40 protein-coding genes, 1 pseudogene and 1 riboswitch are annotated in these 53,683 nt (G+C 42.7%); of the genes and pseudogenes, 21 read left to right on the forward strand and 20 right to left on the reverse strand.

Translation table 11 applies throughout. The features are described from left to right. Positions 1-678 precede the first annotated feature (678 nt). Genes BCT34_RS21420 through BCT34_RS21435 form a run of 4 tightly spaced genes read right to left on the reverse strand, consistent with a single transcriptional unit; the run spans position 679 to position 6,964 of the window. Positions 679-1,368: a hypothetical protein gene (locus tag BCT34_RS21420; RefSeq protein WP_076653465.1), complete on the reverse strand. Its 690-nt coding sequence runs from the start codon at positions 1,366-1,368 to the stop codon at positions 679-681. Between the two features lie 8 nt (positions 1,369-1,376). Beyond that, a complete protein-coding gene (locus tag BCT34_RS21425; RefSeq protein WP_076653463.1) occupies positions 1,377-3,548 on the reverse strand; it encodes a hypothetical protein in 2,172 nt (723 codons plus the stop codon). Positions 3,549-3,561: 13 nt separating this feature from the next. Then, positions 3,562-5,703, reverse strand: coding sequence for a hypothetical protein (locus BCT34_RS21430; RefSeq protein WP_102300416.1), 2,142 nt, complete (start codon positions 5,701-5,703; stop codon positions 3,562-3,564). Continuing rightward, complete coding sequence (locus BCT34_RS21435; RefSeq protein ID WP_083702786.1) at positions 5,696-6,964, reverse strand: site-specific integrase; 1,269 nt, start codon at positions 6,962-6,964, stop codon at positions 5,696-5,698. Before BCT34_RS21435 ends, BCT34_RS21430 begins: the two co-directional genes overlap by 8 nt. 163 nt (positions 6,965-7,127) lie before the next feature. Beyond that, positions 7,128-7,247, reverse strand: a riboswitch (glycine riboswitch). A gap of 608 nt (positions 7,248-7,855) precedes the next feature. Between BCT34_RS21435 and BCT34_RS21440 the strand changes: the two genes are divergently transcribed. After that, complete coding sequence (locus tag BCT34_RS21440; protein WP_076652595.1) at positions 7,856-8,590, forward strand: chromosome partitioning protein ParA; 735 nt, start codon at positions 7,856-7,858, stop codon at positions 8,588-8,590. 310 nt (positions 8,591-8,900) lie between these two features. Further along, on the forward strand, positions 8,901-9,086 hold the full coding sequence (locus BCT34_RS21445) for a hypothetical protein (protein ID WP_076652592.1): 186 nt from the start codon (positions 8,901-8,903) through the stop codon (positions 9,084-9,086). Between the two features lie 88 nt (positions 9,087-9,174). On the opposite strand, the gene BCT34_RS21450 is transcribed toward BCT34_RS21445, so the two are convergent. The 6 genes from BCT34_RS21450 to BCT34_RS21475 all read right to left on the reverse strand — a co-directional run bounded on the left by BCT34_RS21450 (position 9,175) and on the right by BCT34_RS21475 (position 16,594). After that, a complete protein-coding gene (locus BCT34_RS21450) occupies positions 9,175-10,716 on the reverse strand; it encodes an alanine/glycine:cation symporter family protein (RefSeq protein ID WP_076652590.1) in 1,542 nt (513 codons plus the stop codon). A gap of 559 nt (positions 10,717-11,275) precedes the next feature. Continuing rightward, positions 11,276-12,454 carry an ABC transporter permease gene (locus tag BCT34_RS21455; protein ID WP_076652587.1) on the reverse strand — a complete coding sequence of 393 codons (1,179 nt, stop codon included), beginning with the start codon at positions 12,452-12,454 and terminating at the stop codon, positions 11,276-11,278. Then, entirely contained in the window at positions 12,451-13,710 is a 1,260-nt protein-coding gene (locus BCT34_RS21460) for an ABC transporter permease (protein ID WP_076652585.1), read from the reverse strand. The genes BCT34_RS21455 and BCT34_RS21460 overlap by 4 nt, the downstream gene beginning before the upstream one ends. Before the next feature lie 7 nt (positions 13,711-13,717). Then, positions 13,718-14,692, reverse strand: coding sequence for an efflux RND transporter periplasmic adaptor subunit (locus tag BCT34_RS21465; RefSeq protein WP_076652583.1), 975 nt, complete (start codon positions 14,690-14,692; stop codon positions 13,718-13,720). Between the two features lie 3 nt (positions 14,693-14,695). Next, positions 14,696-16,153 (reverse strand): TolC family protein, encoded by a 1,458-nt coding sequence (locus BCT34_RS21470; protein WP_076652580.1) that lies wholly within the window; start codon positions 16,151-16,153, stop codon positions 14,696-14,698. Positions 16,154-16,366: 213 nt separating this feature from the next. Continuing rightward, entirely contained in the window at positions 16,367-16,594 is a 228-nt protein-coding gene (locus BCT34_RS21475; RefSeq protein ID WP_076652578.1) for a hypothetical protein, read from the reverse strand. 618 nt (positions 16,595-17,212) lie between these two features. Here BCT34_RS21475 and BCT34_RS21480 point away from each other — a divergent pair. The 6 genes from BCT34_RS21480 (at position 17,213) to BCT34_RS21505 (ending at position 24,563) form a co-directional block, all read left to right on the forward strand. Beyond that, positions 17,213-18,868 (forward strand): sensor histidine kinase, encoded by a 1,656-nt coding sequence (locus BCT34_RS21480; protein WP_076652575.1) that lies wholly within the window; start codon positions 17,213-17,215, stop codon positions 18,866-18,868. Between the two features lie 66 nt (positions 18,869-18,934). Continuing rightward, on the forward strand, positions 18,935-19,630 hold the full coding sequence (locus tag BCT34_RS21485) for a response regulator (RefSeq protein ID WP_076652573.1): 696 nt from the start codon (positions 18,935-18,937) through the stop codon (positions 19,628-19,630). Positions 19,631-20,040: 410 nt separating this feature from the next. Next, positions 20,041-21,543, forward strand: a complete 1,503-nt coding sequence (gene zwf, locus BCT34_RS21490) for a glucose-6-phosphate dehydrogenase (RefSeq protein WP_076652571.1) — start codon at positions 20,041-20,043, stop codon at positions 21,541-21,543. Further along, a complete protein-coding gene (gene pgl / locus BCT34_RS21495; RefSeq protein ID WP_076652568.1) occupies positions 21,540-22,256 on the forward strand; it encodes a 6-phosphogluconolactonase in 717 nt (238 codons plus the stop codon). The genes zwf and pgl overlap by 4 nt, the downstream gene beginning before the upstream one ends. A 28-nt stretch (positions 22,257-22,284) precedes the next feature. Continuing rightward, on the forward strand, positions 22,285-23,733 hold the full coding sequence (gnd, locus tag BCT34_RS21500) for a decarboxylating NADP(+)-dependent phosphogluconate dehydrogenase (protein WP_076652565.1): 1,449 nt from the start codon (positions 22,285-22,287) through the stop codon (positions 23,731-23,733). Between the two features lie 416 nt (positions 23,734-24,149). Continuing rightward, complete coding sequence (locus BCT34_RS21505) at positions 24,150-24,563, forward strand: VF530 family DNA-binding protein (protein WP_010438513.1); 414 nt, start codon at positions 24,150-24,152, stop codon at positions 24,561-24,563. A 153-nt stretch (positions 24,564-24,716) separates the two neighbouring features. Here BCT34_RS21505 and BCT34_RS21510 read toward each other — a convergent pair whose 3' ends face one another. The 5 genes from BCT34_RS21510 to BCT34_RS21530 all read right to left on the reverse strand — a co-directional run bounded on the left by BCT34_RS21510 (position 24,717) and on the right by BCT34_RS21530 (position 29,354). After that, positions 24,717-24,908, reverse strand: a complete 192-nt coding sequence (locus BCT34_RS21510) for a hypothetical protein (RefSeq protein WP_004733590.1) — start codon at positions 24,906-24,908, stop codon at positions 24,717-24,719. A gap of 225 nt (positions 24,909-25,133) precedes the next feature. Continuing rightward, positions 25,134-25,892 carry a sulfite exporter TauE/SafE family protein gene (locus BCT34_RS21515; protein ID WP_076652562.1) on the reverse strand — a complete coding sequence of 253 codons (759 nt, stop codon included), beginning with the start codon at positions 25,890-25,892 and terminating at the stop codon, positions 25,134-25,136. Between the two features lie 217 nt (positions 25,893-26,109). Continuing rightward, the gene (locus BCT34_RS21520) at positions 26,110-27,630 is read right to left on the reverse strand and encodes a tripartite tricarboxylate transporter permease (RefSeq protein WP_076652559.1); all 1,521 of its coding nucleotides are present in this window, start codon (positions 27,628-27,630) and stop codon (positions 26,110-26,112) included. Positions 27,631-27,640: 10 nt separating this feature from the next. Continuing rightward, complete coding sequence (locus tag BCT34_RS21525) at positions 27,641-28,141, reverse strand: tripartite tricarboxylate transporter TctB family protein (RefSeq protein WP_076652557.1); 501 nt, start codon at positions 28,139-28,141, stop codon at positions 27,641-27,643. A gap of 241 nt (positions 28,142-28,382) precedes the next feature. Then, positions 28,383-29,354, reverse strand: coding sequence for a tripartite tricarboxylate transporter substrate binding protein (locus BCT34_RS21530; protein ID WP_017055247.1), 972 nt, complete (start codon positions 29,352-29,354; stop codon positions 28,383-28,385). Positions 29,355-29,740: 386 nt separating this feature from the next. Here BCT34_RS21530 and BCT34_RS21540 point away from each other — a divergent pair, with 386 nt between their 5' ends. The 10 genes from BCT34_RS21540 (at position 29,741) to BCT34_RS21585 (ending at position 45,124) form a co-directional block, all read left to right on the forward strand. Then, positions 29,741-32,914 (forward strand): HD domain-containing phosphohydrolase, encoded by a 3,174-nt coding sequence (locus tag BCT34_RS21540; protein ID WP_076652554.1) that lies wholly within the window; start codon positions 29,741-29,743, stop codon positions 32,912-32,914. Positions 32,915-33,306: 392 nt separating this feature from the next. Further along, positions 33,307-34,026, forward strand: a complete 720-nt coding sequence (locus BCT34_RS21545) for a GntR family transcriptional regulator (protein ID WP_076652598.1) — start codon at positions 33,307-33,309, stop codon at positions 34,024-34,026. Positions 34,027-34,126: 100 nt separating this feature from the next. Further along, a complete protein-coding gene (gene prpB / locus BCT34_RS21550) occupies positions 34,127-35,023 on the forward strand; it encodes a methylisocitrate lyase (RefSeq protein ID WP_076652551.1) in 897 nt (298 codons plus the stop codon). Positions 35,024-35,170: 147 nt separating this feature from the next. Then, complete coding sequence (gene prpC / locus BCT34_RS21555) at positions 35,171-36,385, forward strand: 2-methylcitrate synthase (protein ID WP_076652549.1); 1,215 nt, start codon at positions 35,171-35,173, stop codon at positions 36,383-36,385. A gap of 101 nt (positions 36,386-36,486) precedes the next feature. Then, positions 36,487-39,123, forward strand: coding sequence for a Fe/S-dependent 2-methylisocitrate dehydratase AcnD (acnD, locus tag BCT34_RS21560; protein WP_076652546.1), 2,637 nt, complete (start codon positions 36,487-36,489; stop codon positions 39,121-39,123). A 9-nt stretch (positions 39,124-39,132) separates the two neighbouring features. Beyond that, complete coding sequence (gene prpF / locus BCT34_RS21565; protein ID WP_076652544.1) at positions 39,133-40,305, forward strand: 2-methylaconitate cis-trans isomerase PrpF; 1,173 nt, start codon at positions 39,133-39,135, stop codon at positions 40,303-40,305. A 117-nt stretch (positions 40,306-40,422) separates the two neighbouring features. Beyond that, positions 40,423-42,327: a propionyl-CoA synthetase gene (locus BCT34_RS21570; protein ID WP_076652541.1), complete on the forward strand. Its 1,905-nt coding sequence runs from the start codon at positions 40,423-40,425 to the stop codon at positions 42,325-42,327. Positions 42,328-42,565: 238 nt separating this feature from the next. Beyond that, positions 42,566-42,967, forward strand: a complete 402-nt coding sequence (locus BCT34_RS21575; RefSeq protein WP_076652539.1) for a glycine zipper domain-containing protein — start codon at positions 42,566-42,568, stop codon at positions 42,965-42,967. A 184-nt stretch (positions 42,968-43,151) separates the two neighbouring features. Next, positions 43,152-43,631, forward strand: coding sequence for a GNAT family N-acetyltransferase (locus BCT34_RS21580; RefSeq protein WP_076652537.1), 480 nt, complete (start codon positions 43,152-43,154; stop codon positions 43,629-43,631). An 80-nt stretch (positions 43,632-43,711) separates the two neighbouring features. Then, the gene (locus BCT34_RS21585) at positions 43,712-45,124 is read left to right on the forward strand and encodes a phosphatase PAP2 family protein (RefSeq protein WP_076652535.1); all 1,413 of its coding nucleotides are present in this window, start codon (positions 43,712-43,714) and stop codon (positions 45,122-45,124) included. Positions 45,125-45,221: 97 nt separating this feature from the next. On the opposite strand, the gene BCT34_RS21590 is transcribed toward BCT34_RS21585, so the two are convergent. Beyond that, entirely contained in the window at positions 45,222-46,031 is an 810-nt protein-coding gene (locus BCT34_RS21590; RefSeq protein ID WP_076652533.1) for a Cof-type HAD-IIB family hydrolase, read from the reverse strand. A 184-nt stretch (positions 46,032-46,215) separates the two neighbouring features. On the opposite strand from BCT34_RS21590, the gene queE reads away from it, so the two are divergent. Next, entirely contained in the window at positions 46,216-46,884 is a 669-nt protein-coding gene (queE, locus tag BCT34_RS21595) for a 7-carboxy-7-deazaguanine synthase QueE (protein WP_347230780.1), read from the forward strand. A 45-nt stretch (positions 46,885-46,929) separates the two neighbouring features. After that, positions 46,930-47,625, forward strand: a complete 696-nt coding sequence (queC, locus tag BCT34_RS21600; protein ID WP_076652528.1) for a 7-cyano-7-deazaguanine synthase QueC — start codon at positions 46,930-46,932, stop codon at positions 47,623-47,625. Here queC and BCT34_RS21605 read toward each other — a convergent pair. The 4 genes and pseudogenes from BCT34_RS21605 to BCT34_RS21620 all read right to left on the reverse strand — a co-directional run bounded on the left by BCT34_RS21605 (position 47,585) and on the right by BCT34_RS21620 (position 52,185). Beyond that, positions 47,585-49,612 (reverse strand): diguanylate cyclase, encoded by a 2,028-nt coding sequence (locus tag BCT34_RS21605; protein WP_076652526.1) that lies wholly within the window; start codon positions 49,610-49,612, stop codon positions 47,585-47,587. The genes queC and BCT34_RS21605 overlap by 41 nt on opposite strands. A gap of 162 nt (positions 49,613-49,774) precedes the next feature. Beyond that, a complete protein-coding gene (locus BCT34_RS21610) occupies positions 49,775-50,125 on the reverse strand; it encodes a DUF2750 domain-containing protein (RefSeq protein WP_012603863.1) in 351 nt (116 codons plus the stop codon). 136 nt (positions 50,126-50,261) lie between these two features. Then, the gene (locus BCT34_RS21615; RefSeq protein ID WP_076652524.1) at positions 50,262-50,879 is read right to left on the reverse strand and encodes an OmpA family protein; all 618 of its coding nucleotides are present in this window, start codon (positions 50,877-50,879) and stop codon (positions 50,262-50,264) included. After that, positions 50,879-52,185 (reverse strand): annotated as a pseudogene (locus tag BCT34_RS21620) (TolC family outer membrane protein). Before BCT34_RS21620 ends, BCT34_RS21615 begins: the two are co-directional and overlap by 1 nt. Positions 52,186-52,586: 401 nt before the next feature. On the opposite strand from BCT34_RS21620, the gene BCT34_RS21625 reads away from it, so the two are divergent. Continuing rightward, the coding region (locus tag BCT34_RS21625; RefSeq protein WP_133150999.1) for an Ig-like domain-containing protein at positions 52,587-53,683 on the forward strand (1,097 nt) is incomplete at its 3' end.

Here is a 53,683-nt window from a genome sequence, read left to right on the forward strand (position 1 = left end):
ACTTGTCGTATTGACTAAGAGATACGCGAAACGGGTTGGCTCTATATCTAAATTTAATTACGCAACAAAGCCGAACAGCGATTAAAAATTAAGAATGTTTTATGAATATAGGAGGGAGCAGGGGAGGTGTTTTAGTTAATGAAAAAAGCTTAATACCTTACTTTAAATGTAACAAGTAATCATAAATCAATAAGATATCGGATTCATCGGTTCGGGTAATTGACATCTACTTCGAATTGCTGTTTTGATGTAATGATCTAGTAAACGTTGTTTGTTAGTTTTTCTACGTGCCAGATCATATCTCTGCAAAGGTTTGGGTATTACATGTACATCAATAGATAGATTTTGCATATTTCATCCGTAAGTCCCTAATAGGACGCTTCTATTAATCTTTGTTCAGCGGAAATGGCGATTGTCTAAAGGTGCTGCATGATAATCAAACAAGCATTAAAATTTCAATAGTGGAATCCTAGTTAAACGGTTTGATAACCCAAATTATTCGAATAGGTCTAGACGTAAAAAATGAACAAAGTTTGATAGTCAAAGCATGCCGAACAAGAGCTACTAGGGCCATGAGAGAACAGTACATATTGTCTACCGATACTAAGAACAACGCACCTCGAAGGAGCTGTCCAATAGTTCGAAAACGTTTTGCTTTTCAAATGATTAATGTTGTAACTAATTAATTTGGGTGTAGTCAATGTTGTTTGTCGCTAAAAGTGTTTGAAGTTTGATTACCTTTTTCTTTAAGTCTATCAACTCACCTTTAAGCCTTAAAATTTTATTAGTATCCTGTTCTCGACCTGCTAGTTGAGTAACTATAGATTCGTTAGTTTTTTTTAAGTGTACTAACTCTTTCGCTTGCCTATTTGTTTTTTTGGTCAACTGGTCTAACTTAACTTGAAGTTCAGACTCACTTTCGACTAGGGCCGACTCCTTAATATAATTAAAAAAATCCCTGCCAATTTCTATCTGCTTTTTTTCATATTGTGCAACCAAGTCTTTTAAATCATCTTTCGTTAGCTCCCTGCTAATTTCATTTGCTTTAGCTCTAGATAATTCGTGCTCTGACTTTAACTTCTCGTTCCATGTTTTTATCGAGTTGTACAAGAAAGGACAATTTTGCCTAGACATATTTGAGTGGTTTAAGTCATGTTCTCTATTGAGATTTTCCTTTACCGTTCTACACACAGATGACTTATTAATTGTTCTTTGCCTTATTGGGAGGGTTTTTTCTGAGGTCCTGATTTTATTTTTTATCATGATGAACTCTATCTCACAAACTTCATAAAAAGTTTTTTGAAGGTCTGTGAGTTTTTCGAATTCACTTGGATGTTTTTTTTCGATTTTATCTAAACCAATTAACATACGTCCTCCTAATGGCTACTCTCTAGTGGTTTTATCAGAGTTTCAATTACTTTAATCTGACGTTCAGAGTGTTTGTAACGTTTATTATTCGAGTTTCTCAACAGTTTCACTAATTGCTCTGGCTTGTCCATTGAGTGCAAAATGTTTTGGTGTGTAATCATTAACTGCTCAAGTGTTAAAAGGTGACTATCGCAATGAACGGATAAATTAGGACAACCAATACAGACTCCCGATTCACCGTTTTCAATTTTGGGCACACCTTGCTTATCAATACAATTAGCAAGCTTCCTTCTACTTTTAAAAACCATGCAAAACCCGTAACTATGAGGAACTAATCTTTCTATCCCATCATCTTCATCTTGAATCCATGCTTCAATCATTTCATCAAGCTCATCAGGAGTTTTCCAGTTCAGGCCCTCGATATAGTTTCTTACATACGCAACGGTATGACCTGAGTATTTTGTATGATTAACGTCTCCGGCAATCCTCTTAACCAATTCAATGCTATAGTGTGTTTCTGCCCTATGTTGCTCGATCGAAGTAACTTTGTTCCTTTTATATGCATGAGTGAAGTTAAGTACGTCACTGGAGCTATGAGCTAGATGCCTTCTGAGTGCGCGATGTATGTCTCCGTCAAATCTTCTCATTAAGTAGTCGGCCCAAAGGTGACGGCAGCCGTGTATAGTGAGTCGTTCACTTTTCTCTCTTTTCTTTAGTTCTTCTCTGATATCAATTGGAAGAGACTTCAACATTTCTTCATATATGGAATTAAAGCGTTTGTTAAGCTGTTGTCCACGTTTACTCACAAGGGATGTATCATCGTCGATGTAATCAGTACCAGATTCCAGCCAAATCCCAGTGGGGCGGTGGTGTAGCTTATAACGCTTAGTTTGTAACTTTCCCGCTTTAAAAACAGCACCGTTATAAAATAATGAAGGATAACCAGAATATTCAATATCATCGACAATAAATGATACTTCTTTTGTTTTGTCCAAAAAACTTATGTTTAATAAAGAGTCAATAGCATCATTCACTAGCGTTCCTGTTGTACGCTCATAGCTAAAGCCTTGATGTGTCTTATTTATATCTGTGACTATCCAAATTTCTTTTTTCTTTTCTTTTAAAACATTAATAGCTTTCATATTTACAAGTTCATGAGAACGTAATCCTGTAACAATTGCGACGATTGACAACGCACAATTATTGTAAAACGCAGCTCTCTTAGATAATTCTTTGCTTGTACCTAAGGATGAGTTTTTATTTTTGATCAGTTTAAAGAAATTACGAATCGAATATTTTGGCGTTCCTTTATCGAGTTTTTCATTAAAAGAGTCATGCCAAAATTTGAATCTCTTACTATTGGTCTTTAGGGATTTTGTATATGTAACTAATTCGTCAAAATTCATCTTGAGAGTTTCAACATCATAAGTTTCGGCTTCATGGAAGAACTTGATGTTATTTGGAGTACGTTTATCTGAACGATACCAAGAACAAGTGTTAAAGTGTCTGCAAGTTTCAAAGTACGCGGCAAGTAATTTGTGATTAATGCTATCAACCTGTTCAATGCAAAAACTTAGAATGTATGTTGATGTGATGTATGAAACAGTTTCTAGGCTTCCACCCCATAAATAGTCATTGAAATCGGATTCTAATCCATTTTCCATAAAAAATTTCTTGGCAATATCTTCAAAATTTCGTGACCGTGCTTTCATGGTTGTAATCCATAAAAAGTCTCCCCGTATAGTAGCGTCACTTAAGGCGTTAAGTGGATCACTTAATCGAATAAAGCTCGAAAAAGACAATATTTTTCCTGATTTGTAACTTTCTTTTAAGGTGTGTTCAAGGTAATCTAGTAGTGTGTTGTAATTAACATCCTCTACAATATTTTGGACTTCAATGTACTTCAAATATTTGATGAAATTGAAGAAATTTATTACTTTTTTATGCAGATCTGCGTGTGGAATGTTAAGTTTATTATCCTCCTTATACCCTCCGCATATAATAACAATGGCATGTCTAATAAATATCTTTGACTCGGGTGAGAATTTTGAGTCTTTAAAGCTTACATCGTAACTTTTATTATTTATAACGAAGTTATCATCGAATAATCGATTGTTAATTTTCTGATTTTGCTGAGCATATAAGAGGGTGTTAGTTACTTCTTGTAGATTTGAATACATAGCAGACACTCGTTCAAATGATTGGGTCACATAAAGGTAAATCGTACTCGGCTAATATTTCATCAGACTTAACATGCTCTACTTCATTGAAATTATTAGCTAAAGTTGCTAATACAATTCGGAGTCCTTCTATCTCGTTAACCTTATTGGATTTATCTTGATATGGTGATGATTGGTCTCTCCTCAATGATTCAATATAGATGTCTATTTGATTTATTTTTTGCTTCAAAAAGGCTAAAACCAAAGGATGCTTAATGATTAATATTTCTTCTTTGTCTTTAATTCCCAAGTAATCATTTACATCTTTACCAGATAAGTTAATAAATTCAGCAAAACCAGATTCATTTAAAGTTTCTGAAGGTCTTTTTACTCCAAGCATTTCCTCTGCCTCCGAGACTGAAATTTCTCTCATTTTTTTCAATAAAGTATGAGCGTCTTCCGTCATTGAATCTGCAACTTGTCTGCCTGCTGTATGATCAGCTTCTAGTAAGATAGGATTCTGAATTCTGGCTTCATAAGTATTAATGTCTACTTCAAGTGAGTGTGCTCTTTTGCTGGCTTCTATTGAACTTTCAATAGGCTGTTCAGCTTTTGGTATGCTAAAACGATCTGATTTGTAGATCTTATAATCAAATCCAAAGACTACCTTTTGAGTTTGAGTTAAATTTCCCCAATTTAGTTGCAGAGTCTTTTTCTTTCCCCATTTAGTTAATTTACTTTTACCTACGGCCTCCTTTTGTAAAATAAAAGTTTTTAAGAAATAGTGAGCTTCTTTAGGTATTGATTTTGGGTATATAGGATAGAAGTCCTCTAAAAAGTAAAAATAAGTGAATTCCCTTATTGTAAATAGTGAACAAAATGTTTTTTCATGTTCTGTATTTGTTTCTTGATAAAATTTAGTAATCTTATCAACGAATGACTTTGCAATTTCATACTCTTTTCTTTCGTTAGCCTTAGAGAACTCTACAACTTGTCCTCTTCCTTTTCCAGATCTCTCTTTAACTTCACCAAAAATAATAATTCCAAGATTTTCATTCTGGTCTATGTGATTAAGCGATAGTTTTATTAAGAGTGACTTTTGTAACTGGTGCTTAGCTAATAAGCTAAAAAAAATTGATAATTCTATTTTAGAAGGGTATCCCCGGATTAAATCAGGGTGTAACCACTTTGATATGAGTGTGTTATTAACTTTAATATTCTTCTTTTTATCGTCAGAAAACCACCTTGATCTTTGTACTCGGTCTTCGGTTTCATTGTAGAATAATGAAACATACTCCAACAGAGTAGTAGGTTCTTTAATTTTGAACGTATTTAAGTACGACTCTAAAATGTTTCTGTTTAAATTTGAGCTAATTAATGGGAATAAAGATAACTCATCATTTCTTATGTATATATCTCTGAGCATATCCCGATAAATAGAATTTACTGATGCTAATTTAGATGTTCGTTCGAAAGTCCATTTGTTTTTGTTGCATTTGTTAATAGTGGAATTGAGTAATTCAAATGCTTCTGTGGATTTTGAAAAATGCTCGATAAGCGTAGATTGATAGTTATTTATTACATCGAATGCAAAGTACAATGTAGCGTTAAAGCTTGACCATAGCGCTCTTTCTTCTTGAGCTGTATGTCGATGTGAAAACAATTTATCGCCTAGTGTTGACCTTGTTATTGAAGGGGTCTTAATTGTTTTTGGTAAATTTCTTATGGCCTCATAAATTAAATGATCATACTCAATGCCATATTTTTCATGATTTCTAAGACTGTTGTTAAGTAAGTAAATTACATTGTTATACATAGAAGAAGCAACTCGTTCTTTTTTTAGGTAGTTAAAAAAATTTTTCATACTATCAGGTTTGCAAAATTCATCATTGCTACTGCTAATGTATTTTGATATTAGCTCCAGAGGTTTAACTTTATTCGATTTGGTGTGGTTTTTTAGAGATTTAAAGTTTTTATGCTCGAAATAAGATGCAACGCATTGCATTGTTGAAGAGGGTGTTTGGTTAAAACTAATTTCACAAAAATAGTAGGTTGGCGTTTGTTGTGAAACACTATGGTGGGCGAAGGAAATATGAGATCTTGAATAATAATCCTCATAATTATTAAACTGCTCAGCTGTTAGTAATCCTCTATTTATGGAAAATGGATTAGACACTACTTGCTCCCTCTTGTTTCCTTCTATTATTTTTTACTCTTACTGCTGCCTCGGCGAAAGATATTGCTTCTTTTTCGAGTTCATCGGATTTCAAAACTATTGCGGCAAGATAGACATAGCTGGCAAAGGTTGTCTCTATACTCGAATGCCCCATAATTTCTTGTATGGCTATCTGGTCAATTCCTTTTCCATCCTTTTGATGTTTAATTATTAAGTTAGTTACAAAGCAGTGCCTAGTTGAGTAAAGCTCTCTTTGCTTCCAGAGCTTAACTTGTAGAGGACTTATATTAGTATTATTACTTATATATCTGTGTTTTGTCTTTTCCCAAAGTTTCGTGAAGTAACTCGCGTCACTCAGTTCTTTACCTTTATCAGTTACAAAGATGCGATTACGTATAATTTTACCTAAGTCTTTTTCAAGTTTTGGCAGTGTTGTATATAAATACTCTTTAAGCTTTTGATAAGCTTCAGGAGGGATAATGATTTTTCTAAGTTTGCCCTCTCCACGCCCTTTACCGGACACAATTAATTCAGCTGATACGTTAAATTTTGCTTTTTTATTTATCACTTTTTCTAGTCTTTTTCTTGAAAAGTTAGCTCCCTTTAATAATTCATGGGGCCTTAATCCGCAGTAATAACATAATGAAAATATCAGCCTATTTCTGGTGTTCAAGAATTTATTTTTAGCGGTGCAATAGCCAATGAACGCTTTAAACTCATCTTTATTGTAATATTTATTATGAATCGTAAGGTCGAAGCCTAGACTATATGTTTGTTGTTTTTCGTAACGTTTATATATATACGAAAAGTCTTTTTTTTCTGATGTGAAACCGAATTTAAAACAGAAATCATAGAAGTCACGTAGAGTGTCTATATGAAGCTCCATACTGGAGTTTTTTAGACCACCTTTTTTGTACTTATCTGAAAATATGCAATTACCTTTAAATAAGAGGTTTAGGTATCCTGTTATATATGCGTCACCGATGTTAAATAGAGCTTTATTAGCCAATTCATGCTTACTCTTTAAATCACCTTTAAATGACCAGTCATTATTGTCTGTGAGAACTTGGTTAATGAAAATTTTCAACCTTGATGTTAGGTTTTTAATTGAAATGCTCTTGTTTGTGCGCAATTTGTAATATAGATAAGTACTTGGCACAAATAATGGTGCACCTGCTAAGAATAACAGGTTGGCTTGAGTGGAGGTGTGCGAGTCAACCTCATAATCCTTCACTGTGATAGTTTGGATTGCTTCTTTCAAAATTAATACCGAATGAGTTTTTGTTAGTATTATTAATATAGATTGGTTTGCATTAGAATCAAACTCTGTCTAACACAATATTATAGTTCATAGTAGACGGTATTAACTTATTAATACATACGGATTTCTAGATAGAATTCTTTTGTTAATTAAGGCTGTTGCTTTCCACTCCTCTGTCCTTTTGCCTGAGAGTTTCACTTAGCGAATAACTTATAGATAAGTAACGGGCACTAAGCTTGCTCCTTCGGCGACCGATCTAACGGTTCTCTCCAGAGGTTCCTCCAACAACAGTCCTCACTTTTCTGGATTTCTCCAGCATAAAGCACCTGAAAGATTTACTTCTTCGGCGGGTCAATCTAACTAAGTGTTAAAATTTAGTTAAAAACCACTCTCCTGCAGTCTTCATCGGAACAATTACCTAAGTAATTAGGTAATCTGTAGGCGTATCCTAGATCATATAAAATGTGATGTCAGCTACAAAATATCTGTTTGCACAAATGTTGTTCAACTAAATGATCAAACAACGAGTCTCTGACGTAACTTGCTTATTTAAATGGTATAAAATAGAGAAACAAGGAGGAGTTATGACTCGACTAATAGCGATTGTTTTTTTATTAGCTTTGGCATTTGTACTATTTCGTTACCGGACAAACGAAAAATTACAAAAATGGGTAGTGATAGTTATCGTTAGCAGCTTCCTTTTGTATACTGCCAGCTTGATGATTTCGGAGTTAACCCGTTAAACCTAGCTGTGAGCAGGTAGTATGAACGTGTTAGCAAAGTTTAAGTATCTCTGACTTGAACGATAGGTTTAACTGAGCCTAAACAATCAGTATTGGTATAGCATCAGTGACCGCGTAACGTTAAACAAATTTTTGGGAGTACCCGCTAGTGAACCAGCAATCTGGACAAAGCGAACAAGATGAAGTGGTTGTTATTGAAGAACGCGATAAACGCAGTCAGCTCTATATTGGCATTGCTGCCGTTATAGGTTTAGCGTTGGGTGGTTTAATCGGTTCTACAGTCACGGCATCGAAGTGGGAGTCTACTTATCAGGTACTCGAAACTCGTTATCAAGAACTGCATGACAGCAGAACACATTTGATGACATCTGTTGAAACGAAAGTGGCAAAAGTTGATACCGAAATCGATGCAAAAGTAGAAGCCGCACTAACAAAACAAGCGGAAGAGCATCAAAAAGAACTCCAAGAGCTAGCGAAGCAGTCTGCGGTTTTAGAGAAAGCTAACTACTCGCTAGAGCAACAGCTAAACGAGCAAAAGCAAACGTTGGAACAAACAGAGAAAGATAACCAGAAACTGAATCGTCAGGCTGACATGCAATCAACTTTGTTCGAGCGTTCGCGCGAAGTTTTCAGAAAAGAATTACAAATTTCTCAAGAACTTGAAAAGCTTGAGAAAGAAAGAGACGAGCTCGAGCAGAATCTTGGTTCGCTTAAGAAAGCATGTGATGTTTACTTAGATGGCACATCATGGGATGCAAAATCTGACGCTTGTGAGAAGCAAGACAACGCGAACTCTCGCCTGAGTGACATCAGACAAATGATTGAAGTTCACACCATGGATCTCAAGCAAATCAAAACACTAACCGAAGAGATGGGTCTATAAGTACAAACGCTTAATTCAATCGTCTCTGGTTGCAGCTATTCAAACGCCCACATCATAAAAATGATGTGGGCGTTTTTTTGTTTTATCGAGAGCATAGAGCTAGTGTTCGATTATTTGAGCGTTTCATCGGTTACTTAGATATTTGTGAATAGCTACGTATAACCATAATGATATGTGACTTGTTGTCTATTAAGTGGCTTTGCAGACATATTTGTAAGGTTGAGAAATAGCATAATAGTGGTGTTCAGGATGAACACGCAGTCAATTGCTCGTACGCATTTTGATTGTTTTGACTACAAGGGATGGAGTGATGCCAGAATATCTTTGTGAGAACTGCACCGTAGCTTATTGCTTTGATGATTGTAACTCGCCATTGGCACAACGAGATATGATTGAAGTTGAAGAGGCGTTGAGTTGTGAGAAATTAAGCCAAGACCCTGAACGGCTTGAACAAGAAAACTCAGATATAAAAAATCCCTACGAGCGAAGCCGGTAGGGATTTTGAATAAGCTATTGTTCTGTTCTTACTTTCTCAAGCAAAGGGTTTTACCAAAATTTTTAGAACAGCGTTAACAAGCTAGTCATTATTTTTCGTAAGTTTTGATTTCGCCTGATTTCACGCGAGCAACAAACGATTGCAGTTCTTTCTTAACAACAGGCATCAAGAAGTACAGGCCAAGAATGTTGAAGATAGACATTGCAAAGATAGCCGCATCAGAGAAGTCGATTACCGCGCCAAATTGAATCGTGGCACCAATAACAACAAACACGCAAAACATCACTTTAAAAATCAGTTCCGTTGTTTTGCCTTCACCAAATAGGTAAGTCCAAGCCTTAAGACCGTAGTACGACCAAGAGATCATGGTCGAAAACGCAAACATGATTACCGCGAGAGCGAGTGTGTATTTGAACACTTCTGCCGTTTCAGTAAACGATGCAGCAGTAAGCGTCACACCAGTTAAACCAGAGCCATCGAAAGGACCGGTGTTTAGGCCTGCGATAGTGATAACCAATGCTGTCATTGTACAAATGATTACCGTATCAACGAATGGTTCTAATAGTGATACTAGGCCTTCAGTGATTGGCTCTTTAGTTTTAACCGCTGAGTGAGCGATAGCTGCAGAACCTACACCTGCTTCGTTCGAGAACGTTGCACGTTTCAAGCCTTGAATTAATGCACCAATGAATCCACCAACGACACCTTCACCAGTAAATGCACCTGTAAAGATTGCGCTAAACGCAGGACCCACTTGATCGAGGTTAGAACCGATAACGATCACAGCCATACCGATGTACAGCGCCGCCATCCAAGGAACAACTTTTTCCGTTACCGATGCAATAGAAGGCATACCACCAACAATCACAGAGAAAACCAAAGCCGCTAGTACAAGACCTGTGATTACACCGTATTCACTTGGTACATCAAATGCGTAAGTTAACATGGCATGTGCTTGGTTAGCTTGGAACATGTTGCCGCCGCCCAATGCACCTAAAATACACATTAATGCAAAACCAATCGCGAGTACTTTGCCTAGTCCGCCTAAACCTCTTTCACCAAGACCTTGGCTCAGGTAATACATTGGACCACCCGAAACAACACCTGAAGGCAGGATAGTTCGGTATTTCACACCTAAGGTACACTCACAGAACTTAGAAGCCATGCCTAGAAGGCCACACAAGATCATCCAGAATGTCGCGCCAGGGCCACCAATCGCAAGTGCAGCACCCACACCAGCAATGTTACCAAGGCCGACAGTACCAGAAAGCGCTGTTGTTAACGCTTGAAAGTGAGAAACTTCGCCGTCTTCTTTAGAGTTAGGGTCCGTATACTTACCTTTGATAATGTCTATTGCCATGCCGACACGTTTAAATTGAACAAAGCCAAAATAAACAGTAAAGATGATTGCAGCGAGCAAAAGCCACCCAACAATCACTGGAAAGTTTGCTTCACCAATCGGTACACTTTTAAATATGAGCCCAACGAACCAACCTGTGTATTCGTTGAAAAATCCATCAACACTTTGACTTAAATTGCTGATAGTTTGGTTAAATGATCCTTCTTCTGCAAATGCACTGGAACTAAACAATAATATAAACCCAAAAAATAATTCACGTATGTTTTTCATGGTTTTCCCTGTCTTTTTTAATAAATTATGTTTGTTGCTGTTGTGTTTGTTTTCTATTTGATTTGTATATTTCTGTGGTTTATCTACTTCATTTGACGGCAACATAAACGGCTGTAGCTAGGTCGAAAAACGAAACAAATATAACCACTGATCTTGCTTTGTATGAATATCCTTTTGGTATGTGCACCAATAAGACTATGGTATTCGGGCTCCCAAGTCCTACTGATAATCCTATACATAAAAATAATACCAACAAAGAAATTTTTACAATAAATTTACAATTGTTCGAGTTTTGTCATCATTTAGGAATAAGTCGATACTTTTTAGGTAGGAAAAAGTATACGCAGCTGCTCTTATAGAGACGAATTTAGGATGATTCTGAGTTTTGCGTAGTAGATAAATAGGGGGAGTTTTAATATTAGATATGTTTTTGGGAAGTGTTTGCGCATTGGTTATTGAGATTTTGCTTGAAGTCGGAGGCATTAAAAAGCTCTTTATCAGAGCTTTTTAATGTTTTGAGGAGCAGGAAGCTTTATTGGTTTTTCTCTAGAGCATAAAACTAAACAACTCGATGACTGTTGCCGGTACTATTGCTAGCATTGCTTTTGCCGGATTTGTGGTAGAGCTTAAGCGCCAATAGCGAACCCCATAGCAAGACTTGTCCCCATAGCAATGTCCATTGAGACGCCACTTCTTGCCATGATGCCCCCATTTGATTCAGCGCTAAGAAACCTTGAATCGCGGGCGTGCTTGGAAACAGCTGTGATAACAGAACTAACCATTCAGGCATCATTTCAACCGGCCAGATAAAACCTGAAGAGAAGATCAATGGCATTGAACTGATTAACACCACAACCGTGACTAACTCTCTTCGTGGCACTAGCTCGCCAATAAAAATCCCGATCAAACAGCTTGCCAGTAAGAAGGGCAGAAGTAAGGTTAAGATCTGTATTGTTGAGGCGAGTAGGTTTATCCCATACATCGAGAAGCTTGCGCCGAAGTAGTACATCGACAACAAGTAGTAAATGCCGACTAAGGTACAACAGCGAGCAAGCATCAATTTCGCTGGAGAGGTTTTACTCCAGTAGCCAAATGTTGATTGAGCGTTTTGGGTCGCACCAATTAAACCGGAAGCCATGGCTAAGGTTTGTTGCAGGATCAACACAAAGACGGCTGGAACCACGTAATCGATGTAACCCATGCGACTATTGAAGGTTGGTTTTAGATTCAAGCTGAATGCACTGTAGCCTTTGGCCGCAGATTCTAAAGGCACACCTTCGATTAACAAATGACTGACCTTAACTTGAGCAGCTAACGTGCCACCGGCCTTGGCAAGCCCTTCAACAATGGTTCCGTAGACCAAGAAGTAAGAAGCATCGCCCGCGTAAGAAAGTGTTGGGCTTTTACCCAATAGCAAGTCTTTATAGAAGTCTTCTGGGATGACGAGGAATCCACCAATCTCTTGGTTTAACACGGCTTGTTTTGCATCGGCGATGGTGGAGTCGCGACGAACCAATTCGATCTGAGAAGTGGCATCCACCATTCGCTCTAATTGGTAGCTGCTTTGGCTCTTGTCCAAGTTTACAACCGAGGCTTTAAGTTGTTGAGGAACTTGATTCGCGTAAGGTAATGGATACAAGAATGAATAGAAGACCACACCACCGAATACCGTAAGAAGCACGACAGGGTTGCGCAGTACCGCTAAGATTTCTTGCTTGAGCAGTTGAGTAAAGCTCATCGTTTTACTCCTTGTTGTACTGATGGTTCTGTCTGTGTTGCTTGGACAGATAGAGCTGATTGCGCCAAGTGCTTCTTAATTAATAACATCACCACGAAAGCAGGAACCGCGTACCACAGCATAGAAGAGAGGCTGATCAGTGACTGCGCTGCGCTTACGCCATAACTAGACTGCGCTGTTTGTACTTCTATGTAATGACTAACGGGCAACAAGCTTCTCCAAATTTGAGCTGCCGTGTTCATGTCTGTTACTGGAAAGGTAATACCCATAAACGCAAAACTTGGTGCCGTAAATGCGCCAGCGAAACTCATCGCTCTTGCAGGATCTAGTGTTAAGAAGAAAAACAAACAACCCATGATGATACAACTAATCACGGTAAGCAGTTGGGCAATGGTCAATGCCACAAAGCTGCCGTTAAATGGCCAGTCCAAGAGCGCATAGAACCAAATAGTGAACGCAATACCAAACATCAAAAACAAGACTAGGTAAGGTGTTAATGTTGATACGAGTGACTTCATAGGGGCGTTGGATAACCAAGCGTGAAGGCCACGAGCTCTAATGTTCGCCGTCAAAACCAATATCGTGCCCACCACAATCATGATCTGCCATAGTGCAGGAATAACCGCAGACACCAAGAACTGAGCATAACTGGTGTTCTTGTTAAACAGCGGCGTGATTTGGCTTTGCACTGTTACTGCTTGGCCTAGTGCGGATTGCACTGTGGTATCACCGTGTGACAGCTGTTTCACGACTTCAAGTTGCGCGTCAAACGTCCCTTGAGCCTGCAGCAATGCTGAGTTCACCAGCTTACCGATCAAGATAAATTGGCTGTTGTAGAACACAGACACTTGTGGATTCAAACCGAGCAGAAGATCTCGGTCGAAGTGCCTTGGTATCACAACATAACCATAGATATCGCGTTCAATCATCGCTTTCGCCGCATCACTCGCAGAGCTATATTTCTGAGTGACTTGCAGTGTTGGTGATGCATCAACAAGACGTGTGAACTGTTGCGAGATTTGACTGTGCTCCAGATCAACAATCGCAACCGGTAGGTCACGGGCGATGCCTTGTGAAAAAATCAGCCAGATACTGGCAGCAAGAAGCAAAGGTATCCAAGTTAGGCAAGACAATAACCATTTATCTTTGCGGACAATCGCCCACTGCCTAAGCAAGGCATTCTTCGCTCTATGATGCTCAGTTGATTGTGAGCCTTTAGATTGCGGTCCAGTCGATTGAGAGTTATTAGCAGACATACGTCACCTAAAGCTCAACCACTAGGCTCATGCCCATACGCAGTGTTTCTTTGGTGTCGACAGGGTGCGCTTCTACTTCAAAAGTACGTAAGTCAAAGCCTTGTGCCGCATCTGTTGAACGCCAAGTTGCGAAATCACCCATTACGGCGATGTGAGTCACTTGGAAAGTTAATGATTTATCCAGAGCTGGCAGATAAGCCTCAAATTGGCTGCCTTTCTCAAAATGCTTAAGCATGTCTTCACGCACATTGAGTACTGCCCAAGCATCCTTGGTGTCTATAACAGTCACAACAGGGAAGCCTTGTGGTGCGAGCTCACCGCTGCTCAATAGAACTTGAGAGACTTCGCCATTAAACCAGCTGTGGATCTGTGTGTCTTTCGCGTAAGCTTCAACCTCTGCTACTGCACCAGCTGCCATTAATGCTTTTTGAGCGGCCGCCACTTTGGTTTCGTCACGAGCACCTTCTTGCGCCAATTGATACATTTGGAACGCAGCACTTTCTGTGTACTTCGCTGCTTGCCATTGAGTTTTGGCTTCATCACGTTTCTGTTCGGCAACCACACCATCGTTGTATAGGTTGTTTACACGTTGGTAAGTTTTGTCCATCAGATCGGCTGCTGCTTTTGCTTTCAACCATTGGTCTTTAGCGGCTTGGATTTGTTGAGTACGCGCGCCATTTTCTGCTTCTTGTGCTAATGCACCAGCGGCTTTCTGACCGGCTTTTGCTTGTTCTAGCTTTGCATCAATCTCAGGGCTGAGTAGAGAAAAGATCAGTTCACCTTTTTCAACCGAATCACCTTTACGCACGAATATTTCGTCAATTCTGCCAGGCACTTTCGATGAGATGCTGTATTGCTGGGCATCGATTTGACCTTGAAGCTTAACTGGCTGCGGTTGATAAGCTTGGTAGAAACTGTATCCGACCCAGCCAATAACGCCGATACCAACTAAAGATAGAAGAAGGGGCTTAATAGGTTTCATGAATTATCCTTTTGACTGGCTATCGGTGTCTGCTTTTGAGTCGAAGTCAGACGGAACAGAAGAAGTTAAGTAACTCGAGTAAGCATTCATCTCGCTGGTTAGCGCTAATAGCTTATTGAGAGAGATGAGGTATTTGAATCGCGCAGCAGATTGCTGGGTTTTAATGCTTGCAAGATAAAGCTCCGCATCAACCACTTCTAGCGAGTTAGAAAGCCCTTGAGTGAAGGCTTTTTTGCGAAGTAATAGATTTTCCTGAGCCAAAGACAAGCTTGAGTTTAGGCCTTGAACCTCTTCAATGGCTTGGTTTGCTTCAAGGTAGGTTTTCTGTACCAACACGGTTAGGTCTTGTTTGGCTTGTGACTTAAGAAACTGAACCTGTGATACGGCACTGTGAGCCGCGGCGACTTTGTCGGAACGGCCTGAAGTGTCAAGCAGCGGTACATTAACGCCAATACCAACCAACCAATCGGGTTTCATTTCACTTGCTAAAGAATCATCCTCATACAGGCTGTAATCACCGTAAAGGTAAACCTCTGGGTAGTATTTACCTTTCTCGGCTTTAATCAAACTGCTTGCTTGTTTCTCTTTTGCATCAAGGATCTTGAGGCCGGGGTAGGTCATGAGTGTTTGGTCAATGAATACGTCCATATGCGGCAGGTTCTTATTGATAAACAACTGCTCTGAAGGTTCGACACTTTCGCTTTGACCAAGGATCTGTGTCAGTGCCAGTTGTGCGATCTTGAGATCGTTCTGAGCTTTGGTGCGCTCAACCACTGCTTTATCTAAAGAAGCATCGGCTTGCAGACGTTCAACTCGTGCGATTTGCCCTTGCTGTTCAAGCTTAATGGCGAAATCACGATGCTGAGTTAAGCCAGCTTCAACAGCTTGACGAGTCTTTACTACGTCTTCTGCAAGGATCACCGAGAAGTAATATTTACTTAAATCTTCGTAACGAGCTTGTTTCTCCATCAACAACTGGCTTTGCGCTTCCTCGCTTTTACCTTCAGCTGCGGTTTGTGCTGCGGTAATTCGACCACCTGTAAAGATAGGCCACACTGCGCGAATGGAAGAACTAAAGATGTCTTGTTCGGTAATAGTAGAGGTGATGCCACCGAGAGCTGAAGTTAACCCAGGGAGCGCGGCTCCAATACCAGACAAACCCGCTGGTACGCCACTCAAGCTATCGGCAAACTGTTCGCCATTGATGGTTACGTCACTATCGAGGTGCGTGTAGTTAGCTCCTAACGTAATAGAAGGGAGGTTGAGGCTACTGGTTGAGTTTTGAAGGTGCTGATAACGTTCAACGTTAGCTCGTTGAGCCGCAAGTGAGTTGTTGTTTTCTTGCAATATCTGCCACGCTTCAGAAAAAGTGAGCGGAGCTGCATAGCTTGGCGCAGCGAATGTGCCGAGGAGCACACTGGCGATCGCAAGGTATCGGAATTTTGGTTTGGTCATCTGCATTAAATACCAAATTAGAGTATTAGCTCTAATGTTAACAGGGCAATAGTCATTTGTCTTGAGTTGATTGTCTCACATCATCAGAATCAGTCATAACTCGTTAAGTTATTGTAATAAAGTACGTGATGTGGATAACAAAGATCACTGAAACGAAAAGAGCACGACAGACGTGCTCTTTAAGTTCAGTATAGAAGTGTTTTTACAAAATGAAGTGGCTTATTTAAAGCTAGGACAATGGTGATCGGCGCGCCACACTAATTGTCTTGATCCTTGCATTGTTTGTAATAAATCTCTACCTGACATTTGCGGGAACGCTAACAATACCTTGAGTTCGAGAGGAGAGGTACCGTCTTTCTCATAGGCTCTTACGTGAGTAAAAGTCGATTGTAAGTGTTTGAACAGCATAGTCTTAGTAAGACAAATTCCAAAGTTATCGCGTTTCATTGCCTGGTTTCCTTTTCAACAATGTTTATACGTTATGTTTTTTATCCTGTTTCTATTGGACGTTGCCACTGATCGATACTTCCTGCTCATCAATGCTTCATTATTGGGTGCTGCTTTTATCTGTCACCTCTTCGTTGTTTGGCTAGCCGAGTTTGAAAATGGCGATGGATGAATAGGGGAGAATACTTAATCCGTTTGATCATCATTCGTAACTGCGAGCGCGCAACTTTTACTTATCGATACGTCCAGTGAGTGAAGAGTTGTTGTCGTTCTGTTAACCGAAACTTCGGTTTAAAGCGCTGTCATAAAATTGCAACGTATAGCTTGGCAACAACAAACCCTTTCATATGCAACCATTGTAATTGTATTTATTTTAAACAACCTAAAAAACACCTAAAAGCTTAGTGATCTAGCTCAATATTTATTCGTTTAATTTGGTTTTTAAGCTAATTCGTTCTAAAAGTGAACGATTGGTCGTTCTTAAAGACGTAAAGGATTATCAATTAATAATCTGCTCAATTATTTAGTTGAGTAACAGTCACAAATTCGCGCACCTAGAAAGGTCATGCGATTAACTTGGTGTTAACATTGTTCGTCTAACACTAGGGACGGTGGAATATGAAATGGAGCAGTATCAGTTTCCGTAAAAGGTTACTGATTATCATGACGGTCACTGGCCTCGTTGAACTTTTGATACTCGCAGCGGCTGGTTTTTATTACATCAAGCAATCTCAAGAGCAAGAGATGGGTTTGAAAGCGCTCGGTGTTGCTGAATTTCTATCTCAATCGCCACTTGTCACTAGCATTATTCAAGAAAACGGAACGTTGGATACTAATGGCGTTCCTTACGTTCTGTCTGAAGAAACTCAAGTTAAATTTCGTAACCTTACTCAGCTCATTGGCGCGGCGTTTATCGTTGTGGGAAATGATAAAGGTATTCGCTTGATTCACCCTTACGATGACAGGCTCGGGAAACCGATGCGTGGTGGGGATAACCAAAAAGCATTGGTATTGGGCGAGTCTTATGTGTCGACGGCCAAAGGATCGCTTGGTTTTTCAGTTCGTGGTAAATCCGCGGTAAAAGACCAACAAGGTACCGTTATTGGGGTAGTGTCGGTTGGTTACCTATTGGATTCTTTGCAAGACCGAATTGAACCTTATTTAGCTTTTTTGATTGTGATGGCGTTGCTGGTGGTTGCGGTCAATGCGTTGATTTCGAGTTATGTGTCTCGCCGTTTTCAGCGTGCTATTTTAGGCTTTGAGCCTGAAGAGATAGGGCGGTTGTATGTCGAGTTAGATGTAACCATGAGTACCGTGAAAGAAGGCATTTTAAGCATTGATAAGAACGGTATTTTACGCTCAATAAACAAAAGTGCCTGCGATATTTTATCGATAGACAGGGATAAAGCCCTCAATCAACAGCGCCTTTCTGACGTATTGGCAGGCAGTGATTTAGAACACCTGTTATCGACAGGCGACACCGATCACGATGTTGAACTGTATTTAAACAATAAGCGAATCATTGCTAACCGTAGCCCGATCATTGTGGCGGGTGAGGTGGTCGGGGCGGTATCCAGTTTCCGTTTACGAGATGAAATCAACGATTTAACAGACCAGCTCTCACAAACTAAAGAATATGCTGATCTACTGCGTTCACAAACCCATGAGCATCAAAACAAGCTTAACACCATCAGTGGCTTGATTCAGATGGGCGAGTTGGATTCAGTCCAACAACTGATTGGCCAAGAAACGGCGCACTATCAAAGCTTGATTGAGTTCTTGCGTGAAACCGTTAAAGATCCGCTCATCGCAGGTATGCTCCTTGGGAAAACGGAGCGCGCGCGCGAAATTGGTTTAGAGCTCAAGGTCGAAGAAGGCTCAAGGCTTGAAGCACTGCCTAGCTGGTTAAACGCGGATGACGTTGTCACAATTCTTGGAAACCTGATTGATAACGCCTTTGATGCCACTATGACCGCTATAAAGCAAGAGGGTCAAATTGCTCCAGCACGCCGAGTTATTGAAGTTTCAATCAGTGATTTTGGTAATGAAATTATCGTAGAAGTGGAAGATAAAGGGTGCGGTTTGCCAAAAGAGTTGGCGACCAAAGCACTCACCGAAAAAGGCGTGTCGAGCAAAGCGAAGCAAAATCGCGGGGTTGGTTTGTATCTTATTAAGCAATTGGCTGACCGATATCAAGGGCAGCTTGAAATGGTCGACAACAACGATTTTGGCACGCGAATGACGGTTTATCTGCCAAAAGAAGAACAGAAATAATTAAGCACGAAGCGATCTTGTGACGATCATCGTGACGGAAAAAGCATGGTTAAAGGAAGAACATAAATGAACGCAATCACGAGAGTCATGGTCATTGAGGATGATATTGCGATTGCAGAGCTACACCATCGTTATTTAGAACAGATGGGTGGCTTTGACGTGGTCGGAATTGCCACCACACAGTCTGAAGCGCTCATGCAATTAGACATCTTAAAACCGGATTTAGTGTTATTGGATGTGTACCTGCCAGACGGGTGTGGGCTCGATATTCTTAATCACGTAAGAGGGAGCAACCAAGGCTGCGATGTCATCTTGATTACAGCAGCCCGAGACGTAGACACCTTGCAGACAGCAATGCGCGGCGGTGTTGTCGACTACTTACTGAAACCGGTGATGTTCCCTCGCTTGGAAGCAGCGTTGAAAAAGTATCAATCACAGCAACAAGAGTTTGAAAGCGTGTCTGATTTGAACCAAGGTTTGGTTGATAAGATGCTGCAAGCCAATGCGAAAGCAGACTCAGCTAAAGTATCGACGTTACCTAAAGGGATCGATGGTGTAACGCTTGATAAGATCAGAGCCATTTTTCAACAAACTGATGCGACGAATATTACGGCTGATGAGGCCGGTGAGCGCATTGGTGCAAGTCGAACCACCGCTAGACGCTATTTAGAATTTTTGATTACAACTGGTGAGTTAGTCGCGGACCTAAATTACGGTACCGTGGGCCGCCCAGAGCGTTGCTACAACAAATCACGAAGATAAAGACTGCATTATCAAAATAAATATAAAGCCAGTTGAATAAGCTGGTTTTACCTTATTCTCCCCTTACCATTGCTCACTCCACCGACCAGATACCGTTCTTTCTTGACTACAATGTTTGAGAATGCCGATTTGCTTCTCCCTCGGGCCAAAAGAACTGAGCTATCGATTAGAATTTGTTCTAAATGAGTCAATATTTAATCGATTGCTTTCACAGTGGTTGATGTAAATCAAATAGTCATAGACAATACTGTCCCGAATAGAGGTGATAGCTTTCACCCTCGTTTACCAAACGCATTCTCAAATTTAATAGGCGCTTACTATTGGTGTAATAGTTAAGACCTATTATCTATTTTCGTATGTCGCTGATACCTTTGGCGAATACTAAAAACCTTGTTTTTATAGGAAAGATGATGGTAATACCTGAAAACAGCAGCATCGTTATTTTTGGTGCGTCGGGAGATCTAACTTACCGCAAGTTAATTCCTGCTCTATACCACCTGTATGCTAGCAATCAACTACCAGAATCCTTTGCGATTCTTGGAGTGAGCCGTACTGAGTACAGCGATGAGTCTTACCGTGAGAAGCTGAAGAAGTCTCTTCAGGAAATGGAAAAAACTGAGCCAGAGACGCTGAATGCATTTATTGAACATCTGCATTACCAAGCGATCAACACTTCAGATGTAGACGACTACGCTCGTTTAGCACAACGTCTAGACAAGCTTGAACAAGACTACCAATTCGAAAACCATAACACATTGTTCTACTTGGCAACGCCGCCAAGCCTATACGGTGTGATCCCAGCAAACCTTGCTGCGCATGGCCTTAACGATGAATCGAATGGCTGGCGCCGTCTGATTATCGAGAAGCCATTTGGTTACGACTTAGCTTCTGCTCAAGCGTTAGATGAAGAGATCCATCATCACTTCCAAGAACACCAGATCTACCGTATCGACCATTACCTTGGTAAAGAGACGGTTCAGAACCTTCTAGTGCTTCGTTTCTCAAACGCGATGTTTGAACCACTGTGGAACCGTAACTTTATTGAATACGTTGAAATCACGGGTGCTGAATTCCTTGGCGTTGAAGAACGTGGCGGATACTACGATGGTTCTGGAGCCGTTCGCGACATGTTCCAAAACCACTTGCTACAAGTGCTAGCAATGGTAGGCATGGAGCCGCCTGCGCAAATTAACGCTGATTCTATTCGTGATGAAGTGGTTAAAGTGCTTCAGTGTCTGAAACCATTAGAAGAAGATGATCTGCGTAAAGACTTAGTATTAGGTCAGTACACAGCATCAGATGTTCGTGGTCAGCAGCTTCTAGGCTACCGTGAAGAACATGGCGTAGCGGATGATTCTCGTACCGAGACTTACATTGGCTTGAAAGCTCACATCAATAACTGGCGTTGGAATGGTGTTCCTTTCTACGTGCGTACAGGTAAACGCTTACCAACACGTGTGACTGAAATCGTGATTCACTTTAAGAACACGCCACACCCAGTATTTGGTCAAGATGCACCAGAGAATAAGCTGATTATCCGTATCCAACCGGACGAAGGTATTCAGATGAGCTTTGGTTTGAAAGAGCCAGGCGCAGGCTTTAAAGCAAAAGAAGTGAAAATGAACTTCTCTTACTCTGACTTGCCAGAAACTCAAATGCTAACGGCTTACGAGCGTCTTCTTCTTGATGCACTGAACGGTGATGCGACTCTGTTTGCACGTACCGATGCAGTAGAAGCATGTTGGAAGTACGTTCAACCCATCTTAGACTTCAAGCAAGATCCTCAAGCACTGTTTGGCTATGCTTGTGGTACTTGGGGCCCACAGGAAGCAGATGAACTTCTGCAACGTGATGGCCGCGCATGGCGTTTCCCATGCAAAAACTTAACAGACACGGATTACTGCGAACTATGATCAATCACAAGATCTTTGCAACGCCTGAACTGGTTGTTGAAAACCTAGCAAACGAAATGAAAGCGTACAGCGAGCAGGGCAAACCTGTTCACATTTCACTGTCTGGTGGCAGCACACCAAAAATGCTTTTCAAGCTTTTAGCGCAAGCACCATACTCAGAAGGCATTCAATGGAATAACCTTCACTTCTGGTGGGGTGATGAGCGTTGTGTTGCACCAGACGACGCTGAAAGCAATTTTGGTGAAGCGAATGCTTTGTTGTTTACTCAAGTAAACCTTCCTGCTGAAAACATCCACCGCATCCGTGGTGAAGATGAACCTAAAGCAGAAGCAGAGCGTTTCGCAAAAGAGATGGCAGATGTCATCCCAACAGAAAACGGCACGCCAGTTTTCGATTGGATTCTGCTAGGTGTTGGCGCAGACGGCCACACTGCTTCACTATTCCCGGGTGCAACCAACTACCAAGACGAGAACCTGTCTGTACTGGCTTCTCACCCTGAGTCTGGTCAAATCCGCGTTTCTAAAACAGCAAAAGTTTTAGAAGCAGCAAAACGAATCAGCTACCTAGTACTTGGTGCCGGTAAAGTTGAGATCGTTAAAGAAATTCATACAACTCCTGCTTCAGAACTGCCTTACCCGGCAGCGAAAATCCAGTCTAAAACTGGCGAAACAGAGTGGTTCCTAGATTCAAATGCAGCAAGTGCTATCGCATAAGTGCGAATAGCCGCAAGGAGATAAAATAATGAAAGGTGATATCGGTGTAATTGGCCTAGCAGTAATGGGTCAGAACCTTATCCTAAACATGAACGACCACGGCTTCAAAGTTGTGGCTCACAACCGTACTGCTGCTAAAGTAGACGAGTTCCTAGAAGGCCCAGCTAAAGGTACTAACATTGTTGGTGCTTACTCTCTAGAAGAGCTAGTTGAGAAGCTAGAAGCGCCACGTAAAGTGATGCTTATGGTTCGTGCTGGTGACGTTGTAGACACGTTCATCGAAAACCTAATCCCACTTCTAGACGAAGGTGACATCATCATTGATGGTGGTAACACTAACTACCCAGACACTAACCGTCGTGTAGCGCATTGTCGTGAGAAAGGCATCCACTTCATCGGTACTGGTGTATCTGGTGGTGAAGAAGGTGCTCGTTTCGGTCCTTCAATCATGCCAGGCGGCGCGGCTGAAGCTTGGGAAGCGGTTAAGCCAATCTTCCAAGGTATCTCTGCAAAAACTGACGCTGGTGAGCCTTGTTGTGACTGGGTTGGTAACGACGGTGCTGGTCACTTCGTTAAGATGGTACACAACGGCATCGAATACGGTGACATGCAGCTTATCACTGAAGCATACCAGTTCATGAAAGATGGCCTAGGTATGTCTGCTGACGAGATGCAAGCAGTATTCGCTGACTGGAACAAAACTGAGCTAGACAGCTACCTAGTTGAAATCACTGCAGACATCCTTGGCTACAAAGATGAAGACGGTGAAGCGCTAGTTGAGAAGATCCTAGACACTGCAGGCCAAAAAGGTACGGGTAAGTGGACGGGTATCAACGCACTAGACCTGGGTATCCCACTAACTCTAATCTCTGAGTCTGTATTCTCTCGTTGCCTGTCTGCTCTTAAAGACCAACGTGTTGAAGCTGAAGCTTTGTTTGAGAAGACAATCACTCCAGTTGGAGGCGACAAGCAAGAGTGGGTTGATGCACTACGTCAAGCTCTACTGGCTTCTAAGATCATTTCTTACGCTCAAGGTTTCATGCTAATGCGTGAAGCATCAAACGAAAACGGCTGGGACCTAAACTACGGTAACGTAGCACTAATGTGGCGTGGCGGTTGTATCATCCGTTCTGCTTTCCTAGGCAACATCCGTGATGCGTACGAAGCGAACCCAGATATCGCATTCCTAGGCTCTGATGAGTACTTCAAGAACATCCTACAAGGCAGCCTAGTAGCATGGCGCAAAGTAGCAGCGAAATCTCTAGAGTCTGGTATCCCAATGCCATGTACGATTTCTGCGCTATCTTTCCTAGACGGTTACACAACAGCACGTCTACCAGCGAACCTGCTTCAAGCTCAACGTGACTACTTCGGTGCTCACACTTACGAGCGTACTGACCGTCCACGTGGTGAGTTCTTCCACACAAACTGGACTGGTACAGGCGGCGACACTGCTTCTACAACTTACGACGTATAATCGTTATGTAGCTTCAGTTAAGAACCTTGTTGTTCTTATTAGCTGTAAATTAGAAAATAAAAGGATGCCGATTGGCATCCTTTTTTGTTGGTTCACTGTTTTAATCAGTTACTTCGAAGTATTACTATCATTTTTGCTAACTCGAACTCAGGCTATTTGCTTAAACTCAGATTGAACTTGATCGCGTATGCGTAGTTGAACTGACAGGGTGTTGGTAATGATATTCCGGACGTTAAGTGACCAATTCGAAATTAAATTCAAAGATAAATAGGATCACCAGCATGCTTTATGCCATCATAAAGGCATAGATAAGGGCAATGGATGTAATGCCCAAGTGATTGAGCTAGAAGCGGTCAGTGATGACGGTGTTCTAGAGTATATTCAAGGCCTTTAGTTGCCTTGGAAAAGGTAAAGATATGACTGAAGAAGAAAGAATCGAACTGCAACAAAATAACCCGCTGCATGGCTTAAAGCTTGAAACTATGATCACTGAATTAGTAGATCATTATGGTTGGGAAATTTTAGATGCAGCTATGCGTATGAACTGCTTTAACACTAAGCCTACAGTAGCAAGCGCAGTTAAATACTTGAAGAAAACGGAATGGGCTCGTGAGAAGGTTGAGAACTTCTATCTTTACCGTTTCAAGCGTATGCCTAAAGCATCGGATATCGAATATCAGATGCCTCCGCGCTCACGTACATTCCGCCATGGGCTAGAGCCTCGTGAGCCAATGGAACTAACGGTTGAGTCTATCCACGCTTCTCAAGCTAAAGCTGCGTCAGCGTTTAAAGAGCGCCGCGGCGGTAACGGTCGTAACTTTCGTCGTTAATAAGAAGGCTTCGTTAGTAAGAGCCGTCGTTAGATAAGGCGTAGATAATTAATGCGCTTAATTAGACAAGCGAAAAACACAAAAGGAGCCTAAGCGCTCCTTTTTTAATGCGTATAACTATTAAATCCGTCTAAAGCTTATTGTTCTTGAGCCTTAAGCTTCGCGGTTCTTTCTTTGATTCTTCCAAAGGTCGACGACATAGACAATGGCGCTGATCAGTAAGAATAGCGCTGACACAGAAAACAGAGCGGGCATTTTTAGGATCCACGCAAATGTGGCAGCAAGAAAAGCGACAAAGCAAATGAGTCGACTTGATGACATGACATGACCGAGTTTAATGTTCATAACGCCTCCTAATGAAGTCTCACATTCGACAGGAGAATTATCCCACCTTTGGCAAAATAAAGGCTAAAAAACAGTCTAAATTGTTATCAAATTTGCTAATTGAAAGATTCGCCTCACATATTTTGGCTTGGCTGTTTTATAAGCAATAAAATAGCGGAATAGGTATTGAGATCGTGGAGTCTTTTCGGTCTGTCTTTCATGTTGAAAGCCTATTGAACCGAACGTCTAGTTAGCATAAAAAAAGTAAGCGGTGATCAAAAAGCTAGCGATGATCACTGTGGTACGAACATATTGTTGAGGAATCCGGCGAGAGATTTTTGCTGAATAATAACCGCCAACCAATGTACCCAGTAATACAGCTATACCAGACGGCCAATCAATCGAACCATTGACGACAAAAAACACAATAGCGGCGAGTGAGGCACATGCGGACACGAGCAGTTTGATGCCATTCATCACGTTGATGTTGGTGTAACCAGCAAGTGCCAAATAACTCAATGTCACGATGCCCAAGCCAGCATTAAAATACCCACCGTAGACACAAACAATCAAAAGCAATAGAGCGGAAAAAAATGCACCTGCGCTGGTTGCATGTTTATGTTTTTCTGTGGCTTGCTTGAGCCATTTATTGAGCGTACCGCCAAACGTGAATAGCAGAGCAGCAAACAGTAATAACCAAGGAACGGATTGCGTGAACAGCGCTTCTGGGGTGTGCAGCAGTAGAAACGCACCGATACCGCCACCAACTATGCACAAAGCAATGGTCAGTTTTAACTGCTTAGTACCGGATTGAATTTCGTGGCGTAGAGCGTAGGCTCCGCTAATATAGCCTGCGCACGAAGCAAAGGTATTGGTCGCGTTGGCTGCAATAGGAGGCACGCCAGCAAACAAAAGAGCGGGGAAGGTGATGAAACTGCCTCCTCCAGCAATAGAGTTAAGCACGCCACCAATCACACCTGACAAGAATAGAATCAACCAATCCATAGTTTTAGAATCCAATGCGTTAAATGACTGGTTACCTTACTTGATTTCGCTGCGAATATCAGAGCTGCGGGGTTTGAAAGTACGAGTTTGTGAGTTCGCTACCATCTTAGGGCTGTGTTTATTCTCAAAGGGCGGATACGAAAAAAGGAGCCTGAGGCTCCTTTTAGATTTCGAATTGTGTTCAATGTCTTCTATGTGTTCTAGAGCTGCATGTTGATTACACCTCGACAGGTTTTGCTCTAAAACTCTTAAATAGCTTCACTAAAAGCGGGCTAGACAATACCAGTACCGCCAGAATAGTAAACGTCATGGTAATTGGGCGTTCCCATAAAAAGCTCAGCTCACCATCACTTATCATCAGTGCGCGTCTCAAGTTCTCTTCCATCAAACCACCCAATATGAAGCCTAACAGTAGTGGTGCCAGTGGGAAGTTGGCGAGCCTTAACGCGATTGCCGCCATCGCAACCAGTAGCATCACAAATACGTCCATTGTGTTGAAAGACACCAAGTACACGCCGGTGATTGAGAAGAAGATAATCATTGGTAGTAGTACAGTTCTTGGTACCGCGAGCAGTTTCGAAATATAAGGGATTAGGGGTAGGTTCAAGATAACCAGTACGATGTTGCCAAAGTACATAGAGATAATTACTGACCAAAATACATCTGGATGTTCAACGAACAAACGCGGACCTGGTTGAATACCATAGGCGATCAACGCACCAAGCATAATCGCGGTTGTACCTGAGCCCGGAATACCAAGCGTTAGTAGCGGAACGAATGAGCCACTTGAAGCTGCATTGTTTGCTGATTCAGGAGCAACAAGACCACGGATACTGCCTTTACCAAATTCTTTCTGTTTGTCTTTCGGTGCAAGGCTGCGCTCCATGCCGTAGCTTAAGAAAGCAGCGATGGTTGCGCCTGCGCCCGGCAGTACGCCAGTAAAGAAACCAAGAATCGAAGAGCGAATTGAAACCGGAGCCACTTCTTTGATCTCTTCTTTGGTTACTTTCATGCTACCAATATCTGACATCTTTTGGCTTTCTTCCGCACTGTTGTCTTGCTCAGGCTTAAGAATACCCATTAAGGTTTCACCGAGTGCGAACGTTGCCATAGCTAGCAACAGGAAGCTGAAGCCATCCATCAGATCCGTTAAGCCGAAAGTGAAACGTTCAACGCCAACCCCTTTGTCGATACCTACGGTTGATAGCATCAAACCAAGAATGGTCATCATCCACGCTTTAATTACCTGACCTGGGCCTGCAAACGCCGCTACAGCCGATAAACCTAGTAACATCAATGCAAAGTAGTCAGAAGACTGGAAGCTCAATGACACGCTTGCTAGAGCCGGAGCTGCGATCAAAAGCATGATTGCTGAAAGCGTACCGCCAGTGAACGAAGAGTAAGCCGCGAGTGCTAGCGCTTTACCTGCTTGTCCTTTTTGAGCCATCGGGTAGCCATCAAACGCGGTGACTACCGTTGAAGAACAACCCGGAGCATTGATTAAAATTGATGACGTTGAGCCACCAAATACAGCACCGTAATACACACCTGCCATCAAGATTAAGCCTGAAGAAGGGTCTAGGCCGTATGTAATAGGGATCATCAACGCGATTGCTGAAATTGGACCTAACCCCGGTAGCATGCCGATGAAGGTGCCAACGAAACAGCCCACAATTACCATCATGATGTTCATTGGCATCACAGCGGTCGAAAGTCCTTGTAAAATTCCGTCTAACATAATGTTATCCCTACCAAAGAGTGAAGATTAAACCAGGCTCTAGGTAGATATCTAAGCCTTGAGTTAATAAAAGAAAGAACGCGATAACGAAAGGAAACGACGCGCCAAATAAGACAGCTTTGCGGCGCTCGCCCAGAAGGTAAAAGCCCGCCAGTAAGAAGAAACTGGTCGCTAAAACAAAGCCAAGATAAGTCAGCCCAACACCGTAAAGCGCCATTAACACCAAGAAGCCAGTCAGTAGCTTCCAGTTCAACGGCGTTGTGTCGCATGTAACTTTCTTGTCCGGTTGCCCTGTTACTAATAGGATCAACGAAAGGCCAATGCCGATAAACGTCAATAGGGTAGGTAAGGTTCTTGCTGTAAAGGGTTCGTACTCGTCACCGGGGAATAAAGGAATCAGCGTGGTTTGATAGCCGTAGCACAAGCACGCCAACATAAAGATCATGGCTCCAATGCGATCTTTCGAAAGCAAAGATTCCTTACTTAGGAATTTGGTTGGTAAGTCCGACATATCCAACTCCATTTGGGGTGGTATAAAAAGTAAAAAAGCCGTACATGAGCGAGTTAATGAAGAATGTCTGGGATCACTAACCAAAGGTAAGCGAATTACAAGGCTTGGGTGGCCACTTGCCTCTACAACGAATCAGCAAGCTTTAGCAATACACTACGAATAAACAAAGGAGTTTTAGTTAACTCATGTACGGCAAAACAGGAAAGAGTAAGAGGGCACAAAGACCCTCTCTGGTTGATGGTTATTTCAAGAAGCCAAGCTCACGCATGAGATCGCCCATTTGTTTTTCTTGGTCTTCTAGGAAGGCGTAAAAATCTTTGTCAGCTTTGTAGTTGTCGATCCAACCGTTACGGTCACGAACCACTTGCCACTCATCGGTTTTGTACATTTTGCCAAGAGCTTCGTTCCACTCGTCGATTTTCGCTTGGCTTGTACCCGGTGCGGCGAAGAAACCACGCCAGTTAGCAAATACTGTCTCGTTGCCATATTCAGTTAGTGTTGGGATGTTAGGGGCAGCGTCAAGACGCTTTGGAGCCGTGACCGCAAGCACTTTTACTTGGCCAGACTTAGACATCTCTAATACTTCACCAAGACCTGTTGAAAGCAACTGTGTTTCGCCAGAAAGCAGTGCCGCCATCGCTTTACCGCCCGCATCGTAGGCAATGTAACGCACTTTCTTCGCATCAAACCCTTCGCCCTTGAACGCCGCAGCAACCACAAGGTGATCCATGCTGCCTCGAGCAGAACCGCCAGCAATTTTCACTTTACGTGGGTTGGTTTCGAATTCTTTAACGACGTCTTCCCAAGTGTTGTACTTAGAATCTGCAGACGCGACGATAGCACCGTAATCGGCAATGGTTGCGGCTACTGGAGTTAGGTCACGGAAAGATTGAGGAAAAATACCTGTTAGTGAGCGAACAACGATAGGCGTTGAGTTCACCATCAGTGTGTCTTCTTGGCGTTGTGCTGTTTCGATTAGGTGAGCAATCGCTTTACCGCCACCGCCACCAGACAGGTTTTGGAAAGAGACATTTTCTACGATGTCTGATTTCACCAATACATCACCCGTCCCACGAGCTGTCATATCCCAACCGCCACCAGCGCCGCCAGGGATTAGGAAGTGGATTTTTTCTACGTCAGCAGCAAAAGTGTTGAAAGAAAAGGTTGCTGCGATGATAGAAGCCGCAAGAGTAGGTTTCAGTGCCTTGAACATGGTTCACGTTCCTTATGTAGGGGATCTCTTCAATGGAGAGAAACTTATGTTTTATTTCCAGCTACTAAACAGATGAGTTGGATATTGCTTAGTAGATGAAACTAAAGTTAACGGTGTGTTAATGAAATGTCTGTAATGCGGCGATATTGAGAATAAAGAACATTGGATTAATACTGTTCATAAAGTTCACGGTAGAATAGTTCTTGGTCGCTTTATACTGCTATGTATCATTAAAGAGGGTACTTATTGTGACGCAAAGAGTGATATGGAAGGACGCTCTTGAATATATGGAATAATGTATTGCTAGAGACAGTATGCCGTAGTAATAATATAAATATTGCTAGCATGTTACATTTCTGGGCTAGTGGTTACTCAAGGATAGAATAATGGCAAACACAAAAATCTCGTTACGGTTTACCGTTGGAGGGATGTTCATACTCGCGACTGTGCTAACGGCTGTGGTTGCGGTCTCTCTTCAATACTACTTCAGTAAAAAAATGGCGACGGAGAATACTCTGTCAAAGTTGACGATGGTATCTCATGACCTGAGTGATTATATCGGCGAGATTGACTCTGACGCAGCCAACACCGCGCGTTTACTTGCTTCAGTGAAACGATCTATCAGTAACAAAATATCGAAAGAAGAGTCGCGTAGTATTCTTTCTGAAGCCATTAAAGATAACCCTCTCTTTTATAGTATTTACGTTGGCTCATCCAATGAAAATTTCTTCCAAATTATTAACCTAGAATCTGCCCCTGTCGTTAGAGAAAAAATAGGTGCACAACAAACGGATCGTTGGGTTGTGGTTGAGATTCATAATATAGGGGAGGAGCGCGTCCGTACGACGAAATATTTTGACCAAGAGTTTACGCTAAGAGACTCAACTACGGATCAGAGCAACTACTTTCCAACGACAAGGCCTTGGTATGTTTCTGCCAATGTTCAGTCGGTCGAAAAAACTCAGCCATACCTTTTCCAACATTTACAAATTACCGGGCAAACTTATTCTTTAGCGTTTGATGCGAAAATCGAATCTGAAGTTCAACATGTGATTGGTATTGATATTGTGCTGTCTTCTTTGGCTAACAAATTATCGGGTACGGCACTTGGATTAGCAGAAGATAGTAAGGTTGAGTCTTTCTTATATTCGAAATCGGGTAACATTATTGCGTCTAACCTCAAGGTTAATAATCAGGAACCGGAGTTTGATGTATCAAAACTGATGCTATCATCTGAGCAAAAAGCCTTGGTTAATGATACTCCTCCGCTGTTAGTGTCTAATCAAAATGATTGGGGGCCGATGGACTTTTCAGTGGCGGGAAAACCAAACGGCTATGCGATAGACCTTCTCAAAATGATTGGTGATATGACTGGGATCAGGTTTGAATTTGTGAATGGTTTTTCTTGGGGAGAGCTTGTCAATAAGTTTCAAGAAGGAACTATAGATGGGCTGCAATCGGTGCAAAATTATAAAAATAATGGCATAAACGGCCGCTACACCACTCCAATCTATGAATTACCGTTTGCTATCGTGACCAGAGAAGACGCGAAGACTATTACTAATTATGCCGAGCTTGAGGAAAAAAAAGTAGCCATTTTATCTGGGTGGTCAATTATTCCTAAGTTAAGGGAAGACTTTCCGAATATTGATTTAGTTGAGTTTGAAAACCTAGAGTCCGCATTTAATTCAATTGAAAGCGGAGAGAATTTTGCATTCTTAGACGCTGAACCCGTGCTCTCGTTTGCATTAGATAGGTTTTTCCAACCTGGCCTTGTTGTCAATGGGGCTCTAGAAGATCTAAAACAGAACTACTCAAATCAATTCCATTTGGTGTTGCAGAGCAAGCATAAGCAATTGCTTCCAATTATTGACAAAGCTATCAGTGAGTTAAGTGGTGAACAACTTGATGCCTTAGCGAAAAAGTGGCTCCATGATACCGGCTTTAATACGAATACGACGGTTCCTTATACTGAACTTTATGATTTGACTAATGAAGCAACGGTTGAAGGCAGTATGATAAGGGTAGAGTTGAATGGCGAGATCAAGCATCTCTATTTAAAGAAAATAGACACGGGCGAACACTACTCTGAGTATTTTGCGGTATTGATTCCCGAAACTGAAATCTTTAGTACAGTCAATAAACGTCTAGCAACCTCTGTTGGCGTAACGATGTTACTGATGAGTTTGACCTTGCCTATTGCTTGGGTTTTTGGTGCGCCGATAGTGCGTCCTATTCGTCAATTAGAGGAGGAGACTCATAAGATCAAGATGCGTGATTATGACAGTGTCGAGACTGTTGAGACTCGAATTAAAGAAGTGTGGGAGCTATCTGTGGCGGTAAAAGACATGGCGATGGAACTCAAACAACATGAGCTAACCCAAGAAGCCTTTGTTGAGTCGTTCATTAAACTTATCGCTCAAGCGATCGATGATAAATCCGCTTATACGGCTGGGCATTGTAATCGTGTACCAGAACTCGGATTGATGTTGGCTGACGCGGCTGAGAAATCACAGTCCGATAATTTCAAAGATTTTGAGTTTAAAAATGATGATGAACGCCGTGAATTCAGAATTGCGGCTTGGCTTCATGACTGTGGCAAGATCACCACACCTGAACATATCGTAGATAAAGGTACGAAGCTAGAAGCGAACTACAACCGAATTCACGAGGTGAGAACTCGATTTGAAGTACTTTGGCGTGATGCGGAAATCACCGCTTTGAGAAAGCAACTTGAAGGTACGCTATCAACCCAGCAGATCGCTGAAGAACTCTCAGTCACTAAGCAACGATTGCAAGACGATTTTGCGTTTATCGCGACATCTAATGTTGGTGGTGAATTCATGAGTGATGACAAAGTCACTCGTATTCGCTCGATAGCTGAGACGACCTGGACGCGTCACTTTGATGATCAACTTGGTCTATCACCGATAGAGGCAATGAATCGAGAGCCGAGTTCAAGTTTACCAGCCACAGAACCACTTTTGAGTGATAAGCCAGAGCACATAGTGAAAAGAGATAGGCCGTTAGAATTTGACCCGAAACATCAAATTAAAATGGATGTGCCTGAGCACTTATACAACCTAGGCGAAGTCTACAATCTGAGTATTGCACGCGGTACATTGACTGCTGAAGACAGATTTAAGATAAACGAGCACATGCTTGGCACGATTAAGATGCTTGAGAACCTGCCATTCCCGAAAGAGCTAAGTCGTGTTCCTCGCTACGCTTCAACTCACCATGAAACACTTAAAGGTACAGGGTATCCAAGGAAGCTGACTGGTGATGACCTCTCAATCCCAGAACGTATTCTGGTGATCTCTGATATTTTTGAGGCGTTAACCGCTGCGGATAGGCCTTATAAGAAGGCGAAGCCAATCAGTGTTGCTGTCGATATCATGTATAAAATGGCATTGGACGAGCATCTCGATATCGAACTGTTTAGATTGTTCTTAACCAGTGGTACGCATGTTCGTTATGCAGAAGAGTATCTCAAACCGGAACAGATTGATTTTGTCGATATCAATAAATACCTAGAAGTCACTCGTCAGATTGCTTGACTAAAAGTTGACTTGTTAGAACGAGTTCGATGAATGAAAGGCGCACATCAGTGCGCCTTTTTTGTAGCTGATAATCGGTAAGCATGTCGATAGACACAAAGGGATCTGCGTTTGACAAGTGCGGCTACAAGTTGTCGACACATTAGTTTCGAGTAATGTTGGGGTAGGTAAGGATTTAGTCGCTGTTTTTCTTTATAAGTTATTAAGTAACAGGTGGTTAGGTTGTTTTTATTTACATTTCGAGTGAGTTTTCATCGCCTATAAAAAATACTACATTAGTCTAAATTGTCGACAATTCTCTTGATTGTCGACAATTTAATCGTGTATTTTATGTTCATGTTATGGAATTGTTGACAATTAAGGTTCAGCAATCAGAAGTGAGCAGCGTGAATATGAATACTGCAATAAAAGATCTCAGCTTAAATGCAAACATGAAAACACGTGTGAGCGATAAAGAGAACACTAAATCAGAAAATCTCACTGAGTATCTCGTTGAGGCGATTGTTAGCGGTGAGTTACTACCGGGCAGTAAGATTTCGGAACCTGAACTGGCTAAACGCTTTGAGGTAAGTCGAGGTCCATTACGTGAAGCGATAATGCGTGTGGAGGGGCTAGGGCTTATTGAACGAATTCCTCATGTTGGCGCACGAGTTATTACTTTTTCGGCAGAAAAACTGCTAGAGCTCTACGCGGTGCGAGAAGCATTGGAAGGCATGGCTGCTCGCTTAGCAGCAAGACATATTACACAAGCAGAGCTTGTCGGGCTTGAAGGATTATTGTCGACACATTCAAAGCATATCGATGAAGTAGAAGGCTCTTCTTACTTTCATCAACATGGGGATTTCGATTTCCATTACCGCATTATTAAAGCGAGTCGTAACAGCAAACTCATTTCGTTGTTGTGTGACGAGCTATATCACTTGTTACGCATGTATCGCTATCAATCGCCAAGAGCACAGTCTCGTCCAAAAGAGGCGCTAGATGAACACAAATACATTCTACAAGCGATCCGTAACCGTGATGAAGAGCTAGCAGAAATGCTTATGCGAAGACACATATCGGGAAGTCGACTGCTTATAGAACAACAAATCCAATCCAAAGAACTTGATTAACTGGCGACTGGAATCTGTCAGCAGGTCAGAGCTGGCGATAACCCAAAGCCGTAAGTCTTAAAGATTAGCTAGAAATAAACAATTAACAGGGAGCGTCATTATGAAGTTATCAGCAGGATCTAAGTTCCGACAAGCTGTGCAAGACAACGACCCATTGCAGATCGTCGGCACGGTCAATCCGTACTGCGCGATGATGGCAAAGAACTTGGGCCACCAAGCTATCTATTTGTCTGGCGGAGGTATCGCCAATGCGTCTTACGGTTTGCCTGACTTGGGCATTACTACATTGAACGATGTGTTGGTCGATGTGGAACGTATTACTAACGCGTGTGATCTGCCATTGCTGGTGGATATCGATACGGGATTTGGTGGTGCATTCAATATCGCACGTACCATTCGCGCTATGGAGAAGGCAGGCGCTGCTGCAATTCACATGGAAGATCAAGTGGCCCAAAAACGCTGTGGTCATCGACCAAATAAAGCGATTGTAAGCCAGCAAGAGATGGTCGATAGAGTTAAAGCGGCAACCGATGCTAGAACGGATGAGAGCTTTGTGATTATGGCGCGTACCGATGCGTTGGCGGTTGAAGGCATTGATAGCGCGATTGAACGAGCGATTGCGTGTGTTGAAGCGGGCGCAGACATGATTTTCCCTGAGGCGATGAATCAACTCGACCAATACGTGAAGTTCTCGGCAGCTTTGAAATCCGCCACGGGTAAACACGTGCCTATCTTGGCCAACATCACTGAGTTCGGCCAAACACCACTCTACAACTGTAAAGAGTTGGCCCAATCAAGTGTCGACATGGTGCTTTACCCATTGAGTGCGTTTCGTGCAATGAACAAAGCGGCGGAGAATGTTTACAAACACTTGTTAGTTGAAGGCAATCAAGAAGCTCTGTTGGATTCAATGCAAACCCGTAAAGAGCTTTACGAACATCTGAATTACCACGACTACGAGAACAAGCTTGATCAGTTGTTTTCAAGCGAAGGGTAAAACCAGTTTCAATTAATCAAAAATCAACTTAATCCAATAACGTGAAATGGTTAGTCGCCATATCCAGTACCGATGATAAAGATCATCGGACGTATAAACAGGCAGCACCAAAGAGTGCAGGCGGCTAACACTGAAAAGGAGTTCACCATGTCTGTATCTTTGAGTGATAAAGCAGCTGTCGACAAGGCTTCAACAGAAAAACATCAACAAAGCGAAAAACCAGCAAGTTCACCAAAAGGCGCACCTGCAATCGGTGGCGCTGGTCTACGTGGTCAGAGTGCGGGAACCACTGCGCTATGTACGGTAGGAAAATCAGGAACTGGCTTAACCTACCGTGGTTATGATATTACCGACCTTGCCAATCATGCTCAGTTCGAAGAAGTGGCGCATCTGCTACTAAGAGGTCACTTACCCAGTGAAAAAGAGTTAGATGATTACAAAACATTGCTGATTGGTTTGCGTGGCTTGCCTCAACCTTTGAAAGCAGCACTAGAGTTGATTCCCGCAGACGCTCATCCAATGGATGTGATGAGAACGGGCTGTTCAATGCTAGGTAATCTAGAGCAAGAGTCTAACTTCTCCGAGCAACTGCCTGCGACTGAACGAATGCTTGCGCTTTTCCCTGCGATTATTTGTTATTGGTACCGCTTTAGCCATGATGGTGTGCGCATTGATACTGAAGATCAAAGCGAAGCCTGTCTGGGTGGCTACTTCTTGAAAATGCTAACGGATAAAACACCTAGTGAACTTCATAAGAAGGTGATGCACTGCTCGCTAACCCTTTACGCGGAACATGAGTTTAATGCTTCAACCTTTGCCGCTCGTGTGTGTGCATCAACGCTGTCGGATATCCACTCTTGTGTCACCGCAGCGATTGGTACATTGAGAGGTCCTTTACATGGCGGTGCGAATGAAGCCGCGATGGAAATGATCCAAGATTGGCAAACCGCTGATGAAGCAGAAACTAACATCATGCAGATGCTTGCTAACAAAGACAAAATCATGGGCTTCGGTCATGCCATTTATCGTGAAAGCGACCCGCGAAATGCTCTAATCAAGCGTTGGTCAAAAGAGCTAGCTCAAGAGGTGGGAGATGAACAGCTTTACGCCGTTTCAGAACGTGTTGAAGCGGTAATGAAGCGCGAGAAAGGCTTGTTCTGTAATGCTGACTTCTTCCACGCATCGGCTTACCACTTCATGGATATCCCAACTAAACTGTTCACGCCCATCTTTGTGATGAGTCGCCTTACAGGCTGGACGGCACACGTGTTCGAACAGAGAGAAAATAATCGCATCATTCGTCCGAGTGCAGACTACACCGGGCCAGAGCATCAAGACTGGCTACCTATACATCTACGTTAGCCCTCTATATCGAGTCGACTTATATCTTGAGGTGACTTCCGTCTTCATATGACAAGGCCTCAAGAAACAACGAATAGAATTTAACAGATAATGGTGGATGTATGTCTGATGTAAAACTTGAACAAGCTCAGTCCCTTGATAAAAATCAGTACCGGAAACTTTTACCCGGAACCCATTTAGAGTATTTCGATGCTTGCGAAGCGGTAGAAGCGATATCTCCGGGCAGTTATAAAACCTTGCCTTATACGTCGAGAGTATTGGCAGAACAATTAGTAAGACGCTGTGACCCTGAAATCCTTGAAGACAGCTTAAAACAGATCATTGAACGCAAGAGCGATCTGGATTTTCCTTGGTATCCAGCGCGTGTCGTGTGTCATGACATTCTTGGTCAAACCGCCTTGGTTGATTTGGCTGGATTAAGAGACGCGATTGCAGACCAAGGCGGAGACCCTGCCAAGGTGAACCCCGTTGTTGAAACCCAGTTGATTGTTGACCACTCTCTAGCGGTAGAGCATGCAGGTTTTGATAACCAAGCGTTTGATAAAAACCGAGCAATTGAAGAGCGCAGAAACGAAGACCGTTTTCACTTTATTGAATGGTGTAAAACCGCGTTTAAAAATGTCAGTGTGATTCCTGCGGGTAATGGAATTATGCACCAGATTAACTTGGAGAAAATGTCTCCAGTGATTCAATCTAAAGAAGGCATCGCGTTTCCTGATACCTGTGTCGGCACCGACAGTCATACTCCTCATGTTGATGCTCTGGGTGTTATTGCAATCGGAGTAGGTGGTTTGGAAGCTGAGACAGTAATGCTCGGTCGTCCGTCAATGATGCGCTTGCCTGATATCGTGGGCGTCAAGCTAACGGGTCAAAGACAAGAAGGGATAACCGCAACGGATATTGTGCTCGCAATAACGGAGTTCCTTCGCAATGAGAGAGTGGTTTCAAGCTACTTGGAATTCTTCGGTGAAGGGGCTCGTGCACTGACCATTGGTGACCGTGCGACTATATCAAACATGACGCCAGAATACGGCGCGACAGCGGGTATGTTTTACATCGATGAGCAGACCATTCAATACCTAAAACTCACTGGCCGAGAGCCTGAGCAGGTTGAACTAGTCGAACGCTATGCCAAGCAAACCGGACTTTGGGCTGATGACTTAGATTCCGCTCAATACGAACGTGTGCTTGAGTTTGATTTGTCTAAAGTTGAGCGTAACCTTGCGGGGCCTTCAAATCCTCATCGCCGTTTGCCAACCAGAGAGTTGGCTGAACAAGGCATCAGTCAAGCATCTTGGAAAGAGCAGCATGCTAAGCAGTACAGCGATGATCAGATGCCCGATGGTGCCGTAATCATTGCGGCAATTACTTCTTGTACTAACACCAGTAACCCAAGAAACGTGGTCGCCGCTGCATTGGTTGCTAAGAAAGCCAATCAGCTTGGATTAGTTCGCAAGCCGTGGGTGAAAACGTCATTTGCGCCGGGCTCTAAAGTTGCCAAGCTCTATCTTGAGTCGGCAGGTTTGCTTCCTGAACTTGAACAATTGGGCTTCGGTATCGTCGGCTATGCGTGTACGACTTGTAACGGAATGAGTGGGGCGTTAGATCCTAAAATCCAACAAGAGATCATCGACCGCGACCTATATTCAACCGCCGTGTTGTCAGGGAATCGAAACTTCGACGGTCGAATCCATCCTCATGCTAAACAAGCATTTTTAGCCTCACCGCCATTGGTGGTTGCTTATGCCTTGGCTGGCACGATTCGTTTTGATATCGAGAAAGACAGCTTAGGCACTGACAACAATGGTAAACCAATCTACTTAAGTGATTTATGGCCGAGTGATGCCGAGATCGATGCCGTTGTCGGTGAGCATGTTAAGCCTCAGCAATTCCAACAAATCTACGTGAAAATGTTCCAGCCAGATGAGGATCAGGTAACGACTGAACCGCTTTATGACTGGCGATCTCAAAGTACCTATATACGCAGACCGCCTTATTGGGAAGGGGCTCTTGCGGGAGAGCGAAGCTTATCTGGTATGAGACCCTTGGCTATTCTGGGGGACAACATCACTACGGACCATTTATCTCCTTCAAATGCGATTCTTGCTTCGAGCGCGGCAGGGGAATACCTCACCAAAATGGAAGTCCCGGAAGAGGACTTCAACTCTTACGCGACTCATCGAGGTGATCACTTAACCGCGCAACGAGCAACATTCGCCAATCCTAAGCTGTTTAATGAAATGGTGAAGGACGCCGGAGAAGTCGTGCAAGGTTCATTAGCAAGGGTTGAACCCGAAGGGCAAGTTACACGAATGTGGGAAGCGATAGAAACCTACATGAACCGTAAACAACCCTTAATTGTTGTAGCTGGTGCCGATTATGGACAAGGTTCATCACGTGATTGGGCAGCCAAAGGTGTGCGCTTAGCGGGTGTTGAAGTGATTGTGGCTGAAGGGTTTGAACGAATCCACAGAACCAACCTGGTTGGCATGGGCGTGTTGCCTCTGCAGTTTAAAGCGGGAACCAATCGCAACACTTTAGAACTGGATGGTACAGAGCTATACGACGTGTATGGCGACATTGAAGCAGGTGCTGATTTGGCTTTAGTGATCACTCGTAAAAGCGGTGAAAAGCTTGATGTGCCAGTAACCTGTCGATTAGACACCGCTGACGAAGTGAATGTGTACAGCGCTGGTGGCGTATTGCAACGTTTCGCTAAAGACTTTCTCGCACAGTAGGGGCCGATTATGAACATCAAACAGATAAAAGTACCAGCTACCTACATGCGGGGCGGAACAAGCAAAGGCGTTTTCTTCAACCTAGAAGACTTGCCTGATGCTGCGCAAGTCGCCGGAGAAGCACGAGACGCATTACTTCTGCGTGTGATTGGCAGTCCGGACCCTTATGGCAAACAAACTGATGGCATGGGTGGTGCGACATCCAGTACCAGCAAAACCGTTATTGTATCGAAAAGCAACAAGGCCAATCACGATGTTGATTATCTCTTTGGTCAAGTAGCAATAGACAAGCCTTTCGTTGATTGGAGCGGTAACTGCGGTAATTTGTCGGCTGCAGTAGGCCCATTTGCCATCCATAGTGGATTGGTTGATTCGAATCGTATTCCAGAAAACGGCGTGGTCGAGGTGCGAGTATGGCAAGTAAATATAGAGAAAACCATCATCGTCCATGTATCTATCGCTGATGGTGAAGTCCAAGAGTTAGGTGATTTTGAACTCGATGGTGTCACTTTCCCCGCTGCTGAGATTCAAGTTGATTTCCTAGACCCAGCCGATGCGAGTGGTTCAATGTTTCCAACAGGGAATGTTGTTGATTTTTTAGATGTTCCCGAATTGGGCTGCATCAAAGCGACATACATCAATGCAGGAATACCAACCATTTTTGTTGATGCAGAATCGGTTGGTTATCAAGGCACAGAGCTTCAATCGGATATCAACAGCGATTCAAAAGCCTTGGCATTGTTTGAATCCATCCGAGCACATGGCGCGGTTGCGATGGGGTTGATTGATTCTTTAGAACAAGCAGAATCGCGTCAACACACACCTAAAGTCGCGTTTGTTGCTAAGCCTCAAGCGTACCAAGCTTCAAGTGGTAAACCGGTATTAGCTGACGATACCGACCTTCTGGTGCGAGCTTTATCTATGGGGCAACTGCATCACGCCATGATGGGCACAGCTGCAGTCGCCATTGCTTCAGCGGCGAGTGTTCCGGGTACGTTAGTGAACTTGGCAGCCGGTGAGGGTTCCCGTGATTTTGTGACCTTTGGTCATCCATCAGGAACCTTAAAGGTGGGAGCTAAAGCTTTGCAGACCGAAAACGGTTGGAAAATTGAGAGGGCGATTATGAGTCGTAGTGCCCGAGTGATCATGGAAGGTGCCATTCGTGTGCCTTTTCCCAAGTAAAGCGATTGTGGTGAACGGTGAAACGTTCTGAAAACAACGCTGAGAAAAGAGTGCACCCCTGTACACTGCCAAAAAGTTAGGCGCTTGGAACAATGGATAAATCATGGAGGAGGCATTATGTCTGCTACAAATCGAATGAATAGAAAAACAGACTATATCACCGAGTATCAATGGGCTAAGGAAGACCCTAAATCATTCTGGGAGACACAATCACAAGCCATTGATTGGTTTGAACCACCAAAAACAATTTTACAAACTGACGATAATGGCATTGAACGATGGTTCCCTGATGGGGTGATGAACACGTGTTGGTTGGCGCTTGATTATCATTGCGAAAATGGCCGTGGTGACAAAGTGGCGCTGATTTACGACTCTCCAGTGACAGGAGCTCAATCCTCGTACACTTATAACCAGTTACGTGACCAAGTGGCTAAAGTCGCTGGTATGTTGGCCACGCAAGGTGTTACCAAAGGCGATCGTGTAGTTATTTACATGCCGATGATTCCGGAAGCGGCAATGGCAATGTTGGCCTGTGCACGATTAGGCGCGGTGCATTCTGTCGTGTTTGGTGGGTTTGCTCCTCATGAGCTTGCCGTTCGAATTGAAGATGCCGAGCCGAAGGTGTTGATTACTGCCTCCTGCGGTGTCGAGATAAACAAAGTCTTGCCATATAAACCGATGGTTGATCGAGCGGTCATGGACAGCCGTTGGAAGCCTGAGAAAGTAGTCGTGTTCCAAAGAGAGCAGGCTTTAGCAGAATTGAACAATGAACGTGATGTACTTTGGCAGCAAGCGGTTAACGATGCATTGCCGCACAGTTGTGTTCCTGTCTTAGCAACCGATCCGTTATATATCCTTTACACATCAGGTACTACAGGCAAGCCGAAAGGCGTGGTGCGTGACAATGGTGGTCATGCAGTCGCCATGAAATACTCAATGAGTACTATCTACGATATGCCGCAAGATGGCGTATTTTGGGCAGCTTCTGATGTGGGTTGGGTGGTGGGGCATTCTTATATTGTTTATGCACCACTGATTCATGGCTGTACGAGCATTTTGTTTGAAGGTAAGCCAGTACGAACACCTGATCCCGGCGCCTTCTGGCGTGTGTGTGAAGAGTACAACGTCGATGTATTGTTTTCTGCGCCAACAGCGTTTAGAGCAATCAAGAAAGAAGATCCTGAAGGCGAGTTGCTCAACAAGTATGATTTATCATCGCTTAAGTCGATTTTCATGGCTGGCGAACGTTTAGATCCGCCAACATTGGATTGGGTTGAGTGCCATACCAATAAACCAGTTATCGATCATTGGTGGCAAACAGAAACAGGTTGGGCCATTTCCGCCAATCCAACAGGGCTGGAATCTTTGCCGGTGAAAGCGGGTTCTTCCACGAAACCTGTTCCGGGTTACCAAGTGGAGATCCTCAATGAACTCGGTGAAGTCGCTCAGCCCAATCAACAAGGTTTTGTGGCTCTTAAACGCCCATTGCCACCCGGCTGCTTGCCAACGGTTTGGCGTAATCATGATCGATTTGAATCAGGATACTTAAGCCAATTTCCTGGGTATTATGTTTCGGGTGATGGTGGCTACCTCGATGAAGATGGGTATTTATTTATCATGGGCCGTATCGATGATGTGATAAACGTAGCAGGGCATCGTCTGTCGACAGGAGAAATGGAGGAAATTGTGGGTGGTCACCCAGCCATTGCAGAATGCGCGGTAGTCGGCATTCACGATGATTTAAAAGGGCCGCTACCTCTGGGCTTAGTTGTGCTAAAAGATGGAATAAAAGTCGACGGCATTGAGTTGCAAGCGGAGTTGGTTGGCAAGGTTCGTAATGAGATCGGCGCGGTCGCTTGTTTTAAGCAAGCCTTGGTTGTTGAAAGGTTACCTAAGACGCGTTCAGGTAAGATCTTGCGTAGAACTATCCGACAGATAGCCGAAGGTGAACAGTATGTCGTGCCTTCGACTATTGACGACCCTACAAGCTTAACGGAAATTGCACAAAAGCTCGGAAAATAGAACTGCGTTTGATTCGATACAGATTAATAGGCGATCCGACAGGTCGCCTTTTTATGTCTAAAATAATAATTTGGCTGCATAGGGTGAGTATTTTTTTGTGATACATAAATAAATTTATACATGAGTGAGCTTATACATAGCAGGCCGTTATGTTTTATCTAAACTTGGCTTTATTTATCTTGTTCACTCGTCTGCTTAATATGGCTTCAATCCAAACGAAGAACGAAGCGAGATTCCTATGAAATTCACTAAACCTTTTCTTTTAGCGACACTGATTGTGACTCTTTCTGGTTGTGCATCACCAGCAATGGATAACGAAAATGAGAACGCTGCACGTAATCGTGGTGCTGTAGGTGGTGCGTTATTAGGAGCAACAGCAGGAGCGTTAACTGGAGATGCAAGCTTAGCTGTAAAGGGGGCTGCATTAGGTGGTGTGACGGGCGGTGTTGCGGGTTCAATGAAAGATACGGATGATGCAAGAAACGCACAACGAACTCAAGTTACTGCAGATGGCTTGTCACAAGACAATCGTACCGATGCAGAGAAGCGAGTTGCTGAAGTTGAGGCTGAAATTAAACTTATTGAACTAGAGCAACAGCTTGCTGAACTCAAAGAAGAGAAAGAGGATAACGGAGCTTAAAACTACGGTTTTTGTATTCGCTTGATTCAAGATCATTCAAAAGAATGGCCACGTAATGTGGCCGTTTTTGTATTTAAAATACGCACTTTAAACAATGAATTAATTCAATAACTTGTATAGATACTCGCGACAAGTAAACTAGACTCAGTTTAGATATTAATTTGGTTTGAGAAGCGCAATAGTCATGAATGTCACCTTAAGGGCCGCAAAGCACGCGGATTTGGAACAACTTAACGAATTAATGTTCGATCTCCATCATCATCACCATCTTGCTAGCCCAGAGCACTTTAAAACGGCAGAAGAGATTGAGCAGGAAAAAAGCATTGCGCGTTACTTGGATGATCCGGAATGCTTGGTTTATGTGGCATTAAAAGGAGAGCTCATTGTTGGCTTTATCACCGGGCATTTTTGTGAACTTATTTCAACGGTGAGCAAACCTGTGCCGATGGGGAGTGTCGATGAACTGTTTGTCTTACCTGATTATCGAAAAGAATCGATTGCTGAGAAGCTGTTTAACAAAGTTGAAGCGACTTTTGACGATTATGGTGTTGAACAAGTCTTTGTAGAGGTTTGGGATTTTAATTCGCCTGCCAAGGACTTCTATCAAAAAATGGGGTTCACACCTCACATTCAATGGATGAGAAAGGCTTTGAACAAAACATAGACAGCGATTTTTTGTGGGTTTGATTACAATACGATGCATTAGCAGTCTTTAACTTTTTCTCTTATTTTTAGGTAAATTCGTTGGTTATTCGATATTTTTTCGTTTTCATATTGTCTCTTTTGAGTACGACTTCCGCTTGGGCAAACAACACTTTGCCCGATCATATCGCGGGCGCTTTGTGTGTAGTACGAGCTGATAACCAAATAGTGCTGGTTGATGAGCTGATCACGGGGCAGTTATCTCTGCCGGGTGGTACGGTTGTTTCAGGTGAGCCGCCAGCAGTCGCGGCGCAGCGCGAAACGTGGGAAGAGGCGGGCTTGTCGGTAACAGTCGGTGATGTGCTGGGTTATACCGACAGTGCTGTTGTGTTTGATTGTATCTCTGACTCTGAAGTGATCAGCTACAAAGCTCGAAATGAGTTAGGTGGCTTTGAGTTGCCGATTTGGTTTGCCCCTCATTATGGTGTGGAAGTCAGCCGAGCGATGTTAATTCCTCCTACTGAATTGCAAGATCACCAATACCGCTATCCAGAACAGTGGTCAGAGATTAACGAGCTGTTTTTATCTGCAACAGATCAACCGGTAACGTATGTGACTGAGCTGGTGGGCGCAGCACCGAAAGTTCATCAAGTTGAATTAAGTTGGATTGTGTCGCTTCAAAACGCGTTCAATAAGATGCCAAGCGTGTTTGGGAATACTGTTCTTTTGACTGACCTGTTAGCTAAACCATGGGTTTTCATCGTGATATTGCCGCTAATTGCGTGGCATTTTGGTCGTAACTTCGCGTTGAAGTTTGGCTTCACTTTGATTTCGGTGACACTGCTAACTTTGATTGCGCATCAAGGTTTTGGTTTTCCACGCCCGCATGCCTACCTGCCAACACTGAAGCTGGTAATGAGTAGTGGCTATAGTTTTCCGAGTCTGTTGGCTGCCTTATGGGTGAGCTTAACCTTGTTAGTCTTTTGGAAACTAAAGTGTCTCTTGGAACAAAAATCTATATTGATTGTGCTTGCTGGCTTACTTTGGATCATGCTGTTTAAGTCTTATTCAGGCAGTGCGTTCATTAGTGATGTCTTAATGGGGGGCGTATTAGGTGCATTAACGACGTGGCATATCGTGAGACTAGACGCGAAACCTGATGTTGATATTAGTGTCTTGTTGAGCTCTAAAGGTGTCTGGTGGGCATTATGCTTATTATCCATCGTTCTCACGGTGATATGGCCATTACCAACATTTTCATTCTGGGTCGCTATCTTGATGACGATTGCATGCCTAGTGACGTTAACAGACTCAAAACCTTTGGTCGGTCAGTTCTCATTCAAGATTGTTCTTGGAGTGATGGTGATGTTGTTAGCGGGGAATCTGTTGATTAGTTGGGCTGGAAGCTTTGTCTCTTTCAGTGGCATTGCTTCATTTATTATTGATACGTTACGTTTCCCAATCTTGATTCTGTTTGGTGTGGTGGCATTTCGCTTGCCATGGAAAAGAGAGTGAATCGACTAGCGTAAAATCAGAAAAGGCTGTGCGGTGCACAGCCTTTGTCATTTTTGAAACAAGAACAAAGTGATAGTCACTAATGCTTGTTGAGCGTTTACGAGTTGAAGATAAACTTCTCAATCGCCACTGCTACGCCATGATCGTCGTTACTTGCTGTAATGTGATCCGCCAGCTTCTTGGTTTCTTCCATTGCGTTATCCATAGCGATGCCAAGACCAGCATATTCAAGCATATGGTGATCGTTTTCAGCATCACCCATACAGATTACTTCTTCCGCTGCAATGCCCAGGTGCTTGGCTATTGCTTCAATACCGACACCCTTGTTTGAGTTAGGGTTTAGGAACTCCAAGAAGAAAGGTGCACTTTGCACGATAGTAAACTGAGTCTTAAGTTCTTGTGGCAACTTGCTGATGATTTCAGTCAGTTTGCTTGGTTCAGCAACAATCATGGTTTTGATGATTTCGTGGTCGTCTTCCAATTGAGCGAAATTGAACTCTGTAATCTCTAGGCCGTTAATACGCGCTTCAATGCCAGTGTATTCGTTGTTCTCTGGTGTAATTAAGCCGTGAACCTTGCTGAAGGCGTGAACATAACCACCAAGCTGCTCGGCAAGTGCTGCAATCTCTTTTGCAGCTTTACCATTGCTGATCTCGCTGTGGATGATCTCTTTGGTTGATACATTCTGAACCATAGAGCCATTGTAAAAGAGTACAAAGTCATCTTCGCCGTTAATTGAAAGCTCGTCTAACTTGCTTTGCATGCCTTCTAAAGGGCGACCAGAAGCGAGTACCACTTTCACACCTGCAGCACGCGCTTTGGCGATTGCGTCTTTGTTCTCTTGAGAAATCACTTTTTCACTGTTGAGTAGTGTGCCATCCATATCAAGAGCAATCAGTTTGTACATGTTGTTCCTTACTAAAAATTAAAAGCTAACGAAATCTAATGGGCGAAAGGATAAGGGAACTTGAAACTTCAGGCTAGGGCTTTGATCAACTCATTTATCAGTACTCATTTGTTTGACCAAAAGAGGGAAGTGCTTTAAGGTCTGCGGTTGATTTATTTCATCAAATGATTGAGCTGAGGGAAAGTTGTACAAGATTAATGAAATGTTTGAAACCATTCAGGGTGAGGGCGTATTTACTGGCGTTCCCGCTGTTTTTGTTCGTCTGCAAATTTGCCCAGTAGGCTGTTCTTGGTGTGATACCAAACAGACATGGGAAGCCTTGCCAGAAGATGAAACTAGCCTTGGCGACATTATGGTTAAGACAGAAGATTCACCGACTTGGTCAGCAATTGATGCTCAAGGAATCGTGAATGAATACATCAAGCAAGGTTACACTGCGAAACACATTGTGATTACCGGTGGTGAGCCGTGCATCTATGATCTTGTCCCTCTTACTGAAGCATTTGAGCAACACGGTTGTCGCTGTCAGATTGAGACTAGCGGAACATCAGAAGTTAAAGCAACATCTGACACTTGGGTTACGGTGTCACCAAAAGTGGCGATGAAAGCCAAACTGGAAATCTTAGATAGCGCCTTGCAACGTGCTAACGAAATTAAGCATCCAGTAGGGACAAGCAAAGACATCGAACAACTTGACGGTTTATTGGAGCGAGCTACGGTTTCTAGCAATACTGTTATTGCACTCCAACCAATCAGTCAGAAAGACCGCGCAACTCAGCTTTGTATTGATACCTGCATTGAACGCAATTGGCGCTTATCAATTCAAACACACAAGTATTTGAGTATCGCTTAGCTCTTCAAAGAGTAGATCGCTCGTCAGTTTTAGGTAGGAATGGAAATGAAAAAAGCAGTTGTAGTATTCAGTGGTGGTCAAGATTCAACAACGTGTCTTGTTCAAGCATTAAAAGAGTATGATGAAGTTCATGCGATTACGTTTGATTATGGTCAACGTCATAGACTAGAGATTGAAGTTGCTAAGTCATTGTCGAAAGAACTCGGTGTGAAAGCGCACAAAGTAATGGATGTGACTTTGTTGAATGAACTGGCCATTAGCTCTCTGACTCGTGACGATATTCCTGTGTCTCATGAGCTGCAAGAGAATGGGCTACCGAACTCATTTGTTCCTGGTCGTAATATTCTATTTCTAACTCTAGCGGGTATTTACGCTTACCAAATCGGTGCTGAAACCGTGATTACAGGCGTGTGTGAAACAGATTTTTCTGGTTACCCTGATTGCCGCAATGATTTTGTGAAGGCGATGAACTCAGCGCTTGTGCAAGGTATGGACAAGCAGCTTGATATCAAAACACCGTTAATGTGGCTAAACAAGGCTGAGACATGGGCGTTAGCAGACCAATACTCTGCACTTGAGCTTGTGAGAAACAAAACCTTGACTTGTTACAACGGGATTGTTGGTGATGGCTGTGGCGATTGTCCGGCATGTGAACTGCGTAAAGTTGGCCTTAACGATTACCTAGGTGATCGCGAGAGTATTATAGCTGAGTTGGTTCGTAAACAGGCTGAGAATAAATAATCTCAGGTAAATCAATCGGTTCGTTATAGGCATCAATAATGCAGTTTCGGCCGCTACTCTTTGCTTGATACAATGCTTGGTCAAGAACTGAATACAAGTCATCAAAGTCACTTAATGCGTTTGAGGTTGCTAAATAAGCAAAGCTCGCGGTTACATTAAGTGGCTTTTTACTTTCTGATAGGAAGGCACTGCTTGATATGGCGTAGTGTAACTCTTCAACACGCTCTCGCACTTCTGAAGGCTTGGTGTCGGTTAACATGATGAGAAACTCTTCGCCCCCTAAGCGTCCAAACAATTCACCATTCATTAAGTGTTTTCTAATTTGTTCACTAATATGGACCAGTGCTCGATCACCAGTAGGGTGCCCATGCTCATCGTTAATCTTCTTAAACTTATCTAAGTCGAGCAAAACAAGAACGTGTTTGTTTTCCTTTCCTTGACAGCGTTTTACTCGCTTAATTCTTCGTATTATTTCGGTTCGGCCGTACGCTTTTGTCATTGCGTCAATGGCTGCTTTCGCACGAACTGTTCTGTTTATCAATATCGTAAAGCTCGCAGCACACAACAACAGAATCACAACGATGTTGTACATCGATCTTTGATATTCCATTTTTTCAATTTGGAGGCGGTCGAGTTTCGCCTGATGTGTGAGGAAAGAGCTCTCCAGTTCCTGTTCATATTTGGCGTGCGTTAAGCCGAGCGCTTCGAGTGCGAGTCGATTATCGATGTCTCTAGCTTCCATTTGTATTGACGAGTATCGCTGGTAAAAATAGAAAGCTTGTTGGTAATCGCTGAGTGATTGATGAATATCAGAAAGCTGCAGAAGCGATTGCGCTATGTATTTATGCCTTGTGACTTGTTCCGCTAATTCTAGCGCTTGTTGAGCATAGTTGAGCGCTTCCGTTGGCAATTTTTGTTCTTCAAACATATCGCTGATAGCCAAGTAAGCATTGATACGGATGACATCATTGTTCAGTTCGTTCGAAGCCGATAGAGACTCGATCAAGTAGGTTCTCGCCAAATCATAATCTTTCGTTTGAGTGTACGCTTTTCCTAAGCCAAGACTTGTTAGTGCGATACCGTAGCTATGTGATGATGAGCTCAGCAGTGTTCTTGCTGTCTGAAAGTGGTGAATTGCTAGGTCACTTTGCTCTTGGTTAAGGTAGAGATCCGCAAGGCTGTGCTGCACTTGTGCTTTCATTAAATCTGAAGCGTTTTCTCTAAGAGTTAGAGCTTCTTGTAAATACTCCGCCGATTTCTCATATTGCTTTAATTCTTTGAGTAAGTTGCCCACGTCGTTGTAAATCCCCGAAATATCATGTCCTTGTGGGAAGACATTTATCAGTGATAAGTAGGTATCTAGTGCTGCTTGATAGTCACTTCGAAAATGGTGATTGTTTGCAATGACTCGATAAGTTCCGAATTTTGGTAATACAGGGTCAGCGATGTTATGTAAATCTGACTCAAGCGCTGAGCAGTAATAGTTTGCTTGATGATATTTAGCTTGCTCGTTAAGCGATCGGCATAGCTGGTACTTTAGTAACGCTTTTCCAGCCAAATCGCTGCGAGATTGCATTTTCGCCAAAAGTGTTAAAAAGCCTTGTTGCGCTTCCTCATATTGGCCTTTGCTGTCTTTCATAAGAGCAGAAATAAACGCTGTTTCTATGGCTTGGTAGTCACTGTCGTTTGAAGCGATTCCGTAGAACGGCTGATCTCGGTGGCTCATGTATTGGTAAAGAAGAGACGCAAGGTAAAGCTTATCTCCATAAACCGTTGAGCCGATGTAGCGTGTTTGCAACATGTTTAATGCGCGCTCAGGAGAGTGGTTTAAAGTAGAGAGATAAAGCGCGTTCCAATCAGCATTTGGAGTAGGAATTAAATTGGAGGTATAGACTGGTGAATTGTGGTCACGATCTGATGTTGATACTTGGCTATAAGAACAAAAGCTAATGAACAGTAGAAAGGTAACAAAAACGAAGTGATTCACAAGAGACGATCAATCAGATAAAGAACGATATTCTATTATTAGTTTGATATTGCTTCAAATTTTGAATGCTATAGCTATAAGGTTATGCGAGGTAGGTCTCTAATTTATTGATACTAATCAGAGGTATATCGGTCGCACGATTCGCGCGACCGATATCGGGAACTAGATGTATAATTTCGCTAGGTCAGAAGGCTCAAGTTCTTTGCCTTCTAATGTTGCATTCCAGTTAATACCAACAAGAACGCCGTCTTCAGCAAGAGTTAGTAACCAATCTTCTACAAAGATATCTAGTGGGATTTCTAATACTTCGAAGTCAGCCCACTCTTCTACGTTGTGAGTCTGAGCATCTTCTTTTGAAGACCAGAACGGCATCACTTCGCTGTTTTCGAATTCACTTGAGTCACATGCTAGCCAACCTTCTTCGTTTCGAAGGCCCCATACCAGTTTAGTTTCTTGTGTTTCAGAAACGAAAAGTTCTAGATTAGCTTGAGTATCAGCTGTTAGTTTGCTCATGGATTAATTCTCTATGTTGATAACGTGGCAAGATTAACATTATAGACGGCTTAGGTATATGCTATTCAAGGAATTATCACCATACTGAAATGTTAACTTAAGATAACGCTTCAGTATGGTAAAAGCAGGGTAGAGCCTACTTTTTAATTTTGGTGAAGATGTGCCATTCTTCTTTGATATTCCCTTTAAAGCCAACAACGGAAGCGACAACTTTTCGATGTAGTGCGTGATTGATTTCTGTGTCATCACTGCTGAATTCAGAGTCGCCATGACCTACGATATTAACTCTAGATGGCTGAATACCATTGCTTATCAGTGCACGCCTTACATGTAACGCGCGCTCTTTTGAGAGCTTTAAATTGTGTTCGGAATTGCCCACTTTGCTGGCATAACCTTGCAATTCAATGCTTGTACTCTCGTAGCGCTTCAAAAACGCAGCCATTTGACGTATCTGCCCTAGAAATACAGGATTTATTTCCGTGGAATTATTAGCAAAGAGTATATGAAGCTCTTTCTTTTCCGATGACTCGAAATATGAACCACAACCGTCGTTATCGATTTCCGCACCTATTTGTGTATCGGGACATAAATCTCGCGCGTTGATTACGCCATCATTGTCATCATCTTGAAGATCGTAAATTTGAGTGACTGGCGGTAGAGCTCGATATTCAAATTCGTCTTCGTTGTTTTCAGCTAAAGCACTAGTAGATACAACCATGAAGCAAAGCGATAATACTGTGTTGGTAAGCTTCATTAATACTCCACCTTTTCATTCCATTCTTCTGGGATTTCAACTCGTAAACCGATGAGTAGGTTACCAGTTGCGTTCATCACGCGATATTTTGCGTATTGCTCGTCATACTTAGCATCTAAATAGCCTTTACGAGCTTCGAACAGTTCATTCTCAGTGTTAAGCAAGTCGAGAAGGGTACGTTTTCCGATGCGGTATTGTTTCTCATATGAAATAACCGTGTCTGACGCCGAGTCTACGTGGTCAGATAGGAACTCTTTTTGCTGAACCGTTAAATCCAGTGCGCTCCATGAAAGCCGCAGACTCTCTTCTACATTGCGGTAAGTACTTTCGCGAAGGTCTTTGGCTTTGTTGAGTTGGTAAGCTGCACTCTCTGCACGATCTTGATCCGAACCACCGTTGTAAAGGTTGTACCTTAAACGAACCATCGCAGAAAACTCATCGCTGCTGCCTTCGGTGCCACCTGCGTCATCACGCCAAGTTTGAGCTGCTTCAAATGAGACAGTCGGATAGTTAGTACTTTTAGATTGCTTGTATTGGAACTTCGCTGAGTCAACATCGGCTTGTGCAATCTTAATGACTGGGTGCTGGTTAAACGCTTTTGCTAATGCGCCATCGACGGTGTAAGGATTGCACCCGCATCTGCCCGAGGGAAGGTTAAACCGAGCGGAGTTTGGCCTACGAGCCTCTTAAACTGAGTGTGGGTATCGAAAAGGTTGTTTTGAGCAGCAAGCAAATTCCCGTGTGCTTTCGCAATACGAGCTTCAACTTGTGACATATCTGCTGTGGAACCAATACCTGATTCCACGCGCTTACGAATATCGTTATATATCTCTTTGTGCGTCGCTAAGTTACTTTCCGAAAGAGAAAGCACCTCATAGGCTTTTACTGCGTCAAGATAAACCTTTGTGACTTCTAAAGCGATGTCTTGCGCGTTAGATAGTAGTTGATAGCGCACAGACTCTGCATCAGCTGCGGTACGGTCGATATCATTAGAGGTATTAGCACCATCCCAAATGAGCTGAGTGAGCGTGATTGTTGCTTCTTTCCTAGTCAGATCTGTTGTGTCTTGGTTGGTTGCAAGATCAGTATGTTCATAACCAATCCCACCATCTAAGTCTATACTTGGTCGATAAGCACCACCAGAAGCGTCGTTAAGGTAACGCTTACTGATATATTCGTTATAAGCACTTTTGATTTCAGGGTTGCTTTCTAAAGTAAACGCAACGGCTTGCTCTAGGGTTTGTGCTGTTGTCGGCAAACTTAGCGCTATAGCTAACCCTAATGTTGTCGTTTGAATGTAATTCAATTTCCATCTCTCCAAATTGGACTGCATCTAAACCTACGCTTTTTAATGTGCGAGATACGAAATTTAGATGAACCGCCAAAAAAATAACGTTCGCTCGAGAAGCTATCGTAAATGGTTGTAAGGTTGTTAACAGTTTGCTGTGCGTTTTATGATGATTTTAAGAACGTCAATTTTACGTTTTAGCCCTGTTATTTTTCGCAAACACAATAACTTATATTGATAGTGTGAGCACTTTCATTATTGTGTGATGTGATCAGCGTCATTACCTTGTCACTTGGTATGTTAAATGCTGAATTAATAACTAGGAATTATGTGATGTTAAATGTTATATTTTGGCTAATATTATAAATAAGATGTCACTAAATTGACGTGGCAAACGAAAATGGTTTTTAGGGGTTGATATGGACATTACTGCATTGAATTTGACCGGTGCCCTTGCACTGGGCCAGCGCATTGTTATTTCAGTGGATGGTACGGTTAGAGTACTTGAAGAGGGAGAGCCTCTTCAGGCAGGAGATGTAACGCTTGAATCTCAAAATGGACCTAATGAACCTCAGGTATCAGTTAAGCGCTTTTCACCTGAAGATGGTGAAGTTGAACTAGACCAAGATATCGCAAATATCTTTGCCGCATTAGAAGAAGGTGAAGACCCTACTGAGTTAGGAGATGAGTTCGCTACCGCCGCTGGTCAAAATGGTTCTAGCTTAGCAAATAGTGGGACTGTAGAACGAGATGGTGAAGAAACGATCCCAGAAACCGAATTTATAACAACGGGATTTGAAGCGCTGGGCTTATCTCGTACTCAAAGCTTAAGCCTTCTAGAGCAATTCCGTTTCGCACAACAAGAGCCAATTTTTGTAGACCTTTCTTTTAGTGCTCTTGAAGATGAAGTAAATGCATCTGTTCCAGAAGATACTTTGTTAAGCGGTCAGTTAACTGCGACCGATGCAAATAATGACCTTCTTACCTTCTCAGTTGAATCAGGCCCTTCTAACGGTAGCCTTACCTTAAATGAAGATGGCTCGTGGCAGTACACTCCAGATGCAAACTATAACGGCCCAGATAGCTTCGAAGTTACCGTGACGGATGAAACTGGCCTGACAGACACGTTAACTGTCACAATTGATGTTACGCCAGTGAATGATGCGCCAGTAGGAGAACCTGAGAACCGCTCTTTATTGGAGGATCAGGTTATCAGCGGTAACATCGATGCGACGGATGTAGATCAACCTGCAGGTGAACCATTAGTATTTACTACGGACACCTCAGTAGAAGGTTTAACTTTAAACGAAGACGGTAGTTATGAATTCGATGCGTCTTCTTATGATTATCTATCCGAAGGTGAAGAGTTAAAGATTGAAGTACCAATCATAGTAACTGATGACCAAGGTGCAACTGATACAACAACGCTAACTATCACAGTCACCGGTACCAACGACCTCCCAATTGCCAATGAAGACACCGGGGCTGTTCAAGAGAACAGCATAGTGACGGTGGA

The organism is Vibrio sp. 10N.261.45.E2 (genome assembly GCF_002875705.1).
GTDB lineage: Bacteria > Pseudomonadota > Gammaproteobacteria > Enterobacterales > Vibrionaceae > Vibrio.

What these genes read in the sequence shown, in the direction of transcription:
- BCT34_RS21420 (WP_076653465.1), bottom strand. Translation starts at nt 1,368, where the DNA reads ATGTTAATTGGTTTAGATAAAATCGAAAAAAAACATCCAAGTGAATTC.
- BCT34_RS21425 (WP_076653463.1), bottom strand. Translation starts at nt 3,548, where the DNA reads ATGTATTCAAATCTACAAGAAGTAACTAACACCCTCTTATATGCTCAG.
- BCT34_RS21445 (WP_076652592.1), top strand. Translation starts at nt 8,901, where the DNA reads ATGCCAGAATATCTTTGTGAGAACTGCACCGTAGCTTATTGCTTTGAT.
- BCT34_RS21450 (WP_076652590.1), bottom strand. Translation starts at nt 10,716, where the DNA reads ATGAAAAACATACGTGAATTATTTTTTGGGTTTATATTATTGTTTAGT.
- BCT34_RS21455 (WP_076652587.1), bottom strand. Translation starts at nt 12,454, where the DNA reads ATGAGCTTTACTCAACTGCTCAAGCAAGAAATCTTAGCGGTACTGCGC.
- BCT34_RS21460 (WP_076652585.1), bottom strand. Translation starts at nt 13,710, where the DNA reads ATGTCTGCTAATAACTCTCAATCGACTGGACCGCAATCTAAAGGCTCA.
- BCT34_RS21465 (WP_076652583.1), bottom strand. Translation starts at nt 14,692, where the DNA reads ATGAAACCTATTAAGCCCCTTCTTCTATCTTTAGTTGGTATCGGCGTT.
- BCT34_RS21470 (WP_076652580.1), bottom strand. Translation starts at nt 16,153, where the DNA reads ATGCAGATGACCAAACCAAAATTCCGATACCTTGCGATCGCCAGTGTG.
- BCT34_RS21475 (WP_076652578.1), bottom strand. Translation starts at nt 16,594, where the DNA reads ATGAAACGCGATAACTTTGGAATTTGTCTTACTAAGACTATGCTGTTC.
- BCT34_RS21480 (WP_076652575.1), top strand. Translation starts at nt 17,213, where the DNA reads ATGAAATGGAGCAGTATCAGTTTCCGTAAAAGGTTACTGATTATCATG.
- BCT34_RS21485 (WP_076652573.1), top strand. Translation starts at nt 18,935, where the DNA reads ATGAACGCAATCACGAGAGTCATGGTCATTGAGGATGATATTGCGATT.
- zwf (WP_076652571.1), top strand. Translation starts at nt 20,041, where the DNA reads ATGGTAATACCTGAAAACAGCAGCATCGTTATTTTTGGTGCGTCGGGA.
- pgl (WP_076652568.1), top strand. Translation starts at nt 21,540, where the DNA reads ATGATCAATCACAAGATCTTTGCAACGCCTGAACTGGTTGTTGAAAAC.
- gnd (WP_076652565.1), top strand. Translation starts at nt 22,285, where the DNA reads ATGAAAGGTGATATCGGTGTAATTGGCCTAGCAGTAATGGGTCAGAAC.
- BCT34_RS21505 (WP_010438513.1), top strand. Translation starts at nt 24,150, where the DNA reads ATGACTGAAGAAGAAAGAATCGAACTGCAACAAAATAACCCGCTGCAT.
- BCT34_RS21510 (WP_004733590.1), bottom strand. Translation starts at nt 24,908, where the DNA reads ATGAACATTAAACTCGGTCATGTCATGTCATCAAGTCGACTCATTTGC.
- BCT34_RS21515 (WP_076652562.1), bottom strand. Translation starts at nt 25,892, where the DNA reads ATGGATTGGTTGATTCTATTCTTGTCAGGTGTGATTGGTGGCGTGCTT.
- BCT34_RS21520 (WP_076652559.1), bottom strand. Translation starts at nt 27,630, where the DNA reads ATGTTAGACGGAATTTTACAAGGACTTTCGACCGCTGTGATGCCAATG.
- BCT34_RS21525 (WP_076652557.1), bottom strand. Translation starts at nt 28,141, where the DNA reads ATGTCGGACTTACCAACCAAATTCCTAAGTAAGGAATCTTTGCTTTCG.
- BCT34_RS21530 (WP_017055247.1), bottom strand. Translation starts at nt 29,354, where the DNA reads ATGTTCAAGGCACTGAAACCTACTCTTGCGGCTTCTATCATCGCAGCA.
- BCT34_RS21540 (WP_076652554.1), top strand. Translation starts at nt 29,741, where the DNA reads ATGGCAAACACAAAAATCTCGTTACGGTTTACCGTTGGAGGGATGTTC.
- BCT34_RS21545 (WP_076652598.1), top strand. Translation starts at nt 33,307, where the DNA reads ATGAATACTGCAATAAAAGATCTCAGCTTAAATGCAAACATGAAAACA.
- prpB (WP_076652551.1), top strand. Translation starts at nt 34,127, where the DNA reads ATGAAGTTATCAGCAGGATCTAAGTTCCGACAAGCTGTGCAAGACAAC.
- prpC (WP_076652549.1), top strand. Translation starts at nt 35,171, where the DNA reads ATGTCTGTATCTTTGAGTGATAAAGCAGCTGTCGACAAGGCTTCAACA.
- acnD (WP_076652546.1), top strand. Translation starts at nt 36,487, where the DNA reads ATGTCTGATGTAAAACTTGAACAAGCTCAGTCCCTTGATAAAAATCAG.
- prpF (WP_076652544.1), top strand. Translation starts at nt 39,133, where the DNA reads ATGAACATCAAACAGATAAAAGTACCAGCTACCTACATGCGGGGCGGA.
- BCT34_RS21570 (WP_076652541.1), top strand. Translation starts at nt 40,423, where the DNA reads ATGTCTGCTACAAATCGAATGAATAGAAAAACAGACTATATCACCGAG.
- BCT34_RS21575 (WP_076652539.1), top strand. Translation starts at nt 42,566, where the DNA reads ATGAAATTCACTAAACCTTTTCTTTTAGCGACACTGATTGTGACTCTT.
- BCT34_RS21580 (WP_076652537.1), top strand. Translation starts at nt 43,152, where the DNA reads ATGAATGTCACCTTAAGGGCCGCAAAGCACGCGGATTTGGAACAACTT.
- BCT34_RS21590 (WP_076652533.1), bottom strand. Translation starts at nt 46,031, where the DNA reads ATGTACAAACTGATTGCTCTTGATATGGATGGCACACTACTCAACAGT.
- queC (WP_076652528.1), top strand. Translation starts at nt 46,930, where the DNA reads ATGAAAAAAGCAGTTGTAGTATTCAGTGGTGGTCAAGATTCAACAACG.
- BCT34_RS21610 (WP_012603863.1), bottom strand. Translation starts at nt 50,125, where the DNA reads ATGAGCAAACTAACAGCTGATACTCAAGCTAATCTAGAACTTTTCGTT.
- BCT34_RS21615 (WP_076652524.1), bottom strand. Translation starts at nt 50,879, where the DNA reads ATGAAGCTTACCAACACAGTATTATCGCTTTGCTTCATGGTTGTATCT.